The sequence below is a fragment of the Streptomyces sp. S3(2020) genome (assembly GCF_013044505.1).
Lineage (GTDB): Bacteria > Actinomycetota > Actinomycetes > Streptomycetales > Streptomycetaceae > Streptomyces.
In genome coordinates this window covers 1-56,678 of sequence record NZ_JABERD010000038.1, presented here as the reverse complement: position 1 = coordinate 56,678, position 56,678 = coordinate 1, and the positions used below count along the sequence as shown (strand labels likewise).

52 protein-coding genes (1 of these 52 running past the window's edge) are annotated in these 56,678 nt (G+C 71.9%); 33 read left to right on the top strand and 19 right to left on the bottom strand.

Going from position 1 to position 56,678, the window contains the following annotated elements; translation table 11 throughout:
* From HLK59_RS15315 to HLK59_RS15305, 3 genes are all read right to left on the bottom strand, one after another.
* Positions 1 to 163 carry the beginning of a hypothetical protein gene (locus HLK59_RS15315; RefSeq protein WP_171141974.1) on the bottom strand. It extends 614 nt beyond the left edge of the window, so 163 of the gene's 777 nt are visible here — the first part of the coding sequence; the start codon lies at positions 161 to 163; the stop codon falls past the left edge of the window.
* Positions 164 to 506: 343 nt separating this feature from the next.
* The gene (locus tag HLK59_RS15310) at positions 507 to 992 is read right to left on the bottom strand and encodes a hypothetical protein (RefSeq protein WP_171141973.1); all 486 of its coding nucleotides are present in this window, start codon (positions 990 to 992) and stop codon (positions 507 to 509) included.
* Between the two features lie 43 nt (positions 993 to 1,035).
* Positions 1,036 to 1,461: a hypothetical protein gene (locus HLK59_RS15305; protein ID WP_171141972.1), complete on the bottom strand. Its 426-nt coding sequence runs from the start codon at positions 1,459 to 1,461 to the stop codon at positions 1,036 to 1,038.
* 112 nt (positions 1,462 to 1,573) lie between these two features.
* Between HLK59_RS15305 and HLK59_RS15300 the strand changes: the two genes are divergently transcribed.
* Genes HLK59_RS15300 through HLK59_RS51000 form a run of 4 tightly spaced genes read left to right on the top strand, consistent with a single transcriptional unit; the run spans position 1,574 to position 7,121 of the window.
* Positions 1,574 to 2,974 (top strand): hypothetical protein, encoded by a 1,401-nt coding sequence (locus tag HLK59_RS15300; RefSeq protein WP_171141971.1) that lies wholly within the window; start codon positions 1,574 to 1,576, stop codon positions 2,972 to 2,974.
* On the top strand, positions 2,974 to 4,197 hold the full coding sequence (locus tag HLK59_RS15295) for a hypothetical protein (RefSeq protein WP_171141970.1): 1,224 nt from the start codon (positions 2,974 to 2,976) through the stop codon (positions 4,195 to 4,197). The genes HLK59_RS15300 and HLK59_RS15295 overlap by 1 nt, the downstream gene beginning before the upstream one ends.
* Positions 4,198 to 4,200: 3 nt before the next feature.
* Entirely contained in the window at positions 4,201 to 5,853 is a 1,653-nt protein-coding gene (locus tag HLK59_RS51005) for a hypothetical protein (RefSeq protein ID WP_240982424.1), read from the top strand.
* A gap of 17 nt (positions 5,854 to 5,870) precedes the next feature.
* Positions 5,871 to 7,121 (top strand): CHAT domain-containing protein, encoded by a 1,251-nt coding sequence (locus HLK59_RS51000; protein WP_346779733.1) that lies wholly within the window; start codon positions 5,871 to 5,873, stop codon positions 7,119 to 7,121.
* Here the strand turns inward: HLK59_RS51000 and HLK59_RS15285 are convergent.
* A complete protein-coding gene (locus HLK59_RS15285) occupies positions 7,114 to 7,989 on the bottom strand; it encodes a DUF3592 domain-containing protein (RefSeq protein WP_171141969.1) in 876 nt (291 codons plus the stop codon). The genes HLK59_RS51000 and HLK59_RS15285 overlap by 8 nt on opposite strands.
* A 185-nt stretch (positions 7,990 to 8,174) precedes the next feature.
* On the opposite strand from HLK59_RS15285, the gene HLK59_RS15280 reads away from it, so the two are divergent.
* Positions 8,175 to 10,280, top strand: coding sequence for an NACHT domain-containing protein (locus tag HLK59_RS15280; protein WP_171141968.1), 2,106 nt, complete (start codon positions 8,175 to 8,177; stop codon positions 10,278 to 10,280).
* Between the two features lie 167 nt (positions 10,281 to 10,447).
* Here HLK59_RS15280 and HLK59_RS15275 read toward each other — a convergent pair whose 3' ends face one another.
* The 3 genes from HLK59_RS15275 to HLK59_RS15265 form a co-directional block, all read right to left on the bottom strand.
* Entirely contained in the window at positions 10,448 to 13,432 is a 2,985-nt protein-coding gene (locus HLK59_RS15275; protein WP_171141967.1) for a hypothetical protein, read from the bottom strand.
* A 2-nt stretch (positions 13,433 to 13,434) separates the two neighbouring features.
* Positions 13,435 to 15,291, bottom strand: coding sequence for an HSP90 family protein (locus HLK59_RS15270; protein WP_171141966.1), 1,857 nt, complete (start codon positions 15,289 to 15,291; stop codon positions 13,435 to 13,437).
* Positions 15,292 to 15,388: 97 nt separating this feature from the next.
* A complete protein-coding gene (locus tag HLK59_RS15265) occupies positions 15,389 to 16,378 on the bottom strand; it encodes a hypothetical protein (RefSeq protein WP_171141965.1) in 990 nt (329 codons plus the stop codon).
* Between the two features lie 166 nt (positions 16,379 to 16,544).
* On the opposite strand from HLK59_RS15265, the gene HLK59_RS15260 reads away from it, so the two are divergent.
* From HLK59_RS15260 to HLK59_RS15250, 3 genes are all read left to right on the top strand, one after another.
* A complete protein-coding gene (locus tag HLK59_RS15260; protein ID WP_171141964.1) occupies positions 16,545 to 17,792 on the top strand; it encodes a VCBS repeat-containing protein in 1,248 nt (415 codons plus the stop codon).
* 170 nt (positions 17,793 to 17,962) lie between these two features.
* Positions 17,963 to 18,649, top strand: coding sequence for a class I SAM-dependent methyltransferase (locus HLK59_RS15255; RefSeq protein ID WP_171141978.1), 687 nt, complete (start codon positions 17,963 to 17,965; stop codon positions 18,647 to 18,649).
* Between the two features lie 208 nt (positions 18,650 to 18,857).
* Entirely contained in the window at positions 18,858 to 20,570 is a 1,713-nt protein-coding gene (locus tag HLK59_RS15250) for a SpoIIE family protein phosphatase (protein ID WP_171141979.1), read from the top strand.
* A 10-nt stretch (positions 20,571 to 20,580) separates the two neighbouring features.
* On the opposite strand, the gene HLK59_RS15245 is transcribed toward HLK59_RS15250, so the two are convergent.
* On the bottom strand, positions 20,581 to 21,558 hold the full coding sequence (locus HLK59_RS15245; RefSeq protein ID WP_171141963.1) for an Lrp/AsnC family transcriptional regulator: 978 nt from the start codon (positions 21,556 to 21,558) through the stop codon (positions 20,581 to 20,583).
* 104 nt (positions 21,559 to 21,662) lie between these two features.
* Complete coding sequence (locus HLK59_RS15240) at positions 21,663 to 23,201, bottom strand: MFS transporter (RefSeq protein WP_171141977.1); 1,539 nt, start codon at positions 23,199 to 23,201, stop codon at positions 21,663 to 21,665.
* Between the two features lie 294 nt (positions 23,202 to 23,495).
* Here HLK59_RS15240 and HLK59_RS15235 point away from each other — a divergent pair, with 294 nt between their 5' ends.
* From HLK59_RS15235 to HLK59_RS15225, 3 genes are read left to right on the top strand one after another with little or no spacing between them, the layout of a single operon-like run.
* Entirely contained in the window at positions 23,496 to 24,866 is a 1,371-nt protein-coding gene (locus HLK59_RS15235; RefSeq protein WP_171141962.1) for an MBL fold metallo-hydrolase, read from the top strand.
* A gap of 2 nt (positions 24,867 to 24,868) precedes the next feature.
* Entirely contained in the window at positions 24,869 to 25,198 is a 330-nt protein-coding gene (locus HLK59_RS15230; RefSeq protein ID WP_171141961.1) for a rhodanese-like domain-containing protein, read from the top strand.
* The gene (locus tag HLK59_RS15225; protein WP_171141960.1) at positions 25,195 to 25,938 is read left to right on the top strand and encodes a sulfite exporter TauE/SafE family protein; all 744 of its coding nucleotides are present in this window, start codon (positions 25,195 to 25,197) and stop codon (positions 25,936 to 25,938) included. The genes HLK59_RS15230 and HLK59_RS15225 overlap by 4 nt, the downstream gene beginning before the upstream one ends.
* Positions 25,939 to 25,942: 4 nt before the next feature.
* On the opposite strand, the gene HLK59_RS15220 is transcribed toward HLK59_RS15225, so the two are convergent.
* On the bottom strand, positions 25,943 to 26,221 hold the full coding sequence (locus tag HLK59_RS15220; protein ID WP_171141959.1) for a metal-sensitive transcriptional regulator: 279 nt from the start codon (positions 26,219 to 26,221) through the stop codon (positions 25,943 to 25,945).
* 72 nt (positions 26,222 to 26,293) lie between these two features.
* On the opposite strand from HLK59_RS15220, the gene HLK59_RS15215 reads away from it, so the two are divergent.
* On the top strand, positions 26,294 to 26,854 hold the full coding sequence (locus HLK59_RS15215; RefSeq protein WP_171141958.1) for a rhodanese-like domain-containing protein: 561 nt from the start codon (positions 26,294 to 26,296) through the stop codon (positions 26,852 to 26,854).
* Between the two features lie 76 nt (positions 26,855 to 26,930).
* Entirely contained in the window at positions 26,931 to 28,193 is a 1,263-nt protein-coding gene (locus HLK59_RS15210; protein ID WP_171141957.1) for a DUF3533 domain-containing protein, read from the top strand.
* Positions 28,194 to 28,218: 25 nt separating this feature from the next.
* Here HLK59_RS15210 and HLK59_RS15205 read toward each other — a convergent pair whose 3' ends face one another.
* Positions 28,219 to 29,187 (bottom strand): alpha/beta hydrolase, encoded by a 969-nt coding sequence (locus tag HLK59_RS15205; RefSeq protein WP_171141956.1) that lies wholly within the window; start codon positions 29,185 to 29,187, stop codon positions 28,219 to 28,221.
* Between the two features lie 183 nt (positions 29,188 to 29,370).
* Here HLK59_RS15205 and HLK59_RS15200 point away from each other — a divergent pair, with 183 nt between their 5' ends.
* The 3 genes from HLK59_RS15200 to HLK59_RS15190 all read left to right on the top strand — a co-directional run bounded on the left by HLK59_RS15200 (position 29,371) and on the right by HLK59_RS15190 (position 31,547).
* Positions 29,371 to 29,823 (top strand): MarR family transcriptional regulator, encoded by a 453-nt coding sequence (locus HLK59_RS15200; RefSeq protein ID WP_171141955.1) that lies wholly within the window; start codon positions 29,371 to 29,373, stop codon positions 29,821 to 29,823.
* A gap of 60 nt (positions 29,824 to 29,883) precedes the next feature.
* A complete protein-coding gene (locus HLK59_RS15195) occupies positions 29,884 to 30,243 on the top strand; it encodes a DUF779 domain-containing protein (RefSeq protein ID WP_171141954.1) in 360 nt (119 codons plus the stop codon).
* Between the two features lie 65 nt (positions 30,244 to 30,308).
* Positions 30,309 to 31,547: a phosphodiester glycosidase family protein gene (locus HLK59_RS15190; RefSeq protein WP_171141953.1), complete on the top strand. Its 1,239-nt coding sequence runs from the start codon at positions 30,309 to 30,311 to the stop codon at positions 31,545 to 31,547.
* 3 nt (positions 31,548 to 31,550) lie between these two features.
* On the opposite strand, the gene HLK59_RS15185 is transcribed toward HLK59_RS15190, so the two are convergent.
* From HLK59_RS15185 to HLK59_RS15160, 6 genes are all read right to left on the bottom strand, one after another.
* Positions 31,551 to 31,745 carry a hypothetical protein gene (locus HLK59_RS15185; RefSeq protein WP_046257273.1) on the bottom strand — a complete coding sequence of 65 codons (195 nt, stop codon included), beginning with the start codon at positions 31,743 to 31,745 and terminating at the stop codon, positions 31,551 to 31,553.
* Between the two features lie 111 nt (positions 31,746 to 31,856).
* A complete protein-coding gene (locus HLK59_RS15180; protein ID WP_171141952.1) occupies positions 31,857 to 32,720 on the bottom strand; it encodes a phosphatidylinositol-specific phospholipase C/glycerophosphodiester phosphodiesterase family protein in 864 nt (287 codons plus the stop codon).
* Between the two features lie 172 nt (positions 32,721 to 32,892).
* Complete coding sequence (locus HLK59_RS15175; RefSeq protein ID WP_171141951.1) at positions 32,893 to 34,002, bottom strand: acyl-CoA dehydrogenase family protein; 1,110 nt, start codon at positions 34,000 to 34,002, stop codon at positions 32,893 to 32,895.
* Entirely contained in the window at positions 33,981 to 35,159 is a 1,179-nt protein-coding gene (locus tag HLK59_RS15170; RefSeq protein ID WP_171141950.1) for an acyl-CoA dehydrogenase family protein, read from the bottom strand. The genes HLK59_RS15175 and HLK59_RS15170 overlap by 22 nt, the downstream gene beginning before the upstream one ends.
* Complete coding sequence (locus HLK59_RS15165; protein ID WP_171141949.1) at positions 35,156 to 36,124, bottom strand: NADPH:quinone oxidoreductase family protein; 969 nt, start codon at positions 36,122 to 36,124, stop codon at positions 35,156 to 35,158. Before HLK59_RS15165 ends, HLK59_RS15170 begins: the two co-directional genes overlap by 4 nt.
* Before the next feature lie 86 nt (positions 36,125 to 36,210).
* Positions 36,211 to 36,783, bottom strand: a complete 573-nt coding sequence (locus HLK59_RS15160; RefSeq protein ID WP_171141948.1) for an XRE family transcriptional regulator — start codon at positions 36,781 to 36,783, stop codon at positions 36,211 to 36,213.
* Between the two features lie 65 nt (positions 36,784 to 36,848).
* On the opposite strand from HLK59_RS15160, the gene HLK59_RS15155 reads away from it, so the two are divergent.
* From HLK59_RS15155 to HLK59_RS15105, 11 genes are all read left to right on the top strand, one after another.
* The gene (locus tag HLK59_RS15155; protein ID WP_171141947.1) at positions 36,849 to 37,772 is read left to right on the top strand and encodes an NAD(P)/FAD-dependent oxidoreductase; all 924 of its coding nucleotides are present in this window, start codon (positions 36,849 to 36,851) and stop codon (positions 37,770 to 37,772) included.
* 29 nt (positions 37,773 to 37,801) lie between these two features.
* Complete coding sequence (locus HLK59_RS15150; RefSeq protein ID WP_171141946.1) at positions 37,802 to 39,340, top strand: ATP-dependent DNA ligase; 1,539 nt, start codon at positions 37,802 to 37,804, stop codon at positions 39,338 to 39,340.
* On the top strand, positions 39,337 to 39,798 hold the full coding sequence (locus HLK59_RS15145) for an NUDIX domain-containing protein (protein ID WP_171141945.1): 462 nt from the start codon (positions 39,337 to 39,339) through the stop codon (positions 39,796 to 39,798). The genes HLK59_RS15150 and HLK59_RS15145 overlap by 4 nt, the downstream gene beginning before the upstream one ends.
* A 65-nt stretch (positions 39,799 to 39,863) precedes the next feature.
* Positions 39,864 to 41,249, top strand: coding sequence for an NADP-dependent succinic semialdehyde dehydrogenase (locus HLK59_RS15140; RefSeq protein WP_171141944.1), 1,386 nt, complete (start codon positions 39,864 to 39,866; stop codon positions 41,247 to 41,249).
* Between the two features lie 25 nt (positions 41,250 to 41,274).
* Positions 41,275 to 41,511: a DUF6213 family protein gene (locus HLK59_RS15135; RefSeq protein WP_171141943.1), complete on the top strand. Its 237-nt coding sequence runs from the start codon at positions 41,275 to 41,277 to the stop codon at positions 41,509 to 41,511.
* A 129-nt stretch (positions 41,512 to 41,640) separates the two neighbouring features.
* Positions 41,641 to 42,702 carry a type III polyketide synthase gene (locus HLK59_RS15130; protein ID WP_171141942.1) on the top strand — a complete coding sequence of 354 codons (1,062 nt, stop codon included), beginning with the start codon at positions 41,641 to 41,643 and terminating at the stop codon, positions 42,700 to 42,702.
* 1 nt (position 42,703) lies between these two features.
* Positions 42,704 to 43,921 carry a cytochrome P450 gene (locus HLK59_RS15125; protein WP_171141941.1) on the top strand — a complete coding sequence of 406 codons (1,218 nt, stop codon included), beginning with the start codon at positions 42,704 to 42,706 and terminating at the stop codon, positions 43,919 to 43,921.
* Entirely contained in the window at positions 43,918 to 44,439 is a 522-nt protein-coding gene (locus HLK59_RS15120) for a cupin domain-containing protein (RefSeq protein WP_171141940.1), read from the top strand. Before HLK59_RS15125 ends, HLK59_RS15120 begins: the two co-directional genes overlap by 4 nt.
* Positions 44,440 to 44,526: 87 nt before the next feature.
* Positions 44,527 to 45,903: a hypothetical protein gene (locus HLK59_RS15115; protein WP_171141939.1), complete on the top strand. Its 1,377-nt coding sequence runs from the start codon at positions 44,527 to 44,529 to the stop codon at positions 45,901 to 45,903.
* Between the two features lie 55 nt (positions 45,904 to 45,958).
* On the top strand, positions 45,959 to 47,185 hold the full coding sequence (locus tag HLK59_RS15110) for a MoxR family ATPase (protein ID WP_171141938.1): 1,227 nt from the start codon (positions 45,959 to 45,961) through the stop codon (positions 47,183 to 47,185).
* Complete coding sequence (locus HLK59_RS15105; protein WP_171141937.1) at positions 47,182 to 48,414, top strand: VWA-like domain-containing protein; 1,233 nt, start codon at positions 47,182 to 47,184, stop codon at positions 48,412 to 48,414. Before HLK59_RS15110 ends, HLK59_RS15105 begins: the two co-directional genes overlap by 4 nt.
* A gap of 35 nt (positions 48,415 to 48,449) precedes the next feature.
* On the opposite strand, the gene HLK59_RS15100 is transcribed toward HLK59_RS15105, so the two are convergent.
* Positions 48,450 to 49,676, bottom strand: coding sequence for an acyl-CoA dehydrogenase family protein (locus HLK59_RS15100; RefSeq protein ID WP_171141936.1), 1,227 nt, complete (start codon positions 49,674 to 49,676; stop codon positions 48,450 to 48,452).
* Between the two features lie 172 nt (positions 49,677 to 49,848).
* On the opposite strand from HLK59_RS15100, the gene HLK59_RS15095 reads away from it, so the two are divergent.
* Positions 49,849 to 50,493, top strand: a complete 645-nt coding sequence (locus HLK59_RS15095; RefSeq protein WP_171141935.1) for a TetR family transcriptional regulator — start codon at positions 49,849 to 49,851, stop codon at positions 50,491 to 50,493.
* Between the two features lie 90 nt (positions 50,494 to 50,583).
* Here the strand turns inward: HLK59_RS15095 and def are convergent, their stop codons facing one another.
* Positions 50,584 to 51,129 (bottom strand): peptide deformylase, encoded by a 546-nt coding sequence (def, locus tag HLK59_RS15090; RefSeq protein ID WP_171141934.1) that lies wholly within the window; start codon positions 51,127 to 51,129, stop codon positions 50,584 to 50,586.
* A gap of 103 nt (positions 51,130 to 51,232) precedes the next feature.
* Between def and HLK59_RS15085 the strand changes: the two genes are divergently transcribed.
* The 5 genes from HLK59_RS15085 to HLK59_RS15065 all read left to right on the top strand — a co-directional run.
* Positions 51,233 to 52,471 carry a MurT ligase domain-containing protein gene (locus HLK59_RS15085; RefSeq protein ID WP_171141933.1) on the top strand — a complete coding sequence of 413 codons (1,239 nt, stop codon included), beginning with the start codon at positions 51,233 to 51,235 and terminating at the stop codon, positions 52,469 to 52,471.
* 18 nt (positions 52,472 to 52,489) lie between these two features.
* On the top strand, positions 52,490 to 53,218 hold the full coding sequence (locus tag HLK59_RS15080; RefSeq protein ID WP_171141932.1) for a glutamine amidotransferase: 729 nt from the start codon (positions 52,490 to 52,492) through the stop codon (positions 53,216 to 53,218).
* 191 nt (positions 53,219 to 53,409) lie between these two features.
* Positions 53,410 to 54,435 carry a 6-phosphofructokinase gene (locus tag HLK59_RS15075; protein WP_171141931.1) on the top strand — a complete coding sequence of 342 codons (1,026 nt, stop codon included), beginning with the start codon at positions 53,410 to 53,412 and terminating at the stop codon, positions 54,433 to 54,435.
* A 112-nt stretch (positions 54,436 to 54,547) separates the two neighbouring features.
* On the top strand, positions 54,548 to 55,498 hold the full coding sequence (locus HLK59_RS15070) for a cytochrome c oxidase assembly protein (protein WP_171141930.1): 951 nt from the start codon (positions 54,548 to 54,550) through the stop codon (positions 55,496 to 55,498).
* Positions 55,499 to 55,661: 163 nt separating this feature from the next.
* The coding region (locus HLK59_RS15065) for a PASTA domain-containing protein (protein WP_346779734.1) at positions 55,662 to 56,678 on the top strand (1,017 nt) is incomplete at its 3' end.

Genomic DNA, 56,678 nt, shown 5'->3' with positions numbered 1-56,678 from the left:
CGGCGTCCGCCGGTTCCAGGTTGCCCGAGGCACGGGCGTCGGCGATGGCCATCTCCTCGTACGTCCGCCAGGCGAACAGCACGATCACGACCACCATGGTCATGCGGAACACCACCAGGACGACACGGTGTCGACCCGACCGCCCCTCGCTCGCGTCCGACATGCCCACCCCCTTGCGTACTTCGCGGCTTCTCCGCCACGGAGATCATCGCCCCGCAGAAACGCGATTGCAGCGCCGCGTCCCCAAGTCCCGTAGCGTCTACGTGGTTTCCCGTAGACCTCAGCAGCGGGAGGTCGCGGCCTCCCCACGCGAGGATCCGACGCATCGCTGCCGACGACACTCCACCGGGAACAGGTTCACTGGTTCGCGCAGTATGTGCAGTACGAGACAATTCAGGTGCTGGACCGGAAAGAGCACGATCCCCTGTCACGAACGGCGACATCAGTGGTCGACGTCTGCCCCGGCTCCCCGCGCCACGCCGACGCCCGAGCCCCGTGCGGATCGGTCACAGCACGACACGGAACAGGTTCCCGGAAGGGTCGACCACGGCGTCGAGGCGGAGGCCCACCCGCAGGGCGGGATGCTGCGAGCGCTTCCAGGTGGCCTCGAACGTGCGGACTCCCGGCCCGCTGACCCGCAGGACGACCACGGCACCGCCGTCGTCCCCGGTGTCCCATTCGGTCAGCTCGGTGATCTCGGCGGTCGCCGGAACCCCGACGGCGTCGAGCCGCCGGTTGTGCCTGCGTTCGGCGGCGACGGTGATCCCCACGACGAAGCCCAGGGGAACGAGGACCACCGTGCACACCATGCCGGTGACCACCACGCCCTGGCCGGCGAAGACGCCGAGGACCATCAGGAACGGTCCCAACAGGCCGAGCGCCACGAGAAAGAGGTACATCCAGGCGGCTGCCCAGGGGCCGACCTTCGACACCTGCGTCGGCGCCGGGCCGCTCTCCCCGTCGCCCTCCCCGTCGCCCGACCCGTCGCTCACGTCGGAGCCGCGCCATTCGCCGACGCCGCATACCGCGGTGTCGTCACGCCGTCGCTCCGTCTCCCGCGTAGAGGTAACCGCCGGGGTTGCCCGGGTCCGCGATCAGCAGCACCTGGTCACCGGCGCGGGGGATGCGCAGCTTCGAGACGATGGTCTGGAGCATGACCGGGTCGGCGGTGACCCCGGTCAGCTGGAGGACCAGGTCGACGACCGGGTCGTAGTTGACCATCTTGCCGGTGTCGCTGATCGACACCACGACCGCGGGGATCGTCGGTACGCCCGTGGCGAGCAGCTGTCGCACCGTGGCACCGGAGTTGTACGCGCCGAGCGTCTGCTGGAGCTTGGCGTAGTCCTCGCTGCCGAGCGTCGCGCGCGTCATACGGCCGTAGAAACCCTTCCCTCCGGCCATCTGCTCCGCGATCTTCGCGGCCTTCTCCTCGCGGCTCTTGCCCTTGCCGAAGATTCCCATGCCGTGCCTGCCTTCCGGTCCGTTCTGCCTGGTGGTGTGGACGTTAGGAGGCGGGCGGCGCCTACCGATCCCAGGTTCGACCACCAGTTCCCCCAGGACGTACGCTCTGCCCATGCCGTCCCCGAACCAGCCGTCGACCGGCGAGCGCCGTCCGCGCGCCATGGTCATCGACAGGGCTTGGCGCGGCCTCGGGCCGGGCCCCCAGGCGCTGAGCGGGCCCGGTGGCGCGCCGCTGACCCGGACGGTCAAGCTGATCGTGCTGCCGCTGCTCGTCCGGCCCGCGCTGCGTCCGGAGCTCGGCGCCGACTTCCTCGACGCGAAGCATGCGGAGCAACTCGACTCCCTGATACGGGAGTCCGGTGCGGTTCTGGAAGCGACGGCACAGTGGTTCACGCTGCTGAAGAGGACCCGCCGGGCGCTGGGGATCGTGGCGGGCAACCCCCAGGACCTGTATTTCCAGCGGTGCTTCGAGCTGGCGACCGAGCACGGGGCGCCGGGGCCCGGCGCGGACGCGGTGGCGAGGGCGGTTCTCGAAGACGTCGTGGACGCTTCCGGCGGACGGACGGTGGAGGCGCTGAAGGAGCATCTGGCGGACGCCGGCCAGCACGCTCGGCTCGACGCCGAGCTGGCAGTGGCATGGGACGGACGCGAAGCGGTACCGGGCGCCGCCGACACGGGCCTGGCAGCCGAGGTTCTCGACGCCTGCGGTGCGGCGGGGGCCGATTCGCCGGCCTTCGCCGCCATGGTCCGGGCCGGGCACGGCAGCCTGCTCGGGCGAGCCCTGTGGGCGGCGCACCCGACCGACGTCTGGGACCGCGCCGACGTACCCCCGCACCTCGGACTGACCGCGCACCGCGTGCCCCCACGCCCCGAGGTCGGCCGGAGCGCCTCGACCGCCACCCTCCCCGCGCCGTTCGACCGCACGCTCTTCGAACGGCTCTTCACCGTGCTCCAGGCGTCGACCCACCGCGAGCAGCTGCCGACCGTGCCGGAGCTCGTCCGACGGGAGGTCGACCGCAGCTGCGCCCCACTGGGCCTCTACGACGAAAGCCTGCGCGTCACCGTCGTGCTCGGCGGCCGACTAGCGGTGGGCCTCGATCCGCTGGGCCTCGATCCACTGGGCGCCGGGGCCTCCGTGGCGGGGTCGACGGCGGCCCACCGCATCGTCAACAGCCGCTGGCAGCGGGAGGCTTCGGTCCTGCGAGCCCGCAGGATGACCGTCTCCCCCTACCCCGACCCGGACGGCGGTGTGCTGAACGCCCTCGCCCAGGACCTGCGCACCCCATGGGCCGCGTACATGCGGCGTCTCTGGGTACGGCTGCACGGGCGCGACGTCCGCGACGCGGCACTGCCCGACGCGGCATCGGCCTGGGGCGTGCTCGACGGCGTCGCCCGCTCGGTGATGATGGACCACCGCGCACGAGTCCGTACGGCACTGCGCACCCTGTCGGCGACCATCGAGTCCACCGCCGAGCCCGCTGTCGAACCCGCTGTCGAGCGGAGGAGCGCGTGATGCCCGAACGGCGCTGTGCCCTCACCCGAGCCGAGGACGGCACCATCCGCCTCGCGGGACCCTCCACCGGGCCCGTCTTCACCCGGTCCGTTCTCGAAGTCGCGGGCGCCGTCCTGACCTGGCCCGTCCTCGGACCGACAGCTCTGCCCACAGCGGAGATCCACGACGTGGGGCAGGCCCAGCAGTGGCTGTGGGCGGTCTACGGCGAGCGCACGGCCGCCGCCGTCGACGCCGTCTCCGTCGCGTCGGGAACGCCGGCCGCCGAACTGACGCTGCCCGAGCGGCCGACCGCCCTCGCCGAGAGCGCCGCCCGCCTCGCCCTCGGGCACTGGGCGGCCCGCTGGTGGCCGACGTCGTACCTGGACGGGATTCCCGCGCTCGAACCGGACGTGCTGGGTCTTGAGTTGGCCGCGCTGACCCACGAATGCCAGCAACTCCTCGACGAGTCAGATGAATCAGGCGAGTCGGAGGGTGCCGATCTGCTGGAGGAGCACCTGGCCGCGCTCGCCCCGCTGATCCGCTGGCGGCGGTCGGCGGCCCCGCCTCGCCAACTGGACCGTGTCCTACGGCTGATCGACGACGCGGCCGACAACGCCGGGCTGGACGGGGAGGCGCTACGGCACCTCCGGTCGACCCTGGAACAGGACCACAAGCCGACCGCCACGCCGCTCGACCTCGCCGAACTCTTCGTACGGCACAAGGAGTTCGCCCTCGCGGCAGGTGATCGCCACACCGTGACCGGCCGCGTGGTCGCCCGGGGTTCGGGGACCAACGACTGGTGCCGCTATCCTCCCGGCTTCGTCGACGCGGCCGAGGAGGCCGTGTCCTGGACCGCGTACGCGCTCGGCGCCGGGCGACGGATCGAGGTCGAGGTCGTCGCCGACATAGCGGCCCCTGCCAGCGGGGTGCATCTCGCGGCGGAGGTCCACGTGGACAGCGGCCCGCCGACCCGCGTTCCGCTGGCCAGGCGGGACGACGTGTGGGCCGGCCGGGCGGACCTGGACATCCCCGCCTCGACGACACCGGGCATCGAAGTCGGCGTCCTGCTGCCGGGGTTCGACCCGGGACCGGCCGCCGATGACCGTGCGGCACGTGAGGCGGTGCGGGCCCTGGCCCGGCACCGGCTCGGCGTCGCGGCGGCACCGCACGACGGCGAGGCCGCACACCTGGAGCCGTTCCTCGCCGAGATCGCGGCTGCCGCTGCCATGGAGGAGGACTTCTAGCCCATGCCGGAAGAGCCGGAGGACCCGCAGGACACGGCGGAACAGGAAGAGCAGGCGACGGGACTCAGCTACGGCGAGCCCTTCGACAGCGGCTTCGCACTCGCCGAACAGCATCAACTCACCCCGGACCTCCCGGCAGCACTGGCCGTCTACGCCGAACTGCTCACCGTGGCCGAGTCCTTCGAGGACTCCCCCGACGTACAACTGCTGCGCGGGCATCTGCTCTCCGACATCGGGACGGTTCAGCTCGCAGCCACGGATCTGCCCGGGGCGGCCCTGTCCATCGGGCGGTCCCTCGATCTGGTGCGGGGTATCGCGTCCGTGCCGATGGGACCGAACGGCCGCCGGCTGTGGCTGGAGGTCCTGCTGAAGACACTGCTGGCCAGGGTCGAACTGCTGCGCAGAACCGGGCAGTTCGACGAGGCGCAGGAGGTGATGGACGAGGCGACGGGCCTGTTGTCGGAGTTCGACGACCCCGAGGGGCTGCGCACCGCCGAGGTCGGCCTGAGCCGGGTGCATCTGCTGATGGACCGCAGCGCGTGGGGCGCGGCGGAGGAACTGGCCTCGGCCCTGCTGACCGACGCGCCGCCGGCCGGGCCGTATCTGCTGGACTGTCTGGGGGTCGTCTGCGCCTCGACCGTACGGTTCGAGCAGGCGGAGGACTATTTCGCCCGCGCGGAGGAGGCCTATCTGGCGCTGGGCCATCACGCGGGGCGCCAACAGGTGCTCTCCCACCGGGCGTACGCGGCGTTGCAGGCCGGTGATCTCGACCGCGCGGAGGAGTTGTACGCGGAGGCCGCCGAGATCTTCGAACGGCAGGGCCAGGCCGAGGACTTGGCGGTCTGCGAACAGGCCCGTGCCGCCATCGCCGCGCACCGCGGGGACGCGGTCGGCGCCGCCGCTCTGACGGCGTCCAGCCTGGCCCGGTTCCAGCAGGTCGGTGCCGCGGTCGCCGCGGCCGACACCATGCTGTTGGGCGCCCGGCACGCGTACGAACGGGGCGACATCGAGGAGATGAAGCGGCTCGCGCAGGGCGCGCGGGACGTGTACCAGGAGCGCGGGGTGTACGAGCGGTGCGCCCAGGTGGACCTGATGCTCGCGCGAACCCTTGAGGACAACCTGAACCGGACCGACCACGGCGTCCACGAACGCGCCTCGATCGCCAACGCGCTCTCCCTCGCGCTGCCCGCCGCACTGACGCTGGAGGCGGCCCGCTACGACTTCGCCACCGCCCACGCCCGCAGCCAGTGGCTCCAACTGGCCGACGAGGCAATGCAGTTGGTATTCCGGCTGGCTCTCCGCAGCAACGACCAGGGGCTGATCTTCGAGCTGGTGGAACACCGGTGCGCGGGCGCCTCCCTGGCGCTGAGCCGTACGTCCACCGCAAGCAAGGCGACCGTCTTCCCGGATGCCGCCATGAAGACGTACGCCCCCGACTACGCCCCTGATGGCGGCGCTCCCCTGGCGCTGGGCGGCATCGCGGCCGAGGCCGCCGCCTCCGTCGGCCTGCGGGTCGCGCCGCCGCCGAAGATCGTGATGTCGGCGGAGGCGGGCGGCCGTACCGCGCTCCAGGAGTACGTCCAGGCAGCCGAGTTCCGCTATCACCGGCGGATCGTGAGCGAGGAAGAGGTGCCGTTCTGTCCGCCGACGATCTGACCGACCCGAACCGTCCGGTGGTCCAGGTCCGCCTCGCCGACGCCGGTGACCTGCACATGACCTGGACATGGGCCCGTGGGGCGCAGGGCTTCGGCACCGGGTACGCGCCGGGGCCGGACGTGGACGAGGCGATGCGGGCGCTGGCCGCCGAGCTGCCGGGCGGCGGCGCGGAAGGCATGCGGCGCGCGTTCGAGTCCGGCGCGCTGGCCACGTACGAGGACGAGCGCCGCCTCTCCCGCATGCTGGCCGAGGTGCTGTGGCCGCCGGGCCTGACCGACCAGATCCGCCAGGTGTCCGCCCGGCTGGGCCGTCCGCTGATGCGGCTCCAGCCGTCGCCCCGGGTCGCCCAGGTCCCGTGGGAGCTGCTGGCAGTGGACGGCGACGACAGCGGCATACGGCTGATCGACCTGGTGGACATCGCCACGACGGCACCGGCCTCGCTACGACGGGCAGCCACCACCCCGCCCGATCAGGACCCGGACTCGGACTCGGACGCCGTGGTCCTCGTCCTGGACCCCCGTGTCCCCGGCTTCCGCGCCGACTCCCCGCTCGGCTCGGTCCTGGGCCAGCCCGGCTCGGACCCGGCGCTGCTGTCCCTCGTACAGCGCAGGCTCGACGCGGGCACCGTCGTACCGTCCGTCGCCACTCCCGTCGAGGCGTTCCGCCGCACCGACCTCGACCGCGACCGGCTGGGCGAGGCGCTGCGCAAGGGTGCCCGCCGTCTGATGTACGTCGGGCATGTCAGCGGCGCCCCCGTCGAGGGCGGGCAGAGCGAGGACGTCACCCTTCATCTGTGCTGCGGCCCGGAGACCACGGGGATGACCGAACTGGTGCGCACGCACCGCCCGTTGTCCGCCAAGGACCTTCTCCTGGGCACGCTCCCACTGCGCGCGGACGGTGTGCCGGGCGCACAGCTCTGGCCCGCGCCGCCGCGCGTCGCGCTGATCGCGTGCGAGAGCGGTGGCGATCTCCGCTTCGCGGAGTCCTTCGGCCTGGCGACGGCGATGATCCACAACGGCGCTCAGCTGGTCACCGCCACCCGCTGGGTGCTCCCCACGAGCTTCGCCTTCCACCGTCTGGCCGGTCTGCCGGAGTCGGTACGGCCGCTCACGGAGGCCGTGGTCGCCGTGGACGCGGCCCACGAGGACCACGACCCGGTCGGTCATCTCGGCGCCTGGCAGCGACAGCGGCTCGACCGGTGGCGCGCAGACGGCCGGATCGAGCACTCGCCACTCCTCTGGGCGGCCCTGACCTGCATCGTCAGGTGAGGGGCCAGGGGTGGTGGAGGCAGTACACGCCCACCCCGATCGCGGCGGTCCCCGCGGCCAGCAGGGAGACGACGAACCGGATCTGCGACGTGCGCTCACGGCGTTCGTGGTCGGGGTCGGCGGTGAGGAGGGACGGGTCGGCGGGCGCGTAACGCAGGGGGATGTCCCGGCCGAGGGACCTGGCGATGTTCCGGATGCCCTGCGTGCACAACGCGGTGACCTCGACGCCCTCGTGGGTGGTGAAGGCGACGACGGAGGCGTGGCTGACGGTCTCGCCGCCTTCGGCGTCGGAGTGGACGTCCCTGGTGACGGCGACCACGCGGCCCTGCACGGTGACGCCCGCGGCCAGTTGGGCGGCGCGGGAGCGCGCGAGCTCGCCGTCCCGGCTCAGCGCGACGACGAGGAGCAGCAGGCCACCGACGCAGATCAGCCCCCACTGCCAGCCCCACGCGAAGAACGACTGGACGACCAGTCCCAACACCAGCAGGAACACCATGCAGTTCGGCCCGCCGGTACCGGAGGTCCGCCCCTCGCTGTCCAGCATGAGATAGAACCGCTCCGGCCGCCGTCGCGGAAACCGGACCGGGAACTCCTGTCCCACCCAGGCCACCAGCACCCGGTCGCCACGCTTGTTCTCGTGCCGCAGTCTGAACTCCCGCCCGGTGCCCGGGTCCTGGTACACGATCGTCACCGGTATCCCGTGGTTCCCCGACTCACCGTGTCCCGGCGGATGCACCTCCACGACCCGAGCCGTCACCCACACCGCCCGCTGCGGCCGGGTCAGCCCGGCCAGCGAACACACATAACCCACCAACGCCAGCCCAGCGGGCACCGTCCACCACAACCCGAGCATCTTCTGCAGGTCCATGCGGCGAGGCTCTCGCCGCAGCGACTCCTACCGATCCCAGGTTCGGTCCGGGTCATGCGAGCCGACGCATCAACAGCGACCTGGCAAGAACTCTGTCCCCGTTGACTGTTCCTTCTCGCGTATGGCTGTCTTGGCGTGCAAGATCGGCTGATCTCCGAAGTAGTCGATGAGCGGGGGGCTTTGACGTGGCTGGCGGGACAGGGTGGTGGGCACGGTTCTATGCCGTCGCGGCACTGCTGGTGGTGACGACGGTCCTGTACGCGTGGGGTGTCGATCGCCTCGACGACATGGGCAAGGTGATCGGAGTGGCCGCCGCGCTGCTGGGGTTACCGCCGCTCCTTGTCACGGCCTTCCGACTCCGGCAGGGTGTGACAGGCACCGGTGAGGCGCTGGCGGATGCGGCCGAGGCGTTGGCGGTGGTGATACGGCGCCAGTGGGAAGCGGAGGCAGAGGTGTGGCGGCTCAATTACCCCTACCCGCTGCCGGTCGCCTGGTCCGCTGCCGACCCCGCCGTGACGGTGGAATGGGACGTGCTCCGGGAGGCCGCGCGGCAGGGTGTAGGCAGCCCGTCGAACAGCGCCGAGCGGTGGGCCGACGGGCCGGAGGAACTCGGCGGTGCCGGAAACGACATCCAGGATGTGTTCCTCCACCGTGTCCCTACACGGCGCTTGGCCGTCCTGGGCGAGCCGGGCTCCGGCAAGACCATGCTCCTGGTCCGGCTGCTCCTCGCGCTGCTCGACCCGGCGCACCGCAATCCTGACGGTGCGGTACCCGTCCTGTTCGCCCTGGCTTCCTTCGACCCGCTGCGTCAGGATCTGCACACCTGGATGACCGACCAACTGATCCAGGACTATCCTGGTCTCAGAGCCCCCGTCCCCGGCAACGGCCTCGCACCCGGCCGACGGAACCACTCGCTGGCCCGCGCCTTGGTGGAACGGCGCCTCGTTCTACCGCTGTTCGACGGCCTGGATGAACTGCCCGACGCTCTCCGGCACCACGCACTGCACTCGATCAACAAGGTGTTCAACGCCAGGGAGCCACTTGTTCTGACCAGTCGCACCGCCGAATTCCGTCACGCGGTCGCGCCCGCGCAAGGCGCGGTCCGCGTGCGGCTGGACGGAGCCGCCGCGATCCAACTCCGGCCCGTGGATGCCGACATGGCGGTCACATATCTGCGCCACGACGCCGGAGGCCGGGACGCCCATGGCGCCGATCGGTGGGCTCGTGTCGTGGACGCGCTGCGCGACCCGGATTCGCCCGTCGCGCAGGTTCTGAGCACACCGCTCGGACTCTTCATGGCCCGTGCCATCTACAACCCGCGCCCCGGGGAGTCGATCGGCGCGGCCGCCCATCCCGACCAACTCGTCGACGCCGAGTTCGACTCGCGGGACGTCTTGGAGCACCATCTGTACCGCGCGTTCATCCCTGCGGCCTACCGTCCCCACCCCTCCCGTCCGTGCCCTTGGAGTCCCCAACAGGCCGAGCGGTGTCTGATCTTCCTGGCCCGGCACATGAGCAACTCCTTGGGCGGCACCCCTCATCTGGCCTGGTGGCAGCTGTCCGCAGCCTTCTCCGCCTACCGTCTGCTGATCGCCTTCGGCCTGGGTGGACTGTTCACCGGCTCGACCGCAGGTCTGCTCGCGGGTCTGATCATGGGGCGGCCGGCCCTGGGTGCCGGCGTGGGTCTGACAGCGGGAGTCCTCGTCTGCATGGCCACCGCGACCGGGCTCCTCTTCACGCCTGTCCATGAAAGGACAGGGCCCAACTCCGGCATCGGCTGGCTGCCCAATCCCTTCGTGGCCATCGGAGCCGGAGGCGGTTTCGTGATCGGCCTCGCACTTGGTCTGCCGTTCGGGCTGGAAAGCGGTGCGACCACCGCCATCGGTGCCGGCTTGGTCGGAGGGGTCGCAGGTGGGCTGAGCGCCCACATTCCCTATGCCTCTGATCCGGTCAGCCCTGGCGACCTGCTGTCGACCGACCGCAACGTGTTCCTGGGCCTGTGGCTGGTCTTCGGACTCACCCTCGGCTGCGTCGTCGGATTCGGCACCCATCCGGGACTGGGTGCTCTCGCCGGCGTGGCGTTCGGCGCCTTCGTCGCCACGGGCGGAGCGCTGTGGTGGCGATTCGTCACCGCCCGCCTCCTGCTGGCGGCCCAAGGACGCGTCCCCTGGCGTCTGATGGCGTTCCTGGTCGACGCTCACGAGCGGCGTGGGATCCTGCGTCGCGTCGGCGCCGTCTACCAGTTTCGCCACCTCACCTTGCAACACCATCTCAGCAACCGTGACGGGTGACGGGAGCATGCCGGATCTCCGACTTCAGGGCAGATGCGGTCGCCGAGTTCGGGTGCGGCCCTCGCCCACGCGGTGAGCGACGCGAGGGCCGGGCTGCTTCCAGACAACCGAACAAGGGCGCCTTGCCAGGGAAGATCCCGGGCAGGCGCCCCTCTCGTCACCCCTCGTCAGCCCTCGTCGCGCAACCGGGCCGCCAACGAGGCCAGCGACTCGGTCTCCTCGGTGTGGCCCAGGGCGGTGAGGTGGGTGATGGCTGAGTCGAGGCGGGTGAGGGCGGGGGCGGGGCGTTCCTGGTAGAGGCCCTCCACCGCGGCCGCGAGGCGGACGCACTCGGCCCATTCGCCGGCGTCGTCGTCCCGTCCCGGTTCGCCGAGCAGGGCGAGGGCCTTGTCCAGGGCGGTCAGGGCGTCCTCGTACTCGCCGGTGTAGGCGTTGACCCGGCCGTGTTCGTAGGCCAGGGCGGTGTCCAGGGAGCGGCCCTGGGCCTCGTACCCGGCGGCTCGCGCCTCGTCGGCGACGCGGCCCGCGTCGGTGAGGAAGGCGAGCGCGCCGGTCAGACCGTCGGGGCCCTGCTGCTGGGCCTGGAGGCGGGCGAGTTCGCGCAGGGAGTTGCTGAGGTGCTCGAAGCGCGGGGTTCTGGCATGCGCGGCGAGTGCCTGGTCCGCGACGTCGCGAGCCCGCTCGAACTCGCCGGACTCACCGAGGAGTACGGCGGTCTCCGCGGCGATCATGGCGTGGCTCCCCGGGTCGTCGTCCCAGCCGGCCGACTCGGCGCACAGGGTGACGAACTCGGCCGTGGCGGCCTTGAGGTCCTCCCCCGTGTGCAGCGCGCGGGCGCGGGTCAGACGCAGCTGAGCGACGATCCGGTCGTTCAGCTCTCCCCCGGTGACGTCCGGTTCGGCCAGCAGGGAGTCGAGCAGCGCGATGCAGTCCTCCACGCGGCCGAGGTCGAGGCTGAGCTGGGCCGCGTTGCTGTACGTGCAGAACGCGTCCGTCCGGCTGCCGCGGCGAAGTTCCAGCTCCGCGGAGCGCGTCAGATGCCGCAGTGCCTCGTCGGGGCGGCCCAGGTACACGCAGGCCTGGGCCGCATCGCCGTGGAGGCGGGCGGTGCCGACCGTCTCGGCGGGCCAGTCGGCGGCCAGCCGCAGGGCCTCGGACAGGTCCGCGTGCGCGGCCTGCGCGTCCTGGAGGCCGAACTGGAACCGGGCGCGCAGGCCGAGCGTGCGGGGCAGGTGCCAGGCGGGGCCCCGCGTCCGCAACCGGTCGAGGAGCGCGTCGATCTCGGTGACCGCGGTGGGCATGCTGCCGGAGATCGCGTGGGTGCTGGCCCGCAGCAGCAGGGCGCCGGAGATCTGCCCGTCGAGGTCGTGCCGGGTGGCGAACGCGTGCAACGCGTCCACCTCCGCGAAGACCGGCGCGACATGCTTCTCGCTGCCCGACGTCTGCACGCGCAGGGCGAGCGCGGTCGCCCGCAGCCGCAGCAGACGGGCTTCCTGGTACGGGGCGAGTTCGGGCGTCTCCTCGTGGAGGCGGACGATGGACGCATGCGTGGCGGTCAGTACGGCGGCCTTCGCCTCGGCACCGTCGGCACCTTCCGCATCGGTTCCGTCGGCGCCTTCCGCCTCGGACCCGTCGGCGCTCTCCGCAGGGATTTCGGCGGCAGCCAGCAGAGCGCAGGCCCGGGCGAGTGCCGCGTGGCCCGGCAGTCCGGCGTCGTCGTACAGGGCCGCGGCCTCCTCGTGGAGGGCGGCGGAGTCGGCGTACTCGTCCTTCTCGCCCGCCCGGTTCGCCTCGTCGGCCAGCAGGTCGGCGCGCAGCCGTACGAGCGGGCCGACGGCCGGGGCGTCGGGGTGGGTGTAGTCGCGGGCGGCAGAGAGCGTACGCAGCCGCGCCCAGCAGACCTGTGCGTCCGGGTGCCCCTCCTGCTCCGCCGCTCGTGCCTTGAGGATGAGTTCGGGCAGCGCGTCGGGGACCGCGGTGGCCGTCGGGGCGACGGGTGTGGTGACCGGGGCGGCCGGGGCCGCGTCGTCGAGGCTGCGGGGGCGCAGGGTCAGTTCCAGCGCGTCCAGGAGCGGGGCCCGGTCGAGGCGGGCCCTGCGGCGGTCGGCGTGGGCCGTGGTTCCGTTGCGGGTGTCGAAGCGGGCGGCGAGGTCGTCGGCGCGCTTGCGGACCTCGGCGCGCAGACCGGACACCGTCCAGGTGCGGCCCGCGTATCCGACGGTGGGGAGTTCGCCGTGGCCGAGGAGTTCGACGCGCTGGAGGAGGACCTCCACGCCGGTGAGGAAGCCGAACTGGTCCAGCGGCGAGTCGACCTCGTCGAACAGGTTGCGGTTCTCGGCGAGGAGTTCCAGGCCCCGTGCCTCGTTGCCGGTGAGCGCGCAGAACTCCAGGTGCCGGCCGACCTCCTCGGACATCGAGGGGTTGCGGCGGCAGGCGCGGTAGCCGACGAGGTGCAGTTCGCGGGCCCGGTCGGCGTCGCCGGTGCGCAGCAGGGGGAGCAGTGCGTACGAGGCGGAGCGGGCCGGCTCCTCCTTGCAGGACTCCTTCCCGGCCAGGACGGGCTCCCAGGCGCGCAGGGCCCGCTCGTCGTCGCCCGCCCTGAGGTGGTAGCGGGCGCGCTGGCAGATCTCGCAGGCCTCGCAGTCGCTGAGCCGGGTGCGGGTGCGGCCCGCCCACAACTCGTGGGCGAGGGCGATGTCCTCGCCGACATGGGCGGCGAGCTGGTACGCCTGGCCGTAGTAGGGCTGGAGGCCGAGGTCGGCCTTCTCGTACCGGTCGCGCATCTCCGTCAGCCACTGGCGCAGGCTGGTCAGGGGTATCTCGGGGAGCTGGCGCAGGGCGTGGGCCACCCACTTGAAACGCCAGAACAGCTGGTGGCGCAGGCGCTCGTCGAAGACGTCGGGCTGCTCGTCGAAGAGGGTGAGCAGCCGTGCGAAGACGACGGGTGACTTCCGGGGTTCGGAGCCGTAGGTGTACGCCTCCTGGAGTTCGAGGAGGGCGTGGACGAGCGGGCCGGACTCCGCGAACTGCTCGGCGGCGTCGACGAGTTCCTCGGCGGTGACGGTGCGGGTGCGGCCGTAGGGGCGCCGGTCGTTCTCCTGGAGCGCCTGGAACAGTTCGTCCGTGTTCTGGGGAAGGGGGGCGGTCGGCATCGTCAGCTGTCCTTGCGGAGGGCGTGGGCGAGGAGGTCGAGGAAGGAGCGGTTGATCAGGCTCGACTCGGCGGGCCTGAGCGGGCGCCGGGACAGCATCACGGCCTGTCCGTAGAGGGCTTCGGCGCTGGTGCGGGCCAGCTCGGGCTCGTCGATGGCGACGGCGGTGCGGACGAGCGGGTTGAGCTGGTTGAGGATCAGCTGGGCCCGCGGTGCCTCCTGGCGCAGGGCGCCGAGGATGTCGCCCCACAGGCCGCCCTCCTGCTCGCGGGCGAGCTGGGAGCGGGTGCGCTCGTGCCGGGCCTCGCGGCTGTCCACCAGCAGGGCGGGGGCGGAGGCGGGCTGGAAGGTGCGCAGCGCGACATCGCAGTCGAAGACGGAGAGGGCGTCGCGGGCCCGGGCGAGGTAGGCCGCGGCGGCCAGTTCCGTCTCCCGGTCGACGGGGTCGAGATGGGCGGTGAGGGTCGCAGGGTCGAGGTCGGCGACGGTGGCCTCGGGCCTGATCTCGGGCAGCCGGTGGACCAGTTGGCGGTCGTAGGTGTAGCCGCCGTTGACGACGCCCAGTCCGGCCGCCGAGGCGATCGCCGCGACCTGGCGGAACTCCTCCACGCTCGACGTGACGAGCACCGTGCGGTGGGTGCGTGCGAACTCGTCGAGGGTGCAGTGGCCGTCGGTGGTCTCGAACGGCAGCCAGGGCAGCAGCATCCGCAGGATCTCGTCGTCGTGCACGGCGAGCGACTTCACGGCCAGGTGGTGGGCCTGGAGGAAGCGGTGGAGCAGGTCGGGGTCGCTGGCGGCGGCCCGGGCGATCCAGGCGCGCAGCCGCTCGGCGAGGGCGTCGCGGACGGCGGCGAGGGTGTCGTCCTCGTAGAGGGACTCGCGGGACGCCGTCGGGCGCAGGCTCTCGGCGTCGACGACACAGCGGACGAAGAAGGCCCACTCGGGGAGGATCTCCTCGGCCTGCTCGGACAGCAGCATGCCCTTGACGTGGACGCGGTGGCCGTGACGGCGGCCGGCGGGGACCGCTTCGGGCAGCACGCACGCGATGCCCTTCAGGCCTACGGCGGGCAGGTCCAGTTCGATGGTGTCCAGCGGGGTGAAGCCGAAGACCTCCTCGCCGTACGCGGCCAGCGCGCGGGAGCGGGCGCCCGGGGTGGGGTAGGTGCGCGACCAGGGCGCGGGCTCGGGGTTCACGGGCGCACCCGGACCGGCTGCGCCTCCTGCGCCGCGTGTGCCGTCGTCGAAGGTGACCGGGTGGCGCAGCAGGGAGCCGAAGTGCCGTGCCAGCGCGTGCACTTGCGCGGGGCGGGTCCACTCGCCCGCGTCGGCGCGCGGCGTCAGCGTGACGGTGGTGCCGGGCCGGGGGCGGGCGGAGGCGGGCAGCGTACGGACGGTGTAGCTGCCGTCGCCGCGTCCCCGCCATTCGACGGCGGGGGCGTCCGGGGTGCGGGCGGAGCGGCTCAGGACGTGGATCTCGTCGGCGACCAGGAAGCAGGAGAGCAGGCCGATGCCGAACTGGCCGATGAAGTCCGCGCGTTGCTCGGCGATCTTGTCGGCCCGCTTGCTGCTGCGGCCGATCGTGGCGAGGAAGGTGTGTACGTCGTCCTCGGTGAGACCGACGCCGTCGTCCTCGACGCGTACGGTCACGCCGTCCGCGTACAGGCGGATACCGAAGCTGCCGCCGGGCTCGACGGCGTGCCGTGCGGTGAGGGCGTCCACCGCGTTCTGCATGAGTTCACGCAGGTAGACGCGGGGGCTGGAGTAGAGGTGGTGGGAGAGGAGGTCGACGAGGCCGCGCAGATCCACCTGGAAGGTGCGGTCGGCGGGGGCGTGGTCGGCGGAGTTGTGGCGCAGAGGCATGAGGAGTCCGGGGAGAGGGGAACGGCGGGGAGGTGGGATGGCCGACGGCTCAAAAGGCGACCCGAAAGGCGACTCGGACGGCGGCTCAGCCTGCGGCTCAGAAGGCCTTGCGGAAGCGGGCGTAGGCCTTCTGCGGGTCCGCCATGAAGGTCCACGGCCACTCGGTGTACACGCCCTCCAGCTCGCGGAAGACATTGGAGGCCGTGCTGCTGCCCGCCAGCGAGAGGGCCATGGCGAAGATGTTGTAGTCGCCCTGCCAGCCCAGGCGGCGTTCGTATGCGTGGTGCAGGATGCTGCGCTCCGCGGCTTCCCTCAACTCGGTCCGGATCCGCGGATGTTGCAGGCAGTCGTGGTCGTCGGACTCCACCCACTCCTCGACCCGTGCCATGGCGACGGCACAGCCGAGACGGTGCCCGTCGGGCGCTCCGGCGAAGGCCTTGCGGGCGAACTCCAGGGCCTGGCCCGGCTCTCCGCCCCAGCGGGGCTGGAGCTGCGACACCCACTCCAGGTGGATGTCCAGGTCCAGCGGGTCACGGCGCAGACCGGCCGCGAGCCGGGCCTCCTTGACGCTGTCGTCGACGGACATGCCGCGCCCGGAGGTGAGCAGATGGCGCCACGGCGTGATCCAGTCGGGCCGCAGTTCGGCGGCCCCGAGCAGGTGCTCCTCGGCGATGCGCAGCCGCTCGTAGAAGGTCTGCCACTGTTCGCGGCCGACGTCCACGGCACGGGCGGACGTGCGTGCCTCCCAGCCCCAGGCGACATGGCGCGCACCCGATATCAACAGTGCCGTCGCCCGGAGCTCCTTGTCGTCCTTGTCCTCCTCGGCGGCCCGGACGATCCACTCCTCCACGCCGTCCACATCGGTCAGTTGCCCCAGGACCGCCTGATCGTGGCCGAGGTCGAAGGGGGCCAGCGCCGCCTTGACCGCCGTCCAGTCACCCGCGTCGGCCGCCTCGACCAGTGCGAGCACCCGGGCGTCTCCCAGCGCGCGCAGCGCGTACGTCCCGTGCTTCTGCTTGAGCGGGGGAAGGGCCTGCGGATGCGCCGCCGGTCTCTCCGCACTTCTCCCGAACAGCCTGCCCAACATGCCGCGCCCTCCCCTGGTACCGCGTGATCGTGAGGGGCAGCATAAACGGCACCACCGACACCGCTTCCACAGGGTTTTCACCGGTGCTCCGCGGCGCCGGGTACTGGGCCAAACCACGGTCCCGTGACACGTGAATCACAGCCCGCGCCCCTACGTTCCCGTGCCCATGACAACGAGGCTCTCTGCGAAGAGGCAGAGCAACCACAAGAAGAACAACCACAAGCAGAGCGACCACAAGCTGAGCAACCACCGGAAGCACAGGGCCCGTCGGGTCCTGACCCTCGGCACCATCGGCGCCTTAGCCTTCGGCGCGAGCGTCGCGGCCATGGCATCGGCGGCCGGCCCGAGCACGACCGCTGCCGCCGACTGTGCGTCCGGCATCACCTTCACCCGCTCGGACACGTCGGCGGCGGTCGGCGACAACCCCCGGCACGTGGTGACCGGCGACCTCGACGGCGACGGGAACGCGGACGTCGTCGCGGCGGACAACGACGCCGACGCGGTGTCGGTCCTGCTGGGCACCGGCGACGGCACCTTCGGCGAGGCCACCGCGTACACGGTCGGCGACAAGCCGTACCAGACCGTCATCGCCGACCTCGACGCCGACGGCTCCCCGGACCTCGCCACCGCCGACTTCGACGGCGGCACCGTCAGCGTCCTGCCCGGAAACGGCGACGGCACCTTCGGGGACGCCACCCGGTACACGGTCGGCGGCGGCGCCCGCTCTCTCGTCCCGGGCGACATCGACGGCGACGGAAACCTGGATCTGGCGGTGGCCGAGGAGTCGGGCGGCGGTGTCAGTCTGCTGCTCGGCGACGGCACGGGATCGTTCACGGTCGACCTCGAAGCGGTCACCGTGACCCGGCCGCACGGCCTGGCCCTCACCGACTTCGACGGGGACGGCGACCTGGACGTCGCCACCGCGAGCGTCGCCACCGCCGGCGGCGTCAGCGTGGCACTCGGCAACGGCGACGGCACCTTCGGCGACGTCACGCAGTACGCCAGTGTCGCCCGGCTGTACTCCATCGCCCCCGGCGACTTCGACGGGGACGGCGAGACCGACCTGGCCACCATCAGCAACGGCTCCAACACCCTGGAGATCTTCACGGGCAACGGCGACGGCACCTTCGACGACTCCGTCGCCTACACCACCTCCGCCCTGCCGGTCTCCGTGAACGCCGCCGACCTCGACGGCGACGACGTGACGGACGTCCTGGTCTCCTCCCTGAACGGGGACTCCGTCACCGTCTTCCAGGGCACGTCGGGAGGTGCCCTGACCGAGCTGGCCGAGCTGACCGGGGACGGCGCCTACGAGGCGGCGGCCGCCGACCTGACCTCCGACGGCACCCAGGACCTCGTGGTGGCGAGCAGCGCCGACGACCAGGTCGACGTCTTCACCGGTTCCTGCGACTGAGTCGGCCGGGAAACCGCCCCGTACCTCCACCGAAAGGCCTCCCCCCGGTGGAGGTGCGGGGCATCATGACCATCGCGGCCGGTGTGATCAGCTGCCCGCCCGCGCCCCAGTCTGTATAACTGTGAAAAAATTACCCATACAGCATCAAACTCATACGGCATCAAAGGAGAATCCTCGTGAGCAGCCCTGCCGACGAACTCGGCTACGGGAGCCTGCGGCTCGACCGCACCGGCCAGGCCGAGGCCTTCGACGCCATCGGCGACCGCTACGACGAGGCCTTCCCGCACAAGGAGGGCCAGGTCGCGTCCGCCGAGTGGCTGACCAGGTCCCTGCGGGCCGGGTCACGCGTGCTGGACCTGGGCTGCGGCACCGGGATCCCGACCGCACGCCAGCTGGCGGAGGGCGGCCTGGACGTCGTCGGGGTCGACCTGTCGGACCGGATGGTCACGCTCGCCCGGCAGCACGTGCCCACCGGGACGTTCCACCGGGCCGACATCGCGGATCTGCGGCCCGACGGCCCTCGGGACCTCGGCCGCTTCGACGCGGTGACGGCCTTCTTCGCCCTGCTCATGCTGCCGCGGGCCGAGATTCCGCTCGCCGTGCGGACCATCCACCACCTGCTCGTTCCGGGCGGCCTGTTCGCGCTGTCGATGGTCGAGGCGGACGTGGACGACTTCTCGATCCCGTTCATCGGCAGCACCATCCGGGTGTCCGGCTATCTCCGGGACGAGCTGCGCGAGGTCGTGGAAGGTGAGGGCTTCGAGATCGTCGAGGAGTCCACGTTCTCCTACGCTCCCGCGTCCGTGGACGTGCCGCCCGAGGTGCAGATCTTCCTGCGCTGCCGACGGCGTGACTGACAGCTCCTGAACAGCCCGCCCGGCGCGGGCCCGCACGGCCGGAAGGACACGCGTGACGAAGCAGCCCGGAGCCGATGGCGGCCCCGGCGGGCAGGCGGCCGGTGTGCACGAGCCGTCCGGTGCCCCGCGTCGGCCCGGGCGCCCCGCGCCGTCCTCGAAGTCGGGCAGGGCACGCGCGGCCGAGGGCCCCGAGGACGGCGGCGCGGCCATGCGCCCGCCGCCCCCGAAAGCGCCCGCCGGACGCCCCCTCGCCTCCGAGCCGCAGACCGACAGGCTCCGCTATCTCGACGCGGCGACCCGGCGGATCGCCCGCGGCATGAACCTCGACGAGACGCTGGACGAACTGTGCCGGGCGGCCGTCCCGGCCTTCGCCGACTCGGCGTTCGTCCATCTGTACACACCGCTTCCGGTGGGCGACGAGCCCCACGCCGACCCCGGTGTCCTGCGGCTGCACACCACGGACCCGCCCCCGGCGGCCGCCACCGTCCGGGCCGCCGAGGTCGTGCGCCCGGCAGACGGCGGCCCGCTCACCGAGCTGCTCCAGGCCGGACGGCCGGTCTTCGGGAACACTCCGGGTCTGCGTCCCGTGGTGGCCGAGCTGCTGGGGGTGGCGAACGCGCCGGGGGCGGTGCCGCCCGGACGGCGGCTGATCATCGCTCCGCTGCACGGTCGTAGCCATGTCATGGGCAGCGTCGTGCTGATCCGCGGCCCCGGGCGGCCGGATTTCACCTACGACGATCTCCTCGTCGCCTCCCAGCTCGCCACCCACACCGCTCTGGGCATCCACAAGGCGGTGCTCTACGCGCGCGAGGCGGCCGTCGCGGACGCGTTGCAGCGCACCATGCTCCCGGCGTCCCTGCCCACACCGACCGGAGTGGGGCTGGCCAGCCGCTATCTGCCGTCCTCGCGGACCGCGCAGGTCGGCGGCGACTGGTACGACGCGATCCCGCTGCCCGGCAACCGCGTCGCACTGGTCATCGGCGATGTGATGGGCCATTCCATGACGTCGGCCGCGATCATGGGCCAGCTGCGCACCATCGTGCAGACCCTCGCCGGGCTCGACCTCTCCCCCGACGAGATCCTGCACCATCTCGACGAGCAGGCGGAGCGGCTGGGCAGCGAGCACACGGCGACCTGCCTGTACGCCATGTACGACCCGGTGCTGCACCGGCTGCTGATGTCGAGCGCCGGCCATCCGCCGCCCGTGCTGCTGCATCCCGACGGCAGCACGGAGGTCGTGCGGGTGCCGCCGGGGGCGCCGATCGGTGTCGGCGGCGGTGGCTTCGAGTCCGTCGAGACGCACGCACCGGCCGGCGCGACCCTGCTGCTGTACACCGACGGTCTGGTGGAGTCCCGCGACTCGGATGTGATGACCGGGGTGGAGCGGCTGTGCGCGCGGCTGCGGGCGGGCGCCGCGGGCGCCGCGGCCCCGACGTTGGAGGAGCTGTGCGACCAGGCGCTCGGGACGGTGGGGTCGGGTGACCGGGACGACGACATCGCGCTGCTCGCCGCCCGGTTCGAGGGCATCCTGCCGGACACGGTCGCCTACTGGTACCTGGCTCCGCGTCCGCAGACCGCGGGACAGGCCCGGCGGCTGACCCGCAGGACACTGCGCCAGTGGGGGCTGGAATCCCTGCTGGAGTCCACCGAGCTGCTGGTCAGCGAGGTGGTGGCGAACGCCGTGCGGTTCGCCGGCCGGCCGATCACCCTGCGGCTGCTGCGCACCGACGTGCTCCGCTGCGAGGTGGAGGACGACTCGACGGTGGTGCCGAGGATGCGGCACGCGCAGTTGAGCGACGAGGGCGGCCGGGGGCTGTTCCTGGTCGACCAGCTGGCGGAGCGCTGGGGGGCGACCAGGGTGAGCACGGGCAAGGTGGTCTGGTTCGAACAGCCGCTGCCCGGCGGTCGGGACCTCGGCTGATCGGCGGTGTTCACCGCTGCGCCGGTTCGTACGTCAGCTGCTTGACCTGGCGCAGTGTGAGCGTGGTCTCGACGGACTGCACGCCTTGCAGGGCGCCGATCTTCTCGCTCAGGTAGGCGTAGAGCTCGCCGGTGCCGCGGCAGAGCACCGACACCACGAGGTTGGCCTGGCCGGTGATCGCCGCCGCGAAGCGGACCTCGCGGTGCTCCCCCAGGGCCTCACCCACCTGTGCGAGGGCGGCGGGTGCCACGCTGAGCCAGAGCATCGCGCCGACGCCCTGACCGAAGGGTTCCGTGTCGTGCTGGATGTCGAAGTAGAGGAGCCCCGAGGAGCACAGCCGGTCCAGACGGCGTTTGACGGCGGACTCCGACTGGCCTGTCGCGGACTGGAGTTCGCTGTAGGTGGCCCGGCCGTCCTGGCGCAGGACCGCCACCAGGGCCTCGTCGTCGGCGTCGAGGGTGTCGGGGCTGTCCGGCGGTTCCGGCGGCGGCGGGCGCAGCGCCTCCTCCTCGGCCGCGTCCAGGGCCTGGATCTTGTCGAGCCAGCCGAGCGGACCGCCGTAGAAGATGTGCAGCAGACAGTGGGCGCTGACGGACACGACGCGGGGTGTGCGCTGGAGGCGGTCGAAGAGGAGTTCGTCGCGGTCCTTGCGGCTGCGGGGTCTCATCGCGCACAGCACCTCGGTGCCGCCCGAGATGAGGTCGATGTAGGAGGTGTCGGGCCGGCGGGCGAGGGCGTTGGCCAACTGTTCGGCCACGTCGGGGGTGCAGCGCATCCGCACGATCCAGGTGGCGCGGCCGAGTCTGCTCTCGTCGACGATCCCGACCACGCGCAGACCGGCGGTGGTGCGCAGCCGCCGCATGCGGCGCGCGACGGTCTGGTCGGACACGCCGAGCACGTCGCCGATGCGGTTGTACGGCGCCCGTGCGTCCAGTTGGAGAGCCTGCATCAGCTTCAGGTCCAGCGCGTCCAGCGGCCGGGAGTCCACGGTGGCCCTCCTTGTTCGGGGGTGGTCGATCGACGGTACGTCGCCGGGGCCGGCTGCTCCTGTTGTGGGGCCCGGGACCGTCGTACGCGGTCCCGGGCCCGAAGTCACTCTCCCGTGCCGCTCCCCACCGGCACCGCCGAAGGGGCCGAACCGCCGGCCACGACAGACGCTGTGCGCCCGGGCCGGCGCAGCAGCAGTGCTCCTACGGCGGCGGCGAGCAGCGTCAGGACGGCCGCGACGACCAGGCACAGGTGCAGCCCGTCCAGGAACGCCTCGGAGAGCGCGCCGAGGACGCGCGGTGTGTCGGCGCCGAGGTCGAGCCCGCCGACCGCGCCGATGCCGTCGTGCTCGGCGACCGCGGTGACCTGCTGTGCGGTCCGCCCGGTCACCCCGGCGTCCGCGAGATGGCCCGGCAGGGCGTCGACCGCCCGGGTCGAGAGCAGCGCGCCCAGGATCGCGGGGCCGAGCGCGCCGCCGACCTGGCGGAAGGCGTTGTTGCCGGCGGCGGCCATGCCGGCCTGCTGGAAGGGCACCGCGCTGACGGCGGTCGCGGTCATCGGTGTGATGACGAACGCCAGGCCGAAGCCGAGCAGCGCCAGCCGCCAGGCCAGCGACCCGAAGGAGGTGTCCGCGTCGATGTCGGTGAGGGACAGCAGGGCGGCCGAGGTGACCAGCAGCCCGCCGGGGATGAGCAGGCGCGGCGAGACGCGGTGCATGAGGCGGCCGACGGGGGCGCCGAGCACCAGCGGGACCATGGTCACCATCAGCAGGCGCCAGGCCGCGTCGAGTGTGGACAGCTGCTGGACCATGCCGAAGTAGAGGCTGAGAGCGAAGAAGAAGCCGATCAGACCGAGGAAGCTGATCATGGCGATCAGGGTGGTGGCGGTGAAGGCCGGGCTGCGGAAGAGCGTCAGATCCAGCATGGGGCTGCTGCTCGCCCGCTCCACCAGGACGAACGCGACGGCGCCGACCACGGCGGTGGACAGCGCGACCATGACCGCGGGGTCGGTGAAGGAGGTGGCGCCGCCCTCGATGATCCCGTAGACGAGGGCGGTGATCGCGAGTGCCGCGGTGAACTGGCCGGGCCGGTCCAGGCGGCGCGAGCCGGGCGCGCGGGAGTCGGTGAGGAGCTTCGCGGCGCAGGCCATGGCCAGCAGGGCGGCGGGGATCGGCAGGAGGAAGATCCAGCGCCAGGCGACATGGCCGAGGAGGGTGCCGGAGATGACCGGGCCCAGCGCGAGGGCGGCCATCAGGGAGGTGGCCCACAGTCCGATGAACTTCCCGCGCTCGCGCGGGTCGGGGACGGCGTGGCTGATCAGGGCGAGGGTGGTGGGCAGCAGCGCGGCCGCGCCCAGGCCGGCCAGCGCCTGGCCGATCCAGAGGACCTCGACGGAGGGCGCGCACAGGGCGACGAGTGCGCCCAGGCCGCTGAGGGCGAGCCCTGCCTGGTAGACCTTCTTGCGGCCGTGGACGTCGCCGAAGACGCCCGCGGTGAGGATGAGGGCGGCCATGGGCAGGACGAACGCGTCGGAGACCCAGGACAGTTGGGACGTCGAGGCGTCCAGGGCCCGCTGGATCGCGGGCAGGCTCACCGAGACGCTGGTCACCGGCAGATAGGCGACGAACACGCCGACGCAGGCCATGGCGAGCGTGGCGGCGCGGCCTTCCCGCGGCGGGTGCGCCGTGGTCGTGGCATTCACTGAGTTCTCTCCTTGCGGCACCGAAGGGCGCTGGGGTGTGGGGGGCGTCGAACACCTTCGGCCCGCCGATCACGCGAAGCCAGCCACCGCCCTCCGGAACCCGGATATCCGACATCCACCCCCGGCTCCCGCCGGATGTTCGACACCCCACCCCCTCCCGAAAATACCCCCTGGGGTATCTCTGTTACGGTGGGAGTCAGATACCCCGGGGGGTAATTTCCCACGAAGGAGTCAACCGTGTTCTTTGTCGACGCCCTGGAGACCGAGGGGCTGGGCAACCGCAGCCATCTGGCCGGCGGGACCCGCGCCGCGGTGGTCGTGGATCCGCCGCGGGACATCGACCGCGTGCTCGCCGAGGCGGCCCGGCGCGGAGTGCGGATCGTGGCCGTCGCCGAGACGCATGTGCACAACGACTACGTGAGCGGCGGTCTGGAGCTGGCCCGGCTCACCGGGGCCCGCTATCTGGTGCCGGCCGGGGCCGAGGTGGCGTACGCGCGCGTGCCGGTCGCCGACGGACATGTGGAGCCCCTCGACGAGGGTCTCGCGCTGCGGGCCGTGGCCACTCCGGGGCACACCCCTCACCACACCTCGTACGTGCTGGAGGAAGGCGGACGCGCGGTGGCCGCCTTCACCGGCGGTTCGCTGCTGATCGGCAGCGTGGGCCGGCCCGACCTCGTCGAGCCGCGGCTCACCGAGGAACTCGCCCGGGCGCAGCACGCGTCCGTGCACCGGCTGGCCGCGGAGCTGCACGACGAGGTGGCGGTCATGCCGACGCACGGCTTCGGCAGCTTCTGCTCCTCCTCCCGGACGGACGGGACGCACAGCACCATCGGCGCCGAGAAGGCCTCCAACCCCGCACTCGTCCAGGACGTCGACAACTTCGTCACGACCTTGCTGGCCGGGCTCGACGACGTGCCCGCGTACTACGCCCACATGGGTCCGGCCAACGCCGGCGGCCCCGCCGCGGTGGACCTCACGGCCCCGCGCCGCGCCGACGCCGACGAGATCGCCCGACGGCTCGCGGCCGGGGAGTGGGTCGTGGACCTGCGCAACCGGGTGGCGTTCGCCGCCGGGCATGTGGCCGGGTCGCTCAACTTCGAGGCCGACGGACAGCCGGCCACGTATCTCGCGTGGATGATCCCGTGGGGCAGGCCGGTGACTCTGCTCGCGGAGAGCGCCGAGGACATCGGGCGCGCCCAGCGGGAGCTGACCCGGGTGGGCATAGACCGCCCGGCCGCGGCGGCCGTCGGCGGCCCGGCCGACTGGATCTCGGACGGGACCCGGCCCGCCTCCTTCGCGCGCGGGACGTTCGCCGATCTGGCCGCCGCCCGGGCACGCGGCGAGGACGTGATCGTGGTCGACGTGCGCCGGGACAGCGAGCGCGCGGACGGCTGGATCGAGGGCAGCGTCCACCTCCCCGTCCACCAGCTGCACCGGCGCCTGGCCGAGGTGCCCGACGGCACGGTGTGGGTGCACTGCGCGGGAGGGATGCGTGCCGCCATCGCCGCGTCCGTGCTCGACGCCGCCGGACGTGAGGTGGTGGCCGTCGACGACGGGTACGCCGCCGCGGCCGAAGCGGGGCTCGCCCTCGTCACCCGGGGGAACTGACGATGGACGACTCCTCTCGCTGTCGCGTCTCCGTCGCCGAGGCGCACCGACTGCTCCGGGACGGCGCGGCCGTGCTGGTCGACGTCCGCGAGCCGGACGAGTTCCGGGCCGGTCACGTACCCGGCGCACTGCACGTACCGCTGTCCCGGGAGCTGCCCGACAGCGGGGACATGATCCTCATCTGCCGCTCGGGCAACCGTTCCCGGCAGGCCGTCGCCCTGCTGGCCGCGCGGGGGGTCGAGTGCGTCGACGTCATCGGCGGCATGCGGGACTGGGCCGCACAGGGCCTGCCCGTCGAGGACGCGTACGGGGCGGCCGGGGTCGTCATATGACCGCGCTCGTCCTGGCGCTGCTCGCCGGCGCCCTGGTCGGCCTGGCGCTGGGTTCGCTGGGGGCGGGCGGGAGCATCCTCACCGTCCCGGCCCTTGTCTACCTGCTCGGTTTCAGCCCCGCCGCGGCGACCACGGCGAGCCTGGTCATCGTGATCGTCACCTCGGTCACCGCGCTGGTGGCCCACGCCCGCCGCGGCGCGGTGCGCTGGCGGGCCGGGCTGCTGTTCGCGGCGGCCGGACTGCTGCCGGCCGCCGGCGCGGGCGCCCTGTCCGCACGGGTCCCGGAGGCCCTGCTGACGCTGATGTTCGCGGCGCTGGCCGCCCTGGCCGCCGTACAGATGCTGCGTCGCCGCACGCCGCGCGTGGCCGGCCGGGCTTCGGCGGCACGGGCCGCCGGAGCCGGTGCCGGGCTGGGCGCGGTGACCGGGTTCCTGGGGGTCGGCGGCGGTTTCCTGGCGGTGCCGGCGCTGGTGACGGTGCTGGCGGTGCCGATGAGCGCGGCGGTGGGGACGAGTCTGCTGGTCATCGTGGCCAACGCGCTCGTGGCCCTGGCGGCCCGCGCGCACAGCGCCGCCGGCCTGGACTGGGCGCTGATCATGCCGTTCCTCGCGACCGCGGTCCTGGGCGCCTGGGACGGCAGGCGGCTGGCCGCGAAGGTCTCCGCGGCCGCGCTGCAACGTGTGTTCGGAGCCGTGCTCCTGGCGGTCGCCGCGACGATGTCCGTCACGGCCTTCCGGTGACGCCTCAGGCCAGGGAGAGGAAGAGCTTCTCCAGTCGGGCGCGCATCTGCGCGGAGTCCCGCACCTCGGGGTCCTCGCTGGTCATGCACTGCTCCAGGCCGGTCGCGATGATCGCGAAGCCGGCCCGGTCCAGGGCCTTCGAGACCGCCGCGAGCTGGGTGACGACGTCCTCGCAGTCCCGGCCCTCCTCGATCATCCGGATGACTCCCGCGAGCTGCCCCTGAGCCCGGCGCAGCCGGTTGAGCGCGGACTTCAGCTCCTCGGCGGACATGTCGAGCTGCACGTTTCCTCCTCCTTTATACCCCCGTGGGTATCCTACCGTGCGGGGCAACGCCTCATCGAAGGGTTCTGTTCCATGACCACCGCCATCACCGTGGCCCCCGCCCGCCTGGGCGAGTTCACCGTCATCGACGTGCGCACCCCGGGCGAGTACGCCGGCGGGCATGTCCCCGGCGCCCACAACATCCCGCTGGACCGGCTCGACCAGGCCGCGGGCGCCCTGCGGACGGCCGCCGCACGCGGGCCGCTGCTGGTCGTCTGCGCCTCCGGGGCCCGGTCCGAGAAGGGCTGCGACCGGCTGGCGGCGCTGGGCGTCGAGGCCGTCTCCCTGGACGGGGGCACCGGCGCCTGGGCGGCGGCGGGGCACCCGGTCGAGCACTCGGCGGGCTCCCGCACACCCTGGCCCATGGACCGTCAGGTCCGCCTCACCGCCGGTTCCCTGGTCCTCGCCGGCTTCGTCGCGGGTCTGGCCCGGCCGCCCGCCCACCGGCTGTCCGGGCTGATCGGCGCCGGGCTGCTCTTCTCCGCGGTGACCGACACCTGCGGCATGGCGGCCCTGCTGGGCCGGCTGCCGTTCAACCGGCGGGTCGCTGGCGCGGTGTCCTTCCAGGAGACGTTGGCGCGTCTGGCCGCGTGAGCGGTTCTGCGTGCGGGATGGGCGGTGGTCGCGTACGACTGGAGGGACATCGTCGCCTCCCATCCCACGGAGAGCCATGAACGACCCCGCTCCCCAGGCCCGTGCCTCCGCGCTGCTCGGCCGCCCCAAGCTGTGGGTGATGCCCGCCGTCCTGAGCGGACTGCTCGCCCTGCTGCTGTCCCTGCTCTACATGGGCGGCATCGTCAATCCGCAGGGCGACCTCAAGGACCTGCCGATCGCGCTGGTCAACGCAGACACCGGCAAGCCGCCGGCCGGGCAGGAGCAGAACCTGGGGACGCAGATCGCCACGGCGATCATGTCGGACACGTCGAGCGACAAGGCCGACTGGCGGCAGCTCACCCGGGCGCAGGCCCAGGACGAGCTGGACTCGGGCAAGGTCTACGGCGCCCTCGTCATCCCCGCCGACTTCACCGCCTCCGTCGGCGCCCTCACCACCACCGGTGCCACCGCGCGGCCGACCCTCACGGTGCTCACCAACCCCGGCAAGGGCAGCCTCGGCTCCTCCCTCGCCGGCCAGATCACCACGCAGACGGCACACCAGGCCTCGCAGACCATCGGCAAGGAGCTCACCCGATCGGCCCCGCGGGCCGACGCGACGCAGAAACTGCTGCTCGCCGACCCCGTGGCCGTCGCCACCGAGGTGGGCCACCCCCTCGGCGCCCACAGCGGTCTGGGGCTGACCGCCTTCTACTACACGCTGCTGCTCGTCCTGGCCGGCTTCATGGGCGGCAACATCATCAGCAACGGCGTCGACACCGCCCTCGGCTACGCCGACAACGAGATCGGGCCCTGGCACACCCGGCTGCCCACCGTGCCGATCAACCGCACCCAGACGCTGCTGCTGAAGATGGCGATGACCGCGGGCATCACCGTGATCACCGTCTCCCTGGTGATGCTCGCCTGCGTCACGATCCTGGACATGGACGCGACCCATCTCCCGCTGCTGTGGATCTACTCCTACTGCGCGTCGCTCGCGGTCGGCCTGGGTGTGCAGGCGATCAACGCCGCGTTCGGCGGCATCGGACAGCTCGTGTCGATGTTCGTGTTCATCGTCCTGGGCCTGCCGTCCTCGGGCGCCACCGTCCCGCTCCAGGCGGTGCCGGCCTTCTACCGTTTCCTGTCCCACTTCGAGCCCATGCGCCAGCTCGGCGACGGCGTCCGCGCGATCCTCTACTTCGACGCGCGCGGCGACGCCGGCCTCACCCGCGCCTGGACGATGACCGCGCTCGGCGCCGCCCTCGGCATCCTCTTCGGCTTCGCGATGGCCGCCTACTACGACCGCAAGGGCCACAAGCGCCTGACGCCGCAGCCCGCCTGAGACGGGCCGCGACGCCAGAGGCGGGTCACTTCGTGCCGAGTGCCGTGCGCAGGGTCGCGACGGCCTGGCCGATCGCCGCCTCCGCCGCGTGGGTTCCGCGCAGGGCGTCGAGCATCACGAAGTCGTGGATGATGCCCTGGTAGCGGACGGCCGTGACGGGCACGCCGGCCTCGCGGAGCTTGTGGGCGTACGCCTCGCCCTCGTCGCGCAGGACGTCGGCCTCGCCGGTGATGACCAGGGCCGGGGGCAGACCGGTGAGCTGCTCGGTGGTCGCCCGCAGCGGGGAGGCGGTGATCTGGGCGCGCTCGGCCTCGTCGGTCGTGTACTGGTCCCAGAACCACTGCATGGCGTCGCGGCGCAGGAAGTAGCCCTCGGCGAACCGGTGGTAGGAGCCGGTGTCGAAGGCGGCGTCGGTGACCGGGTAGAAGAGCACCTGCTGGACCAGCGGGACGTCGCCGCGCTGCTTGGCCATCAGGGTGAGCGCGGCGGTCATGTTGCCGCCGACGGAGTCCCCGGCGACCGCGATGCGCGAGGCGTCCAGGTTCTTCGAGGCGCCTTCGTCCACGACCCACTTGGCGACGGTGTAGTTCTGTTCGATCGCGACGGGGTAGCGGGCCTCGGGCGAGAGGTCGTACTCGGGGAAGACGACCGCGGCGTTCGCGCCGACGGCGAGTTCGCGCACGAGGCGGTCGTGGGTGTGGGCGTTGCCGAAGACCCAGCCCGCGCCGTGGATGTAGACGATCACCGGGAGTGTGCCCGCGGCGCCCGCGGGGCGGACGATCCGGGCGCGGACGCTGCCGGTGGGCCCGCCGGACACGGTGATCCACTCCTCGTCGACGGCGGGCTTGGCGATGTCGCCGGACTGCACCTCGTCGACGGCCTTGCGGCCCTCGGCCGGGCCCAGGTCGAAGAGGTACGGCGGGTTCGCGGTGGCCTCGGCGAAGGCCTGGGCGGCGGGTTCGAGAACGGGGCGGGTGCCGGTCTGGTCGGACATGGCGATCTCCTCGGGAGAGGTGCCGCGGGCGCGCTCCATGGACGCTGTTCGCCAGGAGCGGCGGCACATCCACGACTGTAGCGCTCGACTTAGTCGTGCACAACTTAATCGAGCTCGATCTCTTATGGCCCGACTGTTTATGGCCCGATAGAATCGGAAGGACTCGACCGAAGGAGCCAGGCCATGAGCGCTGCCGAACCGGAGCACGACGGCTCCCTGCTCCTCGACGACCAGCTGTGCTTCGCCCTCTACGCCGCTTCCCGCGCGGTCACCGCCCGCTACCGGCCCCTGCTGGACGAGCTGCGGCTGACCTACCCGCAGTACCTGGTCATGCTCGTGCTCTGGGAGCAGGACTCCATCTCGGTACGCGATCTGGGGATCGCGCTCCAACTGGAGTCCAGCACCCTCTCCCCGCTGCTCAAGCGCCTGGAGGCGAACGGCCTGCTGCGCCGCGAACGCCGCCCCGAGGACGAACGCTCGGTCTCCCTCACCCTCACCGACGCGGGAGCCGAGCTGCGCGACCGGGCACAGACGGTTCCGGTGGCCATCGGCGACGCCATGGGCCTGACCCCCGAACAGGACGCCACGGCCAAGCAGTTGCTCCGTCTGCTCACCGCCAACGTGGGCGAGGTCTGACCCGGGCCCTCGGCGGGGGTGCAACCTTCTCGCAACGTGGCGCGTGCTGCGCTGGTGCGCATGTATGAGGAGACCCCGCGCGTCGAGCTCACCCCCGCGGCCGCCGATCTGCTGCGCCGGCTGCACGAGGCGCACGGCCCGCTGATGTTCCATCAGTCCGGCGGCTGCTGCGACGGCAGCGCCCCCATGTGCTACCCGGCGGGCGAGTTCCGCACCGGCGGCTCGGACGTGCTGCTCGCGGAGCTGGAGGTCGAGGGCGTCGCGGAGGCGGTGACGTTCTGGATGTCGCGCAGCCAGTTCGAGGTGTGGAGCCACACCCGGTTGATCGTCGACGTCGTCGAGGGGCGGGGCAGCGGCTTCTCGCTCGAAGCACCCGAAGGAGTGCGTTTCCTGATCCGTTCCCGTCTTCTCGGCGCCTAGACACACTGCCGTCTGGTGCACTTCCTCTGAGTCCTGGGACAGTTGACGAGACCTCAGGGGGGACTGTGACGCTTCGTCAGAACAGGTTCCGAGCAGGCAGAGCGGTACTGACGTTCCTCACGGCATGCGGTGCGCTGGCCGGTACGGTCCTGACGGGGGCGGCACCGGCCGGCGCCGCGCAGAGCGCCGTCCGGATCGCGTCGGGCGTCACGTACCGGCAGTACGACATCCAGGCGGCCAAGGGCCCCACGCGCGTCCACGTGCTCACCGTCAACCTGCGCGATCCGCACGTCCGCCTCGACCTGCTGCATCCGGGAGCGGTCGCCGCGCGGGCGCCCGTCTCGCAACTGGCGGACGCCCAGGGCGCCGTCGCGGGCGTCAACGGCGACTTCTTCAACATCACCGAGACCCAGCACCCGGGCGTCGAGGCGACCGGCGCGAGCGTGGGCCCGGCCGTCGCGCGCGGCCGTACGCTCAAGGCGGCGGTGCCCGACGGCCAGCGTTTCGGCCCCGCGATGCCCGCGGGCACGTCCACCAGGAACGTGCTCGGCATGGGGGTCGACCGCCGGGCCCGGCTCGACAGCCTGTCCCTGTCCGGCTCCGTCTGGACTCCCTGGACACGGCTGCCGCTGGGCGGGCTCAATCAGTACGCGCTCCCGGTGGACTCCGTCGGCGCCTTCACCAGCGCCTGGGGCAGCGCCTCCCGGGTGCGTGCCACCTGCGGCACGGACACCGACCGGGCCGCCCCGTGCAGCACGGACACCTACGAGGTGACGGTCCGTCGGGGCCGGGTCGTGGCGGCCGCCGACACCCCGGGCAGCGGTCCCGTCGCCGCGGGCACCACCGTGCTCGTCGGCCGGGAGGCGGGCGCCCGGCAGCTGCGCAAGCTCTCCGTCGGCGAGCGGGTACGGATCCAGCACTCCCTGGTCGCGTCCGCGACCAGGGTCCCGTACCGCTTCGCCATCGGCGGCTACCCGGTCCTCGACGACGGACAGCCGCTGCCCGGACTGGATCGCACGACCGCGGCCGTGCGCACCGCCGTGGGCATCGCGGACGGCGGCCGGCGGGTGCTGCTGCTCGCGGTGGACGGCGCGGTCGCGTACCGCACGGGTCTGACCGTCGCCGAAGTCGCGGACACCATGAAGGGGTTGGGCTCGGCCGACGCCTTCAGCCTGGACGGCGGCGGATCGTCGACGCTGGTCTCCCGCGATCCCGGGGCGGCCGCCGTGTCGGTGCGCAACCACCCCGCCGGCGGGGCCGAACGCCCCGTACCGAACGGCATCGGGGTCTTCTCGACCGGATGAACCTCAGGGCCTCAGGCTGCTGACGATGTCCGCCGTCGCCGTGAGGCCGCTGTGGATGGTCGGGGCGATGCTCGTACTGGCCATGTAGAAGCCGAGCAGTGCGCAGACCAGTGCGTGCGAGACCTTCAGCCCGCCGTTGCGCAGGAAGATCACCGCCAGGATCAGCAGCAACATCACCACAGAGATGGAAATCGCCATCGTCGGCCTCCTCCGCCACGCCATTACGTCCGGTTCACGGCGTTCGGCCGTAAGTGTGGCGTAGCGGAGGGTTCGTCCGTGCGGCTGACCTGTCCGCCGAACGTGTGGTGTCTACGCCGACCGGTGGGCGTCCAGGAAGGCCTCCAGGCCGGCCAGGTCGTCGGTGTTGAGGTAGTCGACGCCGGCGGCGAGCAGTTCGCCCCACAGCGCGTCGCGCGCGGGACCCGCCAGGTCCGGCGTGGCCCAGAAGCGCACCTTCTGCCCGCGGCCATGGGCGGCCCGGACGATGCCGCGCAGCTTCTGCCGCTCGGCGTCGGGAAAGGCTCCCACGCCCTGCCAGGTGAAGTTGAGCGTCCAGTTGTCGCTGATCAGCGAGATGAAGGAGGCGGGCGCCGCGCTGCCGAGGTCGGCGAGGCGACCGTCGTAGAAGGCCCGTCGTACGGTCTGCGCCTCCATGGGCGCGCGGGCGGCGCGGTCGCCGGAGATGACGGCGGTGACCGGGCCGGGCAGGACACGGCCGTGGGTGTACGTGGTGAACAGGTGCTTGTGGCGCCGCAGCTGCCGGTCGAGTTCGAGGTACGTCGAGGAGCCCTCGGTCTTGATGTCGATGAGCAGCTGGAGGGGCGCCCGGTGCCCCCGGTACACCGAGCCGCGGTTGGCCTTCACGCGGGCGGCCAGCGGGGCGAGGTAGAGGGACTCCAGGGTGCGGGTCGGGTCGAGGTCGTCCGCCGTGTGGCCGATGAGCAGTTGGTCGCCGACGAGGAAGATGTCGGCCTCGACGCTGCCGAAGCGGTGGTCGAGGGCGTCGAGGAGGGGGCGGGGGTGCTCGTAGTCGTTGTGGGCGTGGGCCCGCCACAACGGCCGCGGGCGGTGCTGGTGTTCCCCCGCGAACGCGTCGGTGGCGGGCAGGGCGACGGCGCCCGCGAGGGCGGCGCCGAGGGTGGTGAGGGCTCTGCGACGGGTGGTGAGGGCCATGCCTGCCTCCCTTTGAGGGCGGTACGGGACACCGGCGAGTATGGGGTCGCCGATCCCTCAAAGGGCATGCTCGTGACAGGAGTTGGCCGGACTGCCGCTGTCCGTTCATCGCGTCCGCGCGGGGCACACGAAAAAGCCCGCCCCAGGTGGGGCGGGCTTTCCCTGGTGAACGTCAGGGGGCCTGGAGGTCCACTAGTTCGGCCAGTGCGGCACGGTGGGCGCCCGCGGTGCCGTAGGCGAGGGAGTCGGCCTTCGCCCGCTTGAGGTACAGGTGGACCGGGTGCTCCCATGTCATACCGATGCCGGCGTGCAGTTGCAGGGCCTCCTCGGCGGCGTGCACGGCGACGGAGGCCGCGTAGGCCTGGGCGACGGCGACCGCCACAGCTGTTTCCGTTTCGGACTCACCGCTCGCCAGCGCGTCGGCCGCGTTGCGGGCCGCGGCCCGCAGGCTGACGACCTCCAGCCACAGCTGGGCGAGCCGGTGCTTGAGCGCCTGGAACCCGCCGACGGACCGGTTGAACTGCTTGCGCTCCTTCAGGTAGCGCACGGTCTCGGTCAACGTCCAGTCGGCGATGCCGAGTTGCTCGGAGGCGAGCAGCCCGGCACCGGACCGCAGGGCCCGTCGTACGGCGGGTTCGGCGTCGCCCAGGAGACGACCGGGCGCACCGTCCAGGGTGACGGTCGCCAGCGGCCGGGTCAGGTCAAGGGACACCTGCGGGGTGACGGTCGCGGCGGCAGCGTCCACCGCGTACAGCCCGCCGTCGTCCGCCGGGACCAGCAGCACATCGGCGGCCACGGCGTCCGCGATGCCGGTCAACTCCCCGTGCAGGGAGCCGTCTTCATGGCGTACGACCTTGTAGGCGCCGCCCGCGGCGATGTGCAGCGAGACGGCGAGGGCGCCGATCCTGCGCCCCGACGCCAGCTCGGCGAGCAGGTCCTCGGTGCCACAGGCCAGCAGCGCCTCGGTGGCGACGACGGCACTGGTCAGGTACGGCACCGGGGCGACCGCGCGCCCCAACTCCTCCAGGACGACGGCGGCTTCACGGTGCGTGGCACCCTGGCCGCCCTGCGCCTCCGGCACCAGGAGACCGGCGAGGCCCATGCCGTCCGCGAGGGCCTTCCACGCCGCCAGGTCGTGCGGGGCGTCGGACTCGGTGCGGGCGATGACGCCGGGGGCGTCGCAGTGGTCGGCGAGCAGGTCCCGTACGGCGGACCGCAGGGCCTCTTCCTCCTCCGAGTACAGCAGGTCGGGCTGTGTGGTCACCGGGCCAGGTCCTTCCATGCGACGTCCTTGTCGGTGCGCGGTTCCGAGGGCAGGCCCAGGACACGCTCGGCGACGATGTTGAGCAGGACCTCGCTGGTCCCGCCCTCGATGCTGTTGCCCTTGGAGCGGAGGTAGCGGTAGCCGGCGTCGCGGCCGACGAAGTCCACCATTTCGGGCCGGCGCATGGTCCAGTCGTCGTACAACAGGCCTTCCTCGCCGCGGAGTTCGACCTCCAGGCCGCTGATCTCCTGGTTGAGGCGGGCGAAGGCGAGCTTCATGCCGGCGCCCTCGGGGCCGGGCTGGCCCAGGGCGAGCTGCTGGCGCAGGCGTTCACCGGTGAGCCGGGCGACCTCGGCCTCGACCCAGAGCTTCAGCAGGCGCTGGTGCAGATCGTGGGTACGCAGTTCGGGGCGCTCGCGCCAGGTCCTGGAGACCGGGCCGATCATGCCGCCCTCGCGGGGCAGCCGCATGCCGCCGATGGCGACGCGCTCGTTGTTGAGCGTGGTCTGGGCGACCCGCCAGCCGTCACCGATCTCGCCGAGGCGGCGGGAGTCGGGGATGCGGACGTCGGTGAGGAAGACCTCGTTGAACTCGGCCTCGCCGGTGATCTGGCGCAGCGGCCGCACCTCGACGCCGGGGTCGGTCATGTCGCACAGGAAGTACGTGATGCCCGCGTGCTTGGGCACGTCCGGGTCGGTGCGGGCGATGAGGATGGCCCAGCGGGCGTTGTGCGCGCTGGACGTCCACACCTTCTGGCCGTTCACCACCCACTGGTCGCCCTCGCGGACGGCACGAGTGCCGAGCGCGGCCAGGTCGGAGCCGGCGCCGGGCTCGCTGAAGAGCTGGCACCAGACCTCCTCCCCCGTCCACAGCGACCGCAGGAGCCGCTTCTGCTCCTCGGTGCCGTACTTGAGGATCGTCGGCGCGGCCATGCCGAGGCCGATGCCGTTGCGCCGGGGGTCGTTGTCGGGGGCGCCCGCGGCCTCCAGTTCGGCGTCCACGACGGCCTGGAGGGAGCGTGCGGCGCCGAGTCCGCCGAGGCCCTCGGGGTAGTGGACCCACGCGAGACCGGCGTCGAAGCGGGCCTCCAGGAAGTCCAGGCGCTCCGTCGCGGCGGGCGGGTGCGCGGCCAGCAACTCCGCTGTGCGGCGCTTGAGTTCGGCGGCGTCGGTCATGCGGCGGCTCCGTTCGGCAGAATCGTGACCCGTCCGGTGGTCACCCCGTCGGCGACCCGCTGCACGGCCGCCGCGGCTCCCTCCAGCGGCACGCGCTCGCTCACCAGGGGCTTGATCGCGCCGCGGGCGGCGAGTTCGGTGAGCTGCTCGTGGCAGTGCTGGACGAGTTTCGGGTTCTTGGTGTTGTACAGGCCCCAGTGCAGGCCGAGGATCGCGTAGTTCTTCACGAGGGAGTGGTTGAGGCCGGGGCTGGGGATGGTCCCGCTCGCGAAGCCGACGACCACGATCCGCCCTTCGAAGGCGACGACCTTGGTGGACTGCGTGTAGGCCTCGCCGCCGACCGGGTCGTAGATCACGTCGGCGCCCCGGCCGCCGGTGGCCTCCTTCACGGCGCCGACGACGTCCTCGGCCCGCCGGTCGATCACGACGTCGCAGCCCAGCTCCCGTGCCACCACGGCCTTGTCGGCACCGCCGACCACACCGATGACGGTGGCCCCGGCCGCCTTCCCGAGCTGTACGGCCGCGCTGCCGACCCCGCCGGCGGCGGCGTGCACGAGCAGTGTCTCGCCCGCCTCCAGTCGCGCCCGCCGGTGCAGACCGAACCAGCCCGTCTGGTACCCGATGTGCAGCGCGGCGGCCTCGGCGTCGTCCAGCGACTCCGGCGCGGGCAGGAGAGCGGCGGCATCGGCGACGGCGTACTCGGCGAAACCGCCGTACGGCAGCGCGGGGTTGGCGATGACCCTGCGTCCGTCCTCGGTCTCGCCGCAGATCTCCACGCCCGGGGTGAACGGCAGCGGCGGCCGGACCTGGTAGTGGCCGCGGGCCATCAGCACGTCCGGGAAGTTGATGTTCGCGGCACGCACCTTCAGCAGGACCTGGCCGTCGCCGGGCGTCGGGGTCGCCACCTCCGCGAGGCGCATCACCTCGCCCGGCTCGCCGTTCTCGTGCACTTGCCATGCCTGCATGCGGTGCCTCCACGCGACTACGTCGTACGACCTGGGGTAGTCGCATACTAAGCGGTCGCTTGTCGTTCAGGGAACAGTAGCGTGGGTCACGACCCCTTCGGCTTCGCCCGGACGTGCATCCGCTCCCCCTGCGGCCCGAACAGACTCAGGAACTCCGCGGGCCCCTCCCCCGTCGACCCGAACCAGTGCGGCACCCTCGTGTCGAACTCCGCCGCCTCACCGGCCGTCATCACCACGTCGTGGTCGCCGAGGACCACCCGCAGCCGGCCCGCCAGCACGTACAGCCACTCGTAGCCCTCATGGGTACGCGGTTCGGGCTCCTCCTGGCGCTGCGGCACCAGCACCTTGTACGCCTGGAGGCCACCGGGCTGCCGGGTGAGCGGCCAGTACGTCCGCCCGTGCCGCACAAGAGGCCGGCTCCGGACCCTCGGGTCCTCCACCGCCGGCGTGCCGACCAGTTCGTCCAGCGGCACCTGGTGCGCCTGTGCGATCGGCAGCAGCAGCTCCAGGCTGGGCTTGCGCAGACCGGACTCCAGCCGGGACAGGGTGCTCACGGAGATGCCGGTCGTCTCGGACAGCGCCGCGAGCGTCACCTCCCGGTCCTTGCGGAGCCGCCGCAGTCTGGGGCCGACCTCGGCGAGAACGTCATCGGTAGTCATGCCCGATATTGCAGAATCGGCAAAGAAGTTTGTCAATCCCGCACCGGTCCGGGGACGGTGTCGGTATGACCGAGACATACGAAGTGATCGTCATCGGCGGCGGCGCCGCGGGTCTGTCGGCGGCTCTGGTCCTGGGCCGGGCCCGGCGCCGCACCCTGGTGGTCGACGCGGGCGAGCCCCGCAACGCACCCGCCGCCCATATGCAGGGCTATCTGACGCGGGACGGCATGCCGCCCGCCGAGTTCCTGGCGACCGGCCGGGAGGAGATCGCGCGGTACGGCGTCGAGCTGGTCCGGGACCATGCGGTGGACGTCACCGGGGACTTCACCGTGACGCTGGCGAGCGGACGCACGGTCCAGGCCCGTCGCCTCGTCGTCGCGACCGGCCTCAAGGATGAGCTCCCGCCCGTCCCCGGAGTCGCCGAGCGCTTCGGCCGGGACGTGCTGCACTGCCCGTACTGCCACGGCTGGGAGGTCCGCGACCAGGCCTTCGGCGTGCTGGCCACCACCCCGCTGAGCGTGCACCAGGCGCTGATGGTGTCGCAGTGGTCGAAGGACGTGACGCTGTTCCTGCACACGGTCGGCGCGGCCGAGCTGTCCGGCGACGACGTGCGCAGGCTCTCGGCGGCGGGTGTCCGAGTGGTCCCGGGCGAGGTGCGGGAGCTGGTCGTCGAGAACGACCGGTTCACCGGCGTACGTCTCACCGACGACACGACGTACGACCGCGAGGTGCTGTTCGTCGCACCGCGCGCCGTCCCGCAGAACGGCCTGCTGGAGAAGCTCGGCGCCGAGTTCCGCGAGACACCGTTCGGCGCGTATCCCGTGCTGGACGAGACCGGGCGGACGACAGTGCCGGGCGTGTGGGCGGCGGGCAACGTGATGGGCTTCGGCGAGCAGGTCGTGAACGCGGCGGCAGGCGGTTACCGGGCCGGCGCCACGATCAACGGGGACCTCCTGATGACCGACCTGGACACGGCTTCCCGGGTGTAGACCCGCCGCCTCCGGTGCACCCTGGGAACATGCTGCTCGCCCGGCTGGCCCACGTGTCCCAGGAGGTCGCCGCGACCTCCGCCCGCTCGAAGAAGATCGCGCTGCTCGCCGAGCTGTTCCGGGAAGCCGGGCCGGACGACGTACCGGTCGTCATCCCGTATCTCGCCGGACGCCTTCCGCAGGGCCGGCTGGGCGTCGGATGGAAGGTACTGAGCCGCCCCGTCGCCCCGGCCGCCGAGCCGACCCTGACCGTGCTCGCCGTCGACGCTGTGCTGAGCGAGCTCGGGAAGGTGGCGGGCGCGGGCTCGCAGGCCGAACGGATGCGGCTGGTCGGGGAGTTGATGGGTGCGGCCACCGAGGTCGAGCAGCGGTTCCTGTTCGGACTGATCAGCGGGGAGGTACGGCAGGGCGCGCTGGACGCGGTCGCCACGGAGGGGCTCGCGCGGGCGACGGAGGCGCCGCCGGCCGACGTCCGCCGGGCGGTGATGCTCGCGGGCTCCCTCCAGACGGTCGCCGAGGCCCTGCTCACGGACGGCCCGGCAGCCCTGGACCGCTTCCGTCTCACCGTCGGCCGCCCGGTCCTGCCGATGCTGGCGCACAGCGCGTCCTCGGTGGCCGAGGCGGTGGAGAAGCTGGGCGGGTGCGCGGTCGAGGAGAAGCTGGACGGTATCCGTGTCCAGGTGCACCGGGACGGGGACGACGTACGGATCTACACCCGGACCCTCGACGAGATCACCGACCGGCTGCCCGAACTGATCGCTGTGGCAAGGGACTTGAAGGGCGAGCGGTTCATCCTGGACGGCGAGGTCATCTCCTTCGGCGCCGACGGCCGGCCCCGCTCGTTCCAGGAGACGGCCGGACGCGTCGGCTCCCGCGTGGACGTGGCGACGGCCGCCGCCGAGGTCCCCGTCTCCCCCGTCTTCTTCGACGCGCTGTCCGTCGACGACCGCGACCTGCTCGACCTCCCCTTCGCCGAGCGGCACGCGGAGCTGGCCCGGCTGGTGCCCGAGCCGATGCGGGTGCGCAGGACGCTGGTGGCGGGACCGGAGGATGTGCCCGAGGCCGAGGCCTTCCTCGCCGGGACGCTGGAGCGCGGCCACGAGGGGATCGTGGCGAAGTCCCTCGACGCCCCCTACAGCGCGGGCCGCCGTGGCGCGTCCTGGCTGAAGGTCAAACCCGTCCACACCCTCGACCTGGTCGTCCTGGCCGCCGAGTGGGGCCACGGCCGCCGCACCGGCAAGCTCTCCAACCTCCACCTGGGAGCGCGGGCGGCGGACGGCTCGTACGCCATGCTCGGCAAGACCTTCAAGGGACTGACCGACGCCCTGCTGACCTGGCAGACGGAACGCCTCCAGGAGCTGGCCGTCGGGACCGACGGACACGTGGTGACCGTACGCCCCGAGCTGGTCGTGGAGATCGCCTACGACGGACTCCAGAAGTCCACCCGCTACCCGGCCGGCGTCACCCTCCGCTTCGCGCGCGTGGTCCGCTACCGCGAGGACAAACGGCCGGAGGAGGCCGACACCGTGGAGACCCTGCTGGCCGCGCACCCCGAGGTGAAGCCGTGAAGACCAGCGCCGGCCTGCTGTTGTTCCGGTACACCGACGACGGCCTGGAGGTGTTGCTGGGCCATATGGGCGGCCCGTTCTTCGCGCACCGGGACGCCGGGGCCTGGTCCGTCCCCAAGGGGGAGTACGTGGCCGGGGAGGAGCCGGCCTGGGACGCCGCCCGCCGCGAGTTCCAGGAGGAGCTCGGTCTGCCGCCGCCCGACGGGGAGGCCGTACCGCTCGGCGAGGTGCGGCAGACGGGCGGCAAGGTCGTCACGGCGTGGGCGATCGAGGCGGACCTCGATCCGGCGGCCGTCGTGCCGGGCACCTTCCGGATGGAGTGGCCGCCGAAGTCGGGCCAGGTGCGGGAGTTCCCCGAACTGGACCGTGTCGAGTGGTTCGCCCTGGACCGGGCCCGGACCGTGATCGTCAAGGCGCAGAGCACGTTTCTCGACCGGCTGGCGCAGCACTCGCCCTGACACGTTGCGGCGGGCGCCGACGCGCGGGAAGGTCGAATCACAGTCCGCTGCCCAGGAGGTCGGTCATGCCCATCGCGACGGTGAACCCGGCGAACGGCGAGACGCTCAGGACGTACGAGGCCATGGGCCCCGAGGAGATCGAGCGCAGGCTCCAGCTCGCGGAGGCCACGTTCCGCACGTACCGCACGACGCCGTTCGCCGAGCGCGCCCGGCTGCTGCACCGGGCGGCCGGTCTGCTCGACGACATCGCGCCGGACATCGCCAAGGTCATGACCACCGAGATGGGCAAGCCGGTCAAGCAGGCCCGCGCCGAGGCGGCCAAGTGCGCCAAGGCGATGCGCTGGTACGCCGAGCACGCGGAGTCGCTGCTGGCCGACGAGGAGCCCTCGGAGTTCGACGTGAAGGACTCGGGCGCCTCCCGGGTCCGCGTGCGGTACCGGCCGATCGGCCCGGTGCTCGCCGTGATGCCGTGGAACTTCCCGCTCTGGCAGGTGATCCGGTTCGCCGCGCCCGCGCTCATGGCCGGCAACGTCGGCCTCCTCAAGCACGCCTCCAACGTCCCCCAGACCGCCCTCTTCCTGGAGGACCTCTTCCACCAGGCGGGCTACTCGGAGGGCACCTTCCAGACCCTCCTCATCGGCTCCGGCGAGGTCGAGGAGATCCTGCGCGACGAACGCGTCAAGGCGGCCACGCTCACCGGCAGTGAGCCCGCCGGGCGGGCGGTCGCCTCGGTGTGCGGGGAGATGATCAAGAAGACCGTGCTGGAGCTCGGCGGCAGCGACCCGTACGTGGTCATGCCCTCCGCCGACATCGACCGGGCCGCGCGGATCGCGGTCACGGCGCGTGTCCAGAACAACGGGCAGTCCTGCATCGCCGCCAAGCGGTTCATCGTCCACACGGACGTGTACGACGCCTTCGCCGAACGGTTCGTCGAGGGCATGGAGGCGCTGCGGGTCGGCGATCCCCTGGCGGAGGAGACCGACGTCGGTCCGCTGTCGAGCGAGCAGGGACGGGCGGAACTGGAGGAGCTGGTCGACGACGCCAGGCGCAGTGGCGCGAGCGTGCTGTGCGGCGGCGAGCGGCCCGACGGGGACGGCTGGTTCTACCCGCCGACCGTGCTCGCCGGTATCACCCGCGAGATGCGGATCCACCGCGAGGAGGCCTTCGGGCCGGTCGCCACGCTGTACCGCGCGGGTGACCTCGACGAGGCCGTGCTCATCGCCAACGACTCACCCTTCGGGCTGAGTTCGAACGTGTGGACCCGGGACGAGGCCGAGGTCGACCGGTTCGCACGGGATCTGGAGGCCGGCGGCGTGTTCTTCAACGGCATGACCGCCTCGCATCCGGCGTTCCCGTTCGGCGGGGTGAAGCGGTCCGGCTACGGGCGTGAGCTGTCCGGGCACGGAATCCGCGAGTTCTGCAACATCACGACGGTTTGGCACGGAGCGTGACGCTTGCGCGGCTAACATCCCCGGTGTGAACCGCGAAGTGACTTTGCCTCTGATCGTCGATGACCGCGGGACCTTGCAGGTGTCCGCCGCCGATGTGAGCAAGCTTTTGCGGACCGTGGGTGGACGGTGGCTGCATCTTGTCGAGGCCGGCGAGGACGGCCTCGATGAGGACACGGTGGCCGCGCTGACGATCGAGCTGGCGAAGCTGGCGGATCGTATCGATGTGGCGTGCATCGCGCACAGCAGCGGGTCGGCGCCGTAGGGGCCACTGACGGACGTCGTCCGCCGGTGCCCGAGGCGTCCCGCGTTTGGAGTAACCCCGCGCGAAGTCGTCGGCCTCTCAGGTGATCGTGGACTGGACCACTTCCTGAGGTGAAGGCAGGCACAGTACATGGCGACGTTGTGCAGACCCTCGGTGTCCGTCCCGGAGTACGTGATCACGATGGAGGAGACGCTGGAGCTGGCCCGCTCCCGGCACTCCGACCATCCCCAACTGGCCCTGGCCCTCCGGCTGATCGAGAACACCGGGGTGCGTACCCGCCACGTCGTGCAGCCCATCGAGGAGACGCTGAAGCATCCGGGCTTCGAGGAGCGCAACAAGGTCTACGTGGCCGAGGCGAAGGCGCGGGTGCCGGCCGTGGTGCAGCGGGCGCTCGACGACGCCGAGCTTCTGACCAGCGACATCGATGTCATCATCTACGTGTCCTGCACGGGCTTCATGATGCCCTCGCTGACGGCCTGGCTGATCAACGAGATGGACTTCGAGAGCACCACCCGCCAGCTCCCCATAGCGCAGCTGGGCTGCGCGGCCGGCGGGGCCGCGATCAACCGGGCGCACGACTTCTGCACGGCCTATCCCGAGGCCAACGCCCTCATCGTGGCCTGCGAGTTCTGCTCGCTGTGCTACCAGCCCACCGACCTCGGCATCGGCAACCTGCTGTCCAACGGACTGTTCGGGGACGGGATCGCCGCCGCCGTGGTGCGCGGACGGGGCGGCGAGGGGATCTCACTGGAGCGCAACGGCTCGTATCTGATCCCCAAGACCGAGGAGTGGATCATGTACGACGTCCGGGCGACCGGATTCCACTTCCAGCTGGACAAGCGGGTGCCCGCCACCATGGAGCCGCTCGCCCCCGCACTCCAGGACCTCGCGGGGCTGCACGGCTGGGACGCCGCCGACCTGGACTTCTACATCGTCCACGCGGGCGGACCCCGCATCCTCGACGACCTCAGCAAGTTCCTTCAGGTCGACCCGGACGCGTTCCGGTTCAGCCGGGCCACGCTCACCGAGTACGGGAACATCGCCAGCGCCGTCGTCCTGGACGCGCTGCGCCGGCTGTTCGACGAGGGCGGCGCGCACGACCGGGCGCGCGGGCTGCTCGCCGGGTTCGGACCCGGCATCACCGCGGAAATGGCCCTGGGCCGCTGGCAGCGCTACGCAGAGACGGCATGAGATGACCGAAGAGACGATCACCGAGATCCTGCCCCCCGTCCGCCACTGGCCCGCGCTCGACCTGAGCGGTGTGGACTTCGACCCGGTGCTCACCGAGCTGATGCGCGAGGGTCCTCTCACCCGGATCCAGCTGCCCAACGGTGAGGGCTGGGCCTGGCTGGTCACCCGGTACGAGGACGTGCGGATGGTGACCAACGACCCCCGCTTCAGCCGCGAGGCCGTCATGGACCGGCCCGGGGTCACCCGGCTCGCCCCGCACTTCATCCCGGCCCGCGGCGCGGTGGGCTTCCTGGATCCGCCGGACCACACCCGGCTGCGCCGCTCGGTGGCCGCCGCCTTCACCGCGAAGGGCGTGGAGCGGATCCGCGAGAAGTCCCGGCGGATGCTGGACGAGCTGGTCGACGAACTGGTGCAGGACGGCCCGCCGGCCGATCTGACGGCCACCGTCCTGACGCCGTTCCCCATCGCGGTGATCTGCGAGCTGATGGGTGTCCCGGCCGCCGACCGGCACGGCATGCACACCTGGACCCAGCTGATCCTGTCCTCCTCGCACGGCAAGAACGTCAGCGAGAAGGCCAGGAACGAGATGGGCGCCTACTTCGCCGACCTCATCGGACTGCGCGAGGGCAGCACCGGCGAGGACGTGGCGTCCCTGCTCGGGGCGGCCGTGGGACGCGGTGAGGTGAGCCTGGAGGAGGCGGTGGGCCTCGCGGTCCTGCTCCAGATCGGCGGCGAGGCGGTGACCAACAACAGCGGTCAGATGTTCTATCTGCTGCTCACCCGCCCGGACCTCGCCGACCGGCTGCGCGTCGAGCCGGACATCCGTCCGCAGGCCATCGACGAACTGCTGCGCTACATCCCGCACCGCAACGCGGTCGGTCTGTCCCGGATCGCCCTGGAGGACGTCGGGATCCAGGGCGTACGGATCCGGGCGGGCGACGCGGTCTATGTGTCGTACCTGTCCGCGAACCGCGACCCGAGTGCCTTCCCGTACCCGGAGACCATCGACTTCTCCCGCAGCCCCAACCCGCATGTGTCCTTCGGCTTCGGCCCGCACTACTGCCCCGGCGGCATGCTGGCCCGTCTGGAGTCCGAGCTGCTGGTCGACGCTCTGCTGGACCGTTTTCCGGGCCTGCGGCTGGCGGTGCCGGCCGAGCAGGTCCCCTTCCGGAAGGGTGCGTTGATCCGTGGTCCCGAGGCCCTTCCGGTGACGTGGTGACGGCTTCCGAAGGGCTCCTGGTGCCGCCGGGGCACGGCCGGGTCGTGCGGACCCCGGCCCAGCACGTGACCTTCAAGGTGACGGGCTCGCACTCCCGGACGGCGTCCACCTTCGAGGTGATCGTGCCGCCCGGCTTCGATGTGGGCGCCCATGTGCACACCCGCAGCGAGGAGTTGTTCTACGTGCTCGAAGGCGAGCTGGACGTCCTCGCCTTCGAGCCGCGGATCCGTACCCCCGACAACTGGCAGCGCTGGGAGTCGAGTTCGGGCGGTCGGGTGGTACGTGCGACCCCGGGGACGGTCATCGTCGTACCGCCCGGCTGCCCGCACGCGTTCGCCAACCCGACGGACTCCCCCGCCAAGATGTTCTTCCAGGCGTCCCCGCCGCCGGATCACGAGCGGTACTTCGAGGAGCTCCTGGAGATCCTGGGCGACGGGGGTCCGCCGGACCACGCGGCGATCGGGGAACTGCGCGGACGGTACGACATCGAGCAGCTGACGCCGCTGAAACACCGTTGACAGGCTGGGAGTCGAAGCTACGATCGCCTCGATGACCACTCACTCTGTTCACAGATTGGGGGACCCGTCCGCGCAAGGTGAGTGCTGATGCTCACTTCGCCCGTGACCGGGGACTCCCGCCTTTCCCTCTGGCTGCGCGTGCGCGAGTTCGCCGTGCCGCCCTCCATGATCGAGACCGCGACCGCCCGGCGCCTCGCCGGTGACTGGGGCGGGGCCTGTGCCGCCGCCGGCTTCGATGTCGATCTCCGATTGCGTTCCGTCGCCCGTGTCCACGGCGGGGAGCTCGCCGCCCGGGTCCGGGCCGATCTGCGGTATCTGGCTCCCGACCTGCTGCGCTGGCACATGCCGAGGATCGCTCCCGACGGACTGTTGCGCCCGGACGTGACCCTCACGCTGGCCCGCTACGACGGTGGCGGCAAGCGGCAGGTGCATCTCGTGGCGCGGACTCCGCCCGCCTGGGCGGATGCCGGGCAGCGGATCGGTCTCACCCTGTGGGACGGATCGTCCGGCTCCGAGGCCGGGGGCGGCCGCCGTCCGCATCCCCCGCCCCACCGGCGGTACCGGCTCGACCTGCACCGACACCTGTGGGACGCGCGCAGGGCCGACGAGCTGCGGGTCCGCGCGGGCGTCGACGCCCCTCCCGTCACGGATCCGGCCGTCCTGGGGCTGGTGCCGCACGGGCGCCGCTGTGCCGTCGACCGCTGGGCGGCCGAGGCCGCGATCCTGCTCCACGCCGAGGGCCGGTCCGACGGCCGCGTGGGCGTGCGGTGCGGAGCCGGGCATCGGCTGGCCCTGGAGCTGACCGCCGACCGGGACGGGCCGCCGGCGATGCGCATCACCGAGGCGTCCACGTCTGCGGGTGCCTCCGCACTGCCGGTCCTGCCCGACGCCGCGACCTGGGTGCTGCCCGACCTGGAGCTGCTCCGCACCGGTGCGATCGACGCCGGGCGGCTGCATCCGCTGGTCGCCCCGGCACTCGTACCGGGACATGTACCGAACCCCTCGTCCCCGCCCCCGGATCCGGCGGGGCGGCCCCGTCTCGTGGAGTGCCGGGGCGCCCTGCACCGGATCGGCCTGGTCGACGGGGTGCTCGCCCCGCTGGACCACGATCCCGCCGAGGTCCGGCGTGAGGAACTGCTGGCCGCGCTGAGCGGCACGCCGTTGCCCTGTCTGCGGGTCATCGACGAGACGCACCGGCATCCGGAGTGCCTCGACGACGTCCGTGAACGCCTCGCGCACGGGGACGTGTCCGGTGCGCTGGCCGTCGTGGAGGGGCTGCTCGGGCCCGATGCGGTGCTGCGCGGCGGTGCGCTGCGCGACGAGCTGGAGGCGGCCGCGCAACAGCGGGTCGTGTACGGGCTGTTCAGGGCCGGCCTCGTCGGCCCCGGGCCCGGTCGCCTCCCCCTGCCCGCGCCCCGTCCGCGCGCCCGTCGCGCCCGCCCGCGCCTCGCCACCCGCGGCTGACCTGCCGCACCTCCCCTTTCCTCGCACCTCTCTCTGCCATCAAAGGTGATCACATATGTCCACTTGTACGCCCGTCTCCCAACTCGACGTCGCCGGCGACCTGTTGGCCCTGCTCCGCGACACCACCACCGAACCGCGCCCCGACATCCAGCTGGAGGCCCTGACCCTGGCCGTGGCCGCCGATCTGCCCGTGCTGTTGTGGGGCGAGCCCGGCATCGGGAAGACCGCGGCCCTGACCCAGCTGGCCACGGCCCTCGACCTGCCCCTGACGACGGTGATCGCCAGCGTGCACGAGCCCTCCGACTTCTCGGGGCTGCCCGTCGTAGGGGACGACCCCGCCGAACAGGGCGTCCCGATGGCCCCGCCGGACTGGGCCGTACGCCTGGTGCGGGCCGGCCGGGGCCTGTTGTTCCTGGACGAGCTGTCCACCGCGCCGCCCGCCGTGCAGGCCGCCCTGCTCCGGCTCGTGCTGGAACGGCGGATCGGTGCCCTTCGGCTGCCGCCCGGGGTGCGGATCGTGGCCGCCGCCAACCCGCGGTCCTCGGCGGCCGACGGCTGGGAGCTGAGCCCGCCGCTGGCCAACCGGTTCGTCCATCTCCAGTGGATCCACGACCACGAGGTCGTCGTACGCGGTCTCGGCGGGACCTGGCCGCGCGCGACGCTGCCGCGGCTCGCCCCGGAGAAGCTGCCGGACGCCGTGGACTTCGCACGGCGGGCGGTGTGCGGGCTCCTCGCCGCCCGCCCGGCGCTCGTGCACCGGCTGCCCAACAGCGAGACCCGCCGGGGCGGCCCCTGGCCCTCGCCCCGCAGCTGGGACATGACGCTGAGCCTGATCGCCTTCGCGACCGCGGCCGGCTCCTCCCGCGATGTGCTGTCCCTGCTGGTCCGGGGAACCGTGGGGGACGGGCCGGGGCTCGAACTGCTGGCGAGCATCGACCGGATGGACCTGCCCGACCCCGAGTCGCTGCTCGCCGATCCGGCGGGGGCCGTGCTGCCCGAGCGGGGTGATCTGCGGCAGGCCGCGCTCGACGGGGTGGTGGCGGCGGTCCGCGCACGTCCGGACCGGGCCCGTTGGGACGCCGCGTGGGCGCTGCTGGTCCGGGCGGTGGAGACCGGGGCCCCGGACCTGGTGGTCGTGCCCGCGAGCACGCTCGCCTCGCTGCGGCAGGAGGACTGGGAGGTGCCGCCGTCGATCGAGCGGCTCGCCGGGGTGGTGACCCTGTCCCGGCGGGCCGACGAGGCGGCGACGCGCGCCAAGGCCGCGGCGAGGGCGGGCCGTTGAGCGCGGAGGCGCCCGGGGCGCTGGATCTCGACAAGCTCTTCGCGGCCCGCTTGCAGGCCGCGCGGGCCCGGCCCTATCTCGCGACGGCCCTGTTCGCCCTGCACACGGTCGCGTCCCCGCGGGTGCCGACCATGGCCGTCGACCGGCACTGGCGGTGCTATGTCTCACCGGGGTTCGTGGACCGCACGCCCGTCGAGGAGCTGGCCGGGGTGTGGGTGCACGAGGTGTCGCATCTGCTGCGCGACCATCACGGGCGCGGGGACCGGGTGGCACGGGAACGCGGGCTGACCGGGGCCGGGGAACGGCTGCGGATGAACATCGCCGCGGACTGCGAGATCAACGACGACGCCTTCGGTGACGGCCTGCTCCGGCCCGAGGGCGCGGTCCGTCCGGAGTCGCTGCGGCTGCCCGCCGGGCAGCTCATGGAGGACTACCTGCGCCAGTTCCGGCTCGGGCCGCTGACGCGGGATCTCGCCTGGCTGGACTGCGGCAGCGGTGCCGACGGGCTGGACCGGGAGTGGGACCTGGGCCCGAACGGCGCGCACGGCCTGAGCACGCAGGAACGGGACGCCGTCCGGTTCCGGGTCGCCCAGGGCATCACCGCGCGTCCGGGGACGACCCCGCAGGGCTGGCAGCGGTGGGCAGAGGACGCCTTCCATCCGCCGCAGCGGTGGCGGGAGTTGCTGGGTGCCGCGGTCCGCTCGGCGGCCTCCGGTCCCGGTGTGGGCGAGGACTACACGTACGGCCGTCCTTCGCGGCGCTCGGCCTCCGTGCCCGGTGCCGTGCTGCCGAGCCTGCGGCGCAGACCGCCCCGGGTCTCCGTGGTGATCGACACGTCCGGGTCGGTCAGCGACGCGGAACTGGGCAGTGCGCTGCTGGAGGTCGCCGCCATCGCGCGTGCCGTGGGCGGCCGGCGCGACCTGGTCTCCGTGCTGCCGTGCGACGCGGCGGCCCGGTTCGTCCATCCGCTGTGCCGCGGCGAGGGCATCCCGCTGACGGGCGGTGGGGGAACGGATCTGCGTACGGGCTTCGCCAGGGCGCTGCGGGCGAGGCCCAAGCCCGATGTCGTCGTGGTCCTGACGGACGGCCAGACACCCTGGCCGGACACCCGGCCGGCGTGCCGGACCGTGGTGGGGCTCTTCCCCCGGTCCGCTTCCCGGGACGAGGACGATCCGGACTACGTGCCGGACGCCCCGCCCGACTGGGCGCGGGTGGTGGACATCGGGTAGGGGCGCCGGCTGCCGTGCCGACGCCCCGGGTGGCGCTATCGGATCGGCATCCCCGACAGGGTGCGGGCGATCACCAGGCGCTGGATCTCGCTCGTGCCCTCGAAGATCGTGTAGATCGCGGCGTCACGGTGCATGCGCTCCACCGGGTACTCCCGGGTGTAGCCGTTGCCGCCGAGTATCTGGATCGCCTGGGCCGTGACCTTCTTCGCCGTCTCGCTCGCGAAGAGCTTGGACATCGAGCCCTCGGCCGCGGTGAACGGCCTGCCGTTGATGGCCATCCAGGAGGCGCGCCAGACCAGGAGGCGGGCGGCGTCGATGGAGGTGCGCATGTCGGCGAGCTGGAAGGCGACGCCCTGGTTGTCGATGATCGGGCGGCCGAACTGCTCACGGGTCTTGGCGTAGTCGAGGGCGACCTCGTACGCGGCGCGGGCGGTGCCGACCGCCATCGCGCCGACGGCCGGACGGGAGGCCTCGAAGGTGGCCATCGCGGCGTTCTTCACGCGCTCGCCGCCCGCCTTGGCGCGCTCGCGGGCGCGGGCCAGGCGCTCGTCCAGCTTCTCCTTGCCGCCGAGGAGGCAGGAGCCGGGGACGCGGACGTTCTCCAGCACCACCTCGGCGGTGTGGGAGGCGCGGATGCCGTGCTTCTTGAACTTCTGGCCCTGGGACAGGCCGGGTGTGTTCGGCGGGATGATGAAGGACGCGTGGCCCTTGGAGCCGAGCTCGGAGTCGATGACCGCGACGACGACGTGGACGTTGGCGATACCGCCGTTGGTCGCCCAGGTCTTCGTGCCGTTGAGCACCCACTCGTCCTTGGCCTCGTCGTACACCGCGCGGGTGCGCATCGAGGCCACGTCCGAGCCGGCGTCGGGCTCGGAGGAGCAGAACGCGGCGACCTTGACGTCGTTCGCGTCGCCGTACATCTGCGGGATCCAGGTGCCGATCTGCTCCTCGGTGCCGTTGGCGAGGACGCCCACGGCGGCCAGACCGGTACCGACGATCGACAGGGCGATGCCCGCGTCACCCCAGAACAGCTCCTCCATGGCCATGGGGATGCCGAGGCCGGTGGAGTCGAAGTACTGCTGGGCGTAGAAGTCGAGTGAGTAGATGCCGACCTTGGCGGCCTCCTGGATGACCGGCCAGGGAGTCTCCTCACGCTCGTCCCATTCGGCGGCCGCGGGCCGGATCACATCGGCGGCGAAACCGTGCAACCAGTCCCGGACCTCCTTCTGTTCGTCGTTGAGCTCCATGGTGAACTCGGCCATGTCCCCTCCAGCGGCGGCGCACGTGCATGTTACTAGCGGTAACCCGAGTCTGTTACCGGTCGGTAGGAAAAGTCAACTCCTGATGACCGCTCGGTAGCCCGTTCGATGCGTCGGGCATGTTGAGTGTTAGTTTGCGCAGGCGTCACCGAATCAGCACGGGTGGGGAGAGCTCATGGACACCACGCAGCGGACCGATCAGCAGAAGTCCGCCGACCGCCGTCGGCGCGAGCTGCTGGAAGCCGCGGACAGAGTGGTCCTGCGTGACGGACCGCAGGCCTCCATGAACGCGATCGCCGCGGAAGCCGGCATCACCAAGCCGATCCTCTACCGCCACTTCGGCGACAAGGGGGGACTTTACGCGGCTTTGGCCAAGAGGCATACGGACGCGTTGCTGGATTCCCTGCGGGCCGCGCTGGACGCTCCGGCGGATCGGCGGGAGCGGGTGGAGGCGACGCTCGACACGTACCTCGCCGCGATCGAGGCGCGGCCTCAGGTGTACCGCTTCCTGATGCATCCGGCGGAGGGCGCGCCGTCCGGGGACCCCGGGTTCGATGTGGGCAAGCACTCCGTGCCGCTGCTTCGGCGGATGGGCGAGGAGTTGGCCCAGGTCATCGAGGACCGGCTGGATCTCGGGCCGGGCGGGCAGCAGCTGGCCCGGGTGTGGGGGCATGGGATCGTCGGGATGATGCATGCGGCCGGAGACTGGTGGCTGGGGGAACGGCCTTGTTCCCGGGCCGAGTTGGTGCGGAGCCTGGCTGATCTGTTGTGGGGTCGGCTGGCGGCGGCGGGGGACAAAGTGGGCGGTCCCGGGTTCTGAGGGTTGTGTCTCGTCCACCGGCCGGTGGGGGCTTGTCGCGCCCACGCGGCGGAGCCGCAAATCGACACAGCCCCGCGCCCCTGAGGTACGTCAGCCGGACCGGCCCCAAGAGGCTCGGGCCACCTGTCGCATCAGTCTGCGGTGGCGCCAACCCGTCAGGTGGTCCGCGTACACACGGCCCTCCAGGTGGTCCGTCTCATGCTGCAAGCACCTTGCGAAGAAGCCCGTGCCATGGAGCCTCACCCGGTCGCCCGTCACCGTGAAGCCCTCCACCACCGCGTGGTCGTACCGTTCCGTTCCGGCCTCCAGGCCCGGCAGGGACAGGCAGCCCTCCGGGCCCCGCAGCACCACGCCGTCGGCTTCCACCAACCGCGGGTTCACGACATGGCCCAGATGCCGGACGTCCTCGTCGTCCGGGCAGTCGTACACGAAGACTCGCAGGGACTCGCCCACCTGGTTCGCGGCCAGGCCGACGCCCTCGGCGGCGTACATCGTGGCGAACAGATCCTCGACCAGGGACGCCAGTTCGGGACCGAAGTCTGTGACGTCCTCGCAGGGGGAATGCAGTACCGGATCGCCGAGGAGAGTCATCGGCCGCACCCGTCCGCGGGTGCCCGGAATCAAACCGTGTCGCATGTCGGCAAGGGTACGGATTCGGGAGTGCGAATGGATCTCGATAGGCTGACCACCACCACGTTGCCGTCAGGCGCGGCGCGTACGCAAGGAGGATCGAGAACTGATGGCAGGCAACTCGGACCCGCTCACGCCGCGGGCCAAGATCGCCGTGACCGCCGGTAAGGCGGTCGCAGCGGCATCGCGCGCCGCGGGGCGCGGCAGCGGTTCGGTGATCGGCGGCCGGGTGGCACTCAAACTCGACCCCGACCTTCTCGCCCGGCTCGCCCAGAACCTGGACGTCGTCCTGGTCTCGGCGACCAACGGCAAGACGACCACGACCCGGCTCATCGCCGAGGCGCTGGGCGCCGCGGGGCCGGTCGTCTCCAACGCGCTCGGCGCCAACATGCCCGCCGGCATCACCTCGGCGCTCGCCGGTGGATCCGAGGCGCGGTACGGCGTGATCGAGGTCGACGAGAAGTATCTCGCCGGTGTCGCCCGGGACACCGACCCGAAGTGCATCGCCCTGCTCAACCTCTCCCGCGACCAGCTGGACCGGGCCGCCGAGACCCGCATGCTCGCCGAGAACTGGCGCGAGGGGCTGGCGGGCAGCAAGGCCGTCATCATCGCCAACGCCGACGACCCGCTCGTCGTGTGGGCCGCCTCCTCCTCCCCCAACGTGATCTGGGTCGCCGCGGGGCAGATGTGGAAGGACGACGCCTGGTCCTGCCCGGCCTGCGGCGGTGTGATGCAGCGGCCGGGCGACGACTGGTTCTGCGGTGAGTGCGGCTTCCGCCGGCCCACGCCGAGCTGGGCGCTGTCCGGGGACCATGTGCTCGACCCGCACGGCTCCGCGTGGCCCATCCACCTCCAGCTGCCCGGCCGCGCCAACAAGGCCAACGCCGCCTCCTCGGCCGCCGTCGCCGCCGTCTTCGGGGTACCGCCGCAGGTCGCCCTGGAGCGCATGTACCAGGTGCAGGCCGTGGCCGGACGCTACGACGTCGTGCAGTTCCAGGAGCGGGACCTGCGACTGCTGCTCGCGAAGAACCCCGCGGGCTGGCTCGAAACGTTCAGCCTGATCGATCCGCCGCCCACCCCGGTGATCCTCTCGGTGAACGCGCGCGGCGCCGACGGCACCGACACCTCCTGGCTGTGGGACGTCGACTACACGCGTCTGACCGGCCATCCGATCTGTGTGCTCGGCGACCGGAAGCTCGACCTCGCGGTCCGACTGGAGGTCGCGAACCAGCACTTCCAGGTCTGCGAGAACCTCGAACAGGCCGTGCAGATGTGCCCGCCGGGCCGCATCGAGGTCATCGCGAACTACACCGCCTTCCAGGACCTGCGCCGCCGCGTCGGCAACTGACACACTCAGGGGACTTTTGTGAGCGACAACCAGCTGCGGGTCGTCTGGATCTATCCCGACCTGCTCAGCACCTACGGCGACCAGGGCAACGTCCTGGTCGTGGAGCGCCGGGCGCGGCAGCGCGGCCTCGACGTGGCCCGTCTCGACGTACGCAGTGACCAGCCGATCCCGACCTCCGGGGACATCTATCTCATCGGCGGCGGCGAGGACCGTCCGCAGCGGCTCGCGGCCGAGCGGCTGCGCCGGGACGGCGGTCTGCACCGGGCCGTGGAGAACGGCGCGATCGTCTTCTCGGTGTGCGCCGGCTACCAGATCCTCGGCCACGAGTTCATCAACGACCTCGGCCAGCGCGAGCCCGGCCTCGGGCTGCTCGACGTGGTCTCGGTACGCGGTGAGGGCGAGCGGTGCGTCGGTGACGTGCTCGCGGACATCGACCCGCGGCTCGGTCTGCCCTCGCTGACCGGCTTCGAGAACCACCAGGGCGTCACCCACCTCGGACCGACGGCCCGCCCGCTGGCCCAGGTCAAGTTCGGCAACGGCAACGGGACGGGCGACGGTACGGAGGGCGCGTACAACGACACCGTCTTCGGTACCTACATGCACGGCCCGGTGCTGGCGCGGAACCCGCTCATCGCCGATCTGCTGCTGAAGCTGGCGCTCGACGTGAACGCGCTGCCGCCCACCGACGACCGCTGGTACGAGGCGCTGCGCACCGAGCGCATCGCCGCCGCACAGCAGCCTGCCTGAGCTGCGATTTCACCTGGCCTCCAGGCAGCTTTTACCAGCCCGTCTGACGATGTCTCCGCACACCTGAGCGGGGTCGTCCAGCAGGCGGACGCACGGTACGACCCCGCCCCCTCCTGCCGCTAGGGTGGCGGGGATCGAGCCGGACAGCGTGGTCCGGTCCCCGGCCCACGTTGAGAAGGTTGTTTCGGGCTATGCGCATTGGTGTCCTCACGTCCGGCGGCGACTGCCCCGGCCTGAACGCCGTCATCCGGTCCGTCGTGCACCGCGCCGTCGTCGACCACGGCGACGAGGTCATCGGCTTCCGGGACGGCTGGAAGGGCCTCCTGGAGTGCGACTACCTCAAGCTCGACCTCGACGCGGTGGGCGGCATCCTGGCCCGCGGCGGCACCATCCTCGGCTCCTCCCGGGTCCAGCCCTCGCATCTGCGTGACGGGGTCGAGCGGGCCAGGGGGCATGTCCAGGACCTCGGTCTCGACGCGATCATCCCGATCGGCGGCGAGGGCACCCTGAAGGCGGCCCGGCTGATGTCGGACGCCGGTCTGCCGATCGTGGGCGTGCCCAAGACCATCGACAACGACATCGCGGTCACGGATGTCACCTTCGGCTTCGACACGGCCGTCGGTGTGGCCACGGAGGCCCTGGACCGGCTCAAGACCACCGCCGAGTCGCACCAGCGGGTGCTGGTCGTCGAGGTCATGGGGCGGCACACCGGCTGGATCGCGCTGCACTCGGGCATGGCGGCCGGCGCGCACGCGATCGTCGTACCGGAACGGCCCTTCGACATTGAGGAGTTGGCCAAGCGGGTCGGCGAACGGTTCGAGGCGGGCAAGCGGTTCGCGATCGTCGTCGCCGCGGAGGGGGCCAAGCCGGCCGCCGGGTCCATGGAGTTCGACGAGGGCGCCAAGGACATCTACGGGCACGAGCGGTTCGCCGGGATCGCCCGTCAGCTCTCCATCGAGCTGGAGCAGCGGCTGGGGAAGGAAGCGCGGCCGGTCATCCTGGGGCATGTGCAGCGGGGCGGTACGCCGACCGCGTACGACCGGGTGCTGGCGACCCGTTTCGGGTGGCACGCGGTGGAGGCCGTGCACCGCGGGGAGTTCGGCCACATGACCGCCCTCCAGGGGACGGACATCTTGATGGTGCCGCTCGCGGAGGCCGTGGAGACGCTGAAGACGGTTCCCGCGGAGCGCTACGAGGAAGCCGAGTGCGTCCTCTAGGGCAGCTCGTACGGAATCGAGGAGTCCGCCCCCGGTCGCAGCTGCGGCCGGGGGCGGTTCTAGTCTGTGACGGACAGACTCGCACAACCCCCACGAATCAGGAGCCGTCGGAATGGATCACAGCGGGCACGGCATGACCATGGATCTGCCGCCGTTCACGCTGGGGCGGGGTCTTCAGTGGTCGGCCGACCCGTTCTTCCTCGTCGCCTGCCTCGTGGGGCTGGTGCTGTACGTGTGGGGGGTCGTGCGGCTGAGACGGCGGGGGGACGCCTGGTCGGTGTGGCGGACCGTGTCGTACGTCGCCGGGGTGCTGTCCATCGGGCTGATGATGTGCACCAGGCTGAACGACTACGGGATGGTCATGTTCAGCGTGCACATGGTGCAGCACATGGTCATCAGCATGCTGTCGCCGATCCTCATCCTGCTCGGCGCCCCGATGACGCTGGCGCTGCGGGCGCTGCCGGTCGCGGGCAGGGGGCGCAAGGGACCGCGTGAGCTGCTTCTCGCGCTGCTGCACAGCCGGTACATGCGGATCATCACGCACCCGGCGTTCACCATCCCGCTGTTCATCGCGAGCCTGTACGCGCTGTACTTCACGCCGATCTTCGACTTCCTGATGGGGTCGAAGACGGGGCACGTCGCGATGATGGTGCACTTCCTCGCCGTGGGCGTGGTGTTCTTCTGGCCGATCATCGGTGTCGATCCCGGTCCCGAGCGGCCCGGCTATCTGATGCGGATGCTGGAGCTGTTCGCGGGCATGCCGTTCCACGCGTTCTTCGGGATCGCGCTGATGATGGCGTCCACCCCGATGGTGAAGACGTTCGAGAACCCGCCCGCCTCGCTCGGCATCGACGCGCTCTCCGACCAGAACGCGGCGGGCGGTATCGCCTGGGCGTTCAGCGAGATCCCGTCCGTACTGGTGCTGATCGCGCTGCTGTTCCAGTGGTACGGCTCGGAACAGCGACAGGCCAAGCGTAAAGACCGGGCCGCGGATCGGGATGGCGACAAGGAACTCGAGGCATACAACGCCTATTTGGCCTCATTGAACACACGTGGACGCTGAAAATTTCCGCCATTCAGTAGCATGAAGCGCGTTGGGGAAACCGCCGGGGGGAGCGGTGATGACATTTCGCGCATGCGTGCAAAGGCTCGTGACAAAGGTTGCCTTTCTGCTGGTTCTCACGCTCGCGTTGAGCGGGTGCGACCGCGGGACGCCTTTGACGCTGGTGAAGGCGGTCGCCGCGGGGGTGCCCGCGCTCGATCCGTTCTTCGACGAGAACAGCGGGCTGGGAAAGGACGCGCAGGTCGCGTCGCGGCCCGTGCGGGGCAGTCTGCAACAGGGCGACACCCCCGGTCTGTACGGGGGTTCGAAGCAACCGACCGTCTGTGACGTCGACAAGCTCAAGCAATTCCTCACCGATCCCAGGAACGACCAGAAGGCACAGGCATGGGCGCGTGCTCTCGAAATCTCCACGGATCGGATACCGGATTATCTCGATCGGCTCACACCCGTCCTGTTGCGTCACGACACTCTCGTGAAGAACCACGACTACAAAAAGGGAAAGGCTGTTCCCTACGACTCTTTACTCCAGGCCGGAATCGCGATTCTGGTCGATGCGCAGGGACAGCCCGCGGTGAAGTGCTCCTGCGGGAATCCGCTGCGTCCCTTCGCGGGTGACACGAGCCGTATCTCGGTCGAGTTCGAGGACGGGAACCAGGAGTGGAAGGGGTACGACCGTTCCTCCGTCGTCGCGGTGCGGCCCGCGCCCCGGCCCCTGGAGAAGATCGCGCTCGTCGACGTCGAGGACACCGACCGCGGCATCAGCCGGCCGGTCGGTACCTCGGGGGCGAAGGACGCCGCCTTCGACACCCGGGAGAAGCGCGCGGTGCCGAGCCTGGCCGGGGCGACGTTCGCAGAGGCCCGACGCTCGCTGACCGACAAGGGGCTCGCGGCCGGCTATGACAGCAAGGGGCTGCCGCCGGACGACGCCCGGGTCACGGCGACCGATCCGCCGGCCGGGACCGAGCTGGGGTTCGGGGAGTACGTGATGCTGAGCGTGGCCGGGGGCTCCGGTTCCTCGGGCGGGTCCACGACCACTCCCCCGCCCACGACCACCACGCCACCGCAGTCGTCGGCCTCCGAGCCGTCGACTCCCGGGTCCGGCTCGGGCTCCGGCTCCAGCTCCGGCAGCACCTCGCCACCGCCGTCGTCCGCCCCGCCGTCGTCCAGCCCGCCGCCAAGC

Bases quoted from the DNA above. Each gene is read 5' to 3' on its own strand.
- HLK59_RS15305 (WP_171141972.1), bottom strand. From the start codon at position 1,461: ATGGGAATCTTCGGCAAGGGCAAGAGCCGCGAGGAGAAGGCCGCGAAG.
- HLK59_RS15300 (WP_171141971.1), top strand. From the start codon at position 1,574: ATGCCGTCCCCGAACCAGCCGTCGACCGGCGAGCGCCGTCCGCGCGCC.
- HLK59_RS15295 (WP_171141970.1), top strand. From the start codon at position 2,974: ATGCCCGAACGGCGCTGTGCCCTCACCCGAGCCGAGGACGGCACCATC.
- HLK59_RS51005 (WP_240982424.1), top strand. From the start codon at position 4,201: ATGCCGGAAGAGCCGGAGGACCCGCAGGACACGGCGGAACAGGAAGAG.
- HLK59_RS15285 (WP_171141969.1), bottom strand. From the start codon at position 7,989: ATGGACCTGCAGAAGATGCTCGGGTTGTGGTGGACGGTGCCCGCTGGG.
- HLK59_RS15275 (WP_171141967.1), bottom strand. From the start codon at position 13,432: ATGCCGACCGCCCCCCTTCCCCAGAACACGGACGAACTGTTCCAGGCG.
- HLK59_RS15270 (WP_171141966.1), bottom strand. From the start codon at position 15,291: ATGCCTCTGCGCCACAACTCCGCCGACCACGCCCCCGCCGACCGCACC.
- HLK59_RS15265 (WP_171141965.1), bottom strand. From the start codon at position 16,378: ATGTTGGGCAGGCTGTTCGGGAGAAGTGCGGAGAGACCGGCGGCGCAT.
- HLK59_RS15260 (WP_171141964.1), top strand. From the start codon at position 16,545: ATGACAACGAGGCTCTCTGCGAAGAGGCAGAGCAACCACAAGAAGAAC.
- HLK59_RS15250 (WP_171141979.1), top strand. From the start codon at position 18,858: ATGCGCCCGCCGCCCCCGAAAGCGCCCGCCGGACGCCCCCTCGCCTCC.
- HLK59_RS15240 (WP_171141977.1), bottom strand. From the start codon at position 23,201: ATGGCCTGCGTCGGCGTGTTCGTCGCCTATCTGCCGGTGACCAGCGTC.
- HLK59_RS15230 (WP_171141961.1), top strand. From the start codon at position 24,869: ATGGACGACTCCTCTCGCTGTCGCGTCTCCGTCGCCGAGGCGCACCGA.
- HLK59_RS15225 (WP_171141960.1), top strand. From the start codon at position 25,195: ATGACCGCGCTCGTCCTGGCGCTGCTCGCCGGCGCCCTGGTCGGCCTG.
- HLK59_RS15215 (WP_171141958.1), top strand. From the start codon at position 26,294: ATGACCACCGCCATCACCGTGGCCCCCGCCCGCCTGGGCGAGTTCACC.
- HLK59_RS15210 (WP_171141957.1), top strand. From the start codon at position 26,931: ATGAACGACCCCGCTCCCCAGGCCCGTGCCTCCGCGCTGCTCGGCCGC.
- HLK59_RS15205 (WP_171141956.1), bottom strand. From the start codon at position 29,187: ATGTCCGACCAGACCGGCACCCGCCCCGTTCTCGAACCCGCCGCCCAG.
- HLK59_RS15200 (WP_171141955.1), top strand. From the start codon at position 29,371: ATGAGCGCTGCCGAACCGGAGCACGACGGCTCCCTGCTCCTCGACGAC.
- HLK59_RS15195 (WP_171141954.1), top strand. From the start codon at position 29,884: ATGTATGAGGAGACCCCGCGCGTCGAGCTCACCCCCGCGGCCGCCGAT.
- HLK59_RS15185 (WP_046257273.1), bottom strand. From the start codon at position 31,745: ATGGCGATTTCCATCTCTGTGGTGATGTTGCTGCTGATCCTGGCGGTG.
- HLK59_RS15180 (WP_171141952.1), bottom strand. From the start codon at position 32,720: ATGGCCCTCACCACCCGTCGCAGAGCCCTCACCACCCTCGGCGCCGCC.
- HLK59_RS15175 (WP_171141951.1), bottom strand. From the start codon at position 34,002: ATGGAAGGACCTGGCCCGGTGACCACACAGCCCGACCTGCTGTACTCG.
- HLK59_RS15170 (WP_171141950.1), bottom strand. From the start codon at position 35,159: ATGACCGACGCCGCCGAACTCAAGCGCCGCACAGCGGAGTTGCTGGCC.
- HLK59_RS15165 (WP_171141949.1), bottom strand. From the start codon at position 36,124: ATGCAGGCATGGCAAGTGCACGAGAACGGCGAGCCGGGCGAGGTGATG.
- HLK59_RS15160 (WP_171141948.1), bottom strand. From the start codon at position 36,783: ATGACTACCGATGACGTTCTCGCCGAGGTCGGCCCCAGACTGCGGCGG.
- HLK59_RS15155 (WP_171141947.1), top strand. From the start codon at position 36,849: ATGACCGAGACATACGAAGTGATCGTCATCGGCGGCGGCGCCGCGGGT.
- HLK59_RS15150 (WP_171141946.1), top strand. From the start codon at position 37,802: ATGCTGCTCGCCCGGCTGGCCCACGTGTCCCAGGAGGTCGCCGCGACC.
- HLK59_RS15140 (WP_171141944.1), top strand. From the start codon at position 39,864: ATGCCCATCGCGACGGTGAACCCGGCGAACGGCGAGACGCTCAGGACG.
- HLK59_RS15130 (WP_171141942.1), top strand. From the start codon at position 41,641: ATGGCGACGTTGTGCAGACCCTCGGTGTCCGTCCCGGAGTACGTGATC.
- HLK59_RS15125 (WP_171141941.1), top strand. From the start codon at position 42,704: ATGACCGAAGAGACGATCACCGAGATCCTGCCCCCCGTCCGCCACTGG.
- HLK59_RS15115 (WP_171141939.1), top strand. From the start codon at position 44,527: ATGCTCACTTCGCCCGTGACCGGGGACTCCCGCCTTTCCCTCTGGCTG.
- HLK59_RS15110 (WP_171141938.1), top strand. From the start codon at position 45,959: ATGTCCACTTGTACGCCCGTCTCCCAACTCGACGTCGCCGGCGACCTG.
- HLK59_RS15100 (WP_171141936.1), bottom strand. From the start codon at position 49,676: ATGGCCGAGTTCACCATGGAGCTCAACGACGAACAGAAGGAGGTCCGG.
- HLK59_RS15095 (WP_171141935.1), top strand. From the start codon at position 49,849: ATGGACACCACGCAGCGGACCGATCAGCAGAAGTCCGCCGACCGCCGT.
- def (WP_171141934.1), bottom strand. From the start codon at position 51,129: ATGCGACACGGTTTGATTCCGGGCACCCGCGGACGGGTGCGGCCGATG.
- HLK59_RS15085 (WP_171141933.1), top strand. From the start codon at position 51,233: ATGGCAGGCAACTCGGACCCGCTCACGCCGCGGGCCAAGATCGCCGTG.
- HLK59_RS15075 (WP_171141931.1), top strand. From the start codon at position 53,410: ATGCGCATTGGTGTCCTCACGTCCGGCGGCGACTGCCCCGGCCTGAAC.
- HLK59_RS15070 (WP_171141930.1), top strand. From the start codon at position 54,548: ATGGATCACAGCGGGCACGGCATGACCATGGATCTGCCGCCGTTCACG.